Consider the following 57,046-nt stretch of genomic DNA (forward strand, 5'->3'; position numbering starts at 1 on the left):
AGGCCCGACCAACAACTGGATGAAGCCGGCCGCCCTCAAAGAGGAGATGCTGGAGCACTTCGAAGGCTCCATGCGCGGCCGCACCATGTACGTCGTGCCGTTCTGCATGGGCCCCATCTCCGATCCGGACCCGAAGCTCGGCGTCCAGCTGACGGACTCCGCCTACGTCGTGCTCTCCATGCGCATCATGACCCGCATGGGCACCCAGGCCCTGGAAAAGATCGAGGGCGAGAATTTCGTGCACTGCCTCCACTCCGTCGGCGCCCCGCTCGAGCCGGGCGAGGAAGACGTGGCATGGCCGTGCAACGACACCAAGTACATCTCCCAGTTCCCGGGGACCAAGGAGATCTGGTCCTACGGCTCCGGCTACGGCGGCAACGCCATCCTGGCCAAGAAGTGCTACGCCTTGCGCATCGCCACCGTGATGGCGAAAGAAGAGGGCTGGATGGCCGAGCACATGCTCATCCTGAAGCTCACCTCCCCGGAGGGCAAGGCCTACCACATCGCCGCGGCCTTCCCGTCCGCCTGCGGCAAGACCAACCTGGCCATGATCACCCCGACGCTGGACGGCTGGACGGCCGAGGTTGTCGGCGACGACATCGCCTGGATGAAGCTGCGAGAGGACGGGCTGTACGCCGTCAACCCGGAAAATGGCTTCTTCGGCGTCGCGCCGGGCACCAACTACGCCTCCAACCCGATCGCCATGAAGAGCATGGAGCCGGGCAACATCCTGTTCACCAACGTCGCGCTCACCGACGACGGCGACGTCTGGTGGGAGGGCATGGACGGCGAGGCGCCCGCCCACCTCATCGACTGGCGCGGCGAGGACTGGACGCCTGAGTCCTCCTCCAAGGCCGCCCACCCGAACTCCCGCTACTGCGTGGCCATCGAGCAGTGCCCGGCCGCCGCACCGGAGTTCAACGACTGGCAGGGCGTGAAGATCGACGCCATCCTCTTCGGCGGCCGCCGCCCGGACACTGTGCCGCTGGTCACCCAGGCCCACAACTGGGAGCACGGCACCATGATCGGCGCGATGCTCTCCTCCGGCCAGACCGCCGCCTCCGCGGAAGCCAAGGTTGGCTCCCTGCGCCACGACCCGATGGCCATGCTGCCGTTCATGGGCTACAACGTGGGCGACTACTTCCAGCACTGGCTGGACATGGGCGAAAAGGGCGGCGACCGCATGCCGGAGATCTTCCTGGTCAACTGGTTCCGCCGCGGCGACGACGACCGCTTCCTGTGGCCGGGCTTCGGCGACAACTCCCGCGTGCTCAAGTGGGTCATCGACCGCATCGAGGGCAACGTCGACGCCGAAGAGACCGTGGTCGGCTACACCGCCCGCGCCGAGGACCTGGACCTGACCGGCCTGGACACCCCGATCGAGGACGTGCGCGAAGCACTCACCGCAGACCCGGAGCTGTGGAAGGAAGACGTCGCCGACTCCCGCCGCTACCTCGAGGGCCTCGGCTCCCGCGTGCCGCAGGAGATCTTCGACCAGCTGAAGAAGCTGGACGAGCGCGTCCAGGCTGCAACGAAGTAAGCACTTGTCTCGCTCGAGGGTGTTGCGGTAGCATCGCACACGGAAAACTTCAGACAGGATCTGTTGTTAATAAAGCTTAAGGCCTGCCACTTGGCAGGCCTTTCGCTATTCTCGTCAGCATGGCGGGGGAACTAGTAGGGAGTCTTAGCAGCGCTCGCATTCAAGCGTACGAGGCTGACGTTGTAGCTCGTAGCGGGAGGGAGCTCGCCGAGATTGGCAGGGGGTGAGGTCGAATCCCTCTACATCTGGCAGGTCTCGGTAGCAGCGGCTTGGTACGAGACAACCGCATTGTTTGAACCGTTAATGCGCAACCGTATCGATGTGGCACTGAGAAGATGGAACACAGACAACGGTCAGACGGTGGATTGGCTGGAGGACGCCGCCACGCCGCTACGCGGTGTAGCTAGACGAGCGGCTAACGGCAGCAGAGCTGAAGCGGAGAAAGCAGCAAGACGGCGGGCGCCCATTCATCCCCGCTATCGAGCTCCTGTGAGCTTGGATGACAGGATTTCCCAGCTTACGTTCGGGAACTTGTCCGCGCTCTTCCCGCAGCGGGTGCCTGCCCGGCGCGGGAATCTCGCTTCGGGTTTCACCGCACACGAGAATCTGTGGCGCTTTGCGCTGAAGCAGGCGTTTCCAGGCCTCAGCCCTAGGTTTGTGGAGAACGCCAAGTACGCGTACGGCTTCACAGCCCCAGAAGAGGTCGAAGCGGCTTACGCCGTGGGGTACAGTTTGGACGCTTTGCGTAAGCTTCGCAATCGCGTGAGCCATCAAGAACAAATCCTCTTTGTGGATCACTCGGCGCGTCTGCGTGAGATCTACGGATTGACTCATGCGATGGCGCCACAATCTTTGGGGATGATGAAGCGGCTTGACCGAGTGCAGCGAACCTTGGCGCTGAAACCGCAGTTCTAACCCTTACGCAGCACGAGCACGAGGTTGGACACGGCGAACTCGCGCAGCACGGGCACGCGGGTGACCCACCACGCCCACCACGGGTGGTAGCGGGGGAAGGCGGCCGCGAGCTGGCCGGTCGCCTCCGCCCACGCAAGCCCCTCGCGGGCGGAGACGGCGAACAAGCTCTCGCCGAAGATGTTCTTCGGGACGTGGCCGTGCACTTTCGCGTATCGACGGCGCGCGTACTCCCCGCCCACGTAGTGCTGCCACAGCCCTGTCTCGTGCCCGCCGAACGGCCCGAGCCACACCGTGTAGCTGAGCACGACCAGCCCGCCGGGTTTGGCCACGCGCAGCATCTCGTCGCCCATGGCTTGCCAGTTCGGGATGTGCTCGGCGACGTTGGAGGAGTACACCACGTCGAAGGAATCGTCGGCGAAGGGCAGGGCCGCACCGTCGCCGCGCACCGCGCCGAAACCGGACAAACCTGCGGCGGATAATTCGGACACGTTTGGCTCCAGCCCGACGTAGAAGCAGTCGGAGAACGCGTCGGCGAAGTAGCCGGGCCCGCCGCCGACGTCTAACACGGATGTGCCGGTGACGGGGGTGCCCAGGAGGTCGTGCGATATTGCGTCGAGAAGCGAACGCGTATCGCGGGCGAGCATGGAGTAGAAGATGCGCGGGCGGAACTGTTCGTAAGAAAACGCGCGCAATAGCCGGAGTGAGCGGCGGAGCGTGGCCATCCGGCGGGTACGGTGCATAGCGATGAAGATACTGCTTCTGTGTTGGCGCGACTCCACCCACCCGCAAGGCGGCGGGTCGGAGCGCTACCTCGAGCGCGTCGGGGAGTACTTGGCGGCGCAGGGCCACGAGGTTATTTACCGCACCGCGACGTACACGGACGCGCCGCGCAGATCCAGGCGGAACGGGGTGCGCTACGAGCGCGCCGGCGGGAAATTCGGCGTGTACCTGGCGGCGCCGCTGTCCATCTGGCGCAACCGGCCGGATGTGGTGGTGGACACGCAAAACGGCATCCCGTTTTTCGCGCGGCTGTTCACGCGCAAACCCGTGGTGCTGCTGACGCACCACTGCCACAAGGAGCAGTGGCCGGTGGCGGGCCCGCTGATCCGGCGGCTTGGTTGGTTCCTTGAATCGAAGGTGGCGCCGAGGGTGTACCGGGGGGCGCAGTACGTGACGGTGTCGCAGGCCTCGAAGCGCGACCTGGTGGCGCTCGGGGTGCGCGAGGCGGACATTGAGATCGTGGAAAACGGCGTGGACCCGGTTCCGGCGCATACGCCTGTGCTTTACGACGACCAACGGCTGCACCTGGTCACCCTCTCCCGCCTGGTGCCGCACAAGCGCATCGAGGAGGCGATCGACGCGGTGGCGGGGATGGATGACGCCGTGCTGGACGTGATCGGTTCCGGCTGGTGGGAGGACCAACTGCGCGAGTACGCTGCCCCACACGGCGACAAGGTGGTCTTCCACGGGCATGTGTCTGAGCCGTACAAGCATGCGCTGCTGGAGCGGGCGGAGCTGCACCTTTTGCCCTCGCGCAAGGAAGGCTGGGGGATCGCGGTGATTGAGGCGGCGCAGCACGGGGTGCCCACCGTCGCCTACGCGTCCGCGGGCGGGGTGGCCGACTCTATCCGCGACCGAGAGACCGGCAGGCTGGTGCAGCCTGGTGAGGAGTTTGGGGAGGTTGTGGGGGAGACCTTGGGGCGTCGAGAAGCAATGGCTCCTGCGGCGCGGGCGTGGGCGGCGCGGTTCTCCTGGGCGGAGACCGGCCGAAAGTTCGAACGGATTATTGCAGCTGTGTTGTCCAGTTGAGCTGCTGGATCTTCGTGTCGAGCTCGCGGTACGCCTTCGCGGCGCTGTCGGCCATCTCGCGCAGGGCTTTCACGTCCACTGCAGGGACGAAGCGGACCTCTGAGCGGGAATAGCGCGAGCCTGTCATGGTGCCCGCGTCGGCGATGGCGGCGTAGAGGCGGCGGGAGCGCAGCAGCGCGTCGCGTCGCGCGATGGCGTCGGTGAGCGTGGCACCCTCGAAGGCGGTCTGGGCGTTGGTGTGGTTGATGCGGCGCACCAGCGTCTCAATCTCCTGGAGTAGGCCGGCGGCCTCCTCGAGCATGGCCGCCGGGTCCTCGACGGGCGAGTCACCCTCCTGGATCATCGCGCCCTGCACCAGGCGTTCCTGCAGCTTGTTCAGGCGGTCCTGCGCCTCGGCGCGGCGCGCCAGTGCCTCTGCGAGCAGCATGTGTGTGCCTCCTTGTACGTTGCTGTCCCCGTTCCCAACCCTCGCGGCTGCGTCCGCGACACCCCCAACGTCGTGGTAGTAAACAGTGCTCGGTGCAACCCTGTGGTGGGGGTCGTGCCCGTGTGCGTCGTGCAGGCCGCATGCGTTGTGCGTGTGAGCGGAATCGAACCGCTTCAGCCCTGATACGGCCACAAGGCGCCATGTGTGCGCCCTTTGCCCCGGGCGCGGGGGGTTGACGTTCGCTGGGTGCCGGCGAGCATGCCGCTACCGACAGTTTTGTTTGAAGATAGCAAAACGCCCAGCCGTTGGGAAGGGGCTGGGCGTGTGGAGCGTTATGCGGTGTTATGCCGCGGAGGGGAACAGCTCGCCGTCGCGGAGACGGTCGCGCATCTCGGCCTCGACGAGGACAGGGATGAAGTCCTCGATCACAGCGGAGTTGCGGTGGGTGCGCAGGACAGCATCGAATGCGTCGTTGATCTCGAGCGCGTCGAACTGGCCGGCGAACTCGGCGAGCAGGTCTTCGCGGATGTTGCGCAGAGCACGCTCGCGGATGATGCTGAAGTCAATTTTGTTAGCCATGGTGTGTTCCTCCTTGCAGAAGCGGTATCTGCTCCTTCTCTAGGCTCAGGGTTACGAGTGTACGTAACCTGTTGTTAACTTGGAGTTCACTTTAGGGGATGCGAGGCGAACAGTGCAAGGGTGTCAATGGTTGGAAGTACACATTAATTGGTAAAAGCCAACTAATTTCCTGAAACGCGCAGGTGGGAGCGTTGAGTATTACGGGTGTGATCCTTGACACACTGCAGCAATGGCACCATGCACCACAGGGCAAACAACGCCACACCCGCAGGCGGCAGCGGGCGTGCAGGTGCGCCCGTCTCGGTCACGGAACCGTCGGCGCGCACCACCACGCCGACGCCCAGCTCGCGCAGACGTGCTTGGTCATCACGGGCCGCCTGCGCCGCCGACCAGCGCAGCGACGGCGGGTCCACCGCCACCCCGTCGACTGTCAGCGCCCCGGATTCGACAACGTTCATTGCCTTGGGGGCGGGGTCGACGACTGGGTGGCCGTCGAGAGACAAAAGCGCCGGGCGCGATTCGAAGAAGACGTCGCGGCCGCGGTGGTCGACGGCGGGGACCTCGACGGTGGTGGGGGTGAGCGCGGCGAGAGCGAGCGGCGCGTCCGGGGCCTGCAGCAGGGCGAACGCGGCGGCAGCGAGTGCGCGCCGAGGCTCGAGCGCACCGGCGGCAGCGACAAAGGCGGGGATGGCGAGGATGAGCCACTTCTGGCCGTCGCGGAGCAACCCGCCGCCCGGGAAATGCTGGACAAGCGGCGCGGTCAGCCCCGCCCAGGACGCAAGCGCCACCGCGAAGCCCAGCGCCGCCAGCAGCACGAAGCGGCGGGGCACCGCCCGCCACGCCAGCGCAACCAGGGCAAACAGTGCCACGCCGAACAGTGCAAACCCGAGCTCGCGGGAGGCTGGCACCGCCTGGCCGTTCCAGATCCCGCCGAGGCCCAGCAGAGAGCCGAGGGTGCCCGCATGGGCCTCGGCGCGGGGCGTGAACGCCCCGGCGGACGCAGCCGAGGACGTGCCGCCCGCGGATCCGAACACGCCCGCCACCACCCACGGCAGGCAGGTGCACACGCTGACCGCCACCCCGCGCCACCCGCGGGCGAAACACGCCGCCGCCAGGGCACCTGTGGGGGTCAGCGACGCCAGCCAGTGCGCCAGGCCGGACGCTGGCACCAGCCCCAACGCCACCAGCGGCAACAGCCACGCCGCGGCGGCCAGCGACCACTGCCCCTGCAGCAGCCGCTCCACCACGAACGGGTTCCACACCGCCACCGTCATCGCCGCCGCCTGCCCGAACGGGGTGCGGCCGAACCGGTGCCCGGCCCACGCGGCGCACCCCGCGGCGGCCACCATGAACACCCGCAGAAACGCCACCGGCCAAGGCAGGATCCCCAAAAGCGCGTCCTGGGGCACGTTGCGCGCGGCCAAATCACCCCAGCCGAGTGACGCCCGGGTGAGCGCCATGGAGTCGAACACCATCATGTCGCGCAGCGCGAACGCTTCGCCGGGGACCAAAAACGGCCAGGTCAGTGCCACCACCAGCAGCGCGCCGTACACCGGCGCCCAGAAGCGGTTAACGGCGGCGCGCATACAGCACCAGGCCCGCCACGAACGCCGCAGCGGCGATGACCCGCGTGATAACCGACATCACCTGCAGCCCGCGCAGCCACGCCACGTCGCGCCCCGCCGCCGCAACCTGCGCCGCCTTGGTCTCTTCGGCAAGCACCCACTGGTCTTCCCCGCAGTCCCACACCTCGTCGAGGATGCGGCCGGTGCGCCGCTCCGCATCAACGGTGCGCACGCACCCGTCCGAAAGCGCGGCGGAGTACTTGTACGTGTCCAACCCCTGCACCGAACCGGGGCCCAGGTAGTCCATCCCGACATCCTCCCCGGACGTGGAATCGAACAGAGGGTACGTCCGCCGCTCCGGGCGGTAGGGCAGCAGCGGCCCAAGCCCGGCGCGCCCCTTCGCGGGGAAGGCGGTGGAGGGGTCGATGGGAAACGCGTCCACCTCGTCACCGTCCAGCGTCACCACCGCGTCCAGGCTCTTCGGGGCTTTGGACAGCGCGACGGTGCGGGTGCGGGGCGAAGTGCCGTCGAAAAGCATGGTGTACTCGCCCGGATCAAGTGTGCGCTGCTGCGCAATCACGATGGGGGAGACGAGGTTTAACGCGGCGCAGGCGACAATGATGCCTAGGCAGGCGGCAAGTCGGCGTCGCAGGTTCACCCGTGTCACCCTACCGGGTGGCTAGACTTGCGCCATCGTGAACAGACCCGCCATTTTGCCCGAGCTCGACGGGCTGCGCGCCGTGGCCGCCTACGGCATCGTGGCCACGCACGTCGCGTTCCAGACCGCCACCGGCTCCGCGGTGCTGGAGCGCTTCGACTACTTCGTGGCTGTCTTCTTCGCGCTCTCGGCGTTTTTGCTGGCGCGCGGCGGACGGCGGGAGGGGTACTATTCGCGCCGCGTCGCACGCCTCGTGCCCGCGTACCTCGTGTGCGTGGTTGTGGTGCTGCTCGCGCTGCCGCCGCTCGCGGGGGTGACGTTCGGCCAGGTCGCTGCCAATGTGCTGCTTGCGCAAATTTACGTGCCGCATTCGCTTATCGACGGGCTCACGCAGATGTGGTCACTCTGCGTCGAGGCCGCCTTCTACCTGGTGCTGCCGTTGTATTTGCGCCTCGGTCCGCGAGGCCGCCGCGTGGCGCTGGCGGGGTCGGTAGTGCTGGGGCTGGCGTGGCCGTGGGCGGTGGCGGGTGTGGCGGACCCGGCGGTGGTGAACATGCAGATCTGGCCGCCGTCGTACGCCCCCTGGTTTGCGGTGGGGCTCGTATTGGCGGAGCTGGAGCGCGCTCGCGTGCGATACGCCGGCCCGCGCTGGCCGATTGCGGCGCTGGCGCTGCCGGTGGCGTGGGTCGGCGGGGTGGTGGGCCCGCGGGGGTTGGAGCACCCTTCGCCGCTCGAGTTCAACGTGCGCGTGCTGCTCGGCGCGTTGTTCGCGGCGCTTGTCGTGGCGCCGTTTGTGCTGGGGCAGCGCGAGCGCGGTACGGTGCTGTCGTCGACGGTGATGCGCACCCTGGGCCACTGGTCCTACTCGGTGTTCCTGTGGCATATGGCGGTGCTGTACTTCATCTTCCCTGTACTCGGGGTGCCGATGTTTTCGGGAGGGTTTGTGTTGGTCTACGCGGCCACCGCGCTGGCGAGCACCGCGGTGGCGTACATCTCCTACGAGCTGGTGGAGGTGCCGGGCGCGCGGCTGGTCAGGCACGCCACGGCGAACAGGCCGGCCACGACCAAGAAGGTAGAGGAACCGGCGTAGTTCGTCGCCGGCCACGCCGCGCGCGCCAGCACGAGCCCGCAGAGGGCCATGGCGGCGGCCGCGACGCGGTGCATCGGTAACACGGTGAAGCGGCGCACCACCCACGCGAGCACCACCGCCGCTAGGCCCTGGAACGGGAACGCGGCGATCACGGCGACGGTCGGCGCCCAGATGGCGTTGGCTTCCGGCTCGTACGGGGTGTCGTCCCCGCGGCGCCACGGCACCCACAAACACAGCGCCAGCACGAGCAGGCTGAACGCCCCGCCGAAGATCAGCGAGTAGCGGTAGGCGCCCTCGCCGGCGAAGCGCATCCGGAACTCGCCGTTTGCCCCCTCGGGGACGCGGAAGGCTTGGGCGCCGGCGTCGATACGCACCGGCTCTAACTCGGTGCCGCCGAGGGTGGCGCGAAGCCCGTCGTTGAACGCGCGGGTGGTCAGGAGCAAACGGTCGCCGGTGCTGGCCGGCAGGGGCGCGCGGGAGAGCATGACCGTGTCCGCACGGGTGAACAGCTCGTGGGTTCCGGCCTCCAAGAAGACGCTGCCGACGCGGCGCTCGCCGTCGATGGTGGCGGGCGCGCTGAGCTGCCACGTGGCGTCCTCTGCGGTGGTGAAGCGGCGCTGGATCACGGTGTGCGCGGGGAAGTGGCGCTGGAAGAAGTAGCGGTCGGCGGTGCCCTCCACCTCAACCATGCGCGTGACCCCCACGTCGAGCTCGCGGATGCCCACCGGCTCCGTCAGCTGCAGGATTGTGGCATCGCCGCGGGTGAGCCTGCGCGGCTGGTTTTTCACTAGGGTGACGCTGCGGCAATTTTGGTGCCCGTCGCACAGCTGCACCGTCGTGTCCGCGGTGGCGGCGATTGTGACGTGCTCCTGCTGCGATTGGAATTCGATCCAGGCGCGCGCGTCGCCGGGCGCGGGCCACCAGGCGGTTTCGCTCAAGCCGTCGAAGGCGGAGGTCAGCGACTTCGACGCGTCGGGGCCGCCGAACGCGCCGGCGTCGGCGGCCGACGAAGACGCGCGGGCGTAGCCGTCCATTGTCACCGCAGTGCGCGTGCCCGCAGACGGGTAGTCCTTCACCCGGTTGCGCACCGTGGCGTCCTCCCACTCGGCGGCGAGGTGGCCGGACTGTCCGTCGATGGTGCCGTAATTGCGCACCGCAAGCGCCGGGGTGTCGGTGACCACATCGGCATCTCCGCTGGCCAGGCGCGCCGGGAAGTAGCCGAGCTCGCGCCACAGAAGCGGCAGCACCTCGCCGCCGCCGTCCACCGCAACAGGTTCGCGCTCCGTCTCCATCACGTCCGCGTGCGGATCCAGCAGGAAGATGTCCACCTCGCCGAAGCTCGCATCCGGCTCGCCCAGGCTCGGCGTCGGCGGTTGGCGCTCAAGGTCGCGGCGCACCACTACCGCACCCACGCCGATGGACCGCAACGCCTGCCTATCGACGAGCTCCGCCTGCCCCTCCAGCCCCCGAATCGCTTCCGGGTCCACCAGCGGCACCGCGTCCCGGAACGCGAACTTCGCCTGGGTCAGCGCCTGGATCGGCTCGTCGCGCGTCCACCCCCAGCTCTGCCGCGCGAACGACGCCGGAGGGACCACAAGCGTGCGGGTGCCGGCGGCGTGCTCGTCCAACCACTGGCCCGCGGCAACCCAGTCCTGGGACACCTCGGTCCAGGTGCCTTCCGGAAGCAGGCGCAGCGACCACGCCGGTGCCACCGCCACGACGGCGGCCAACGTGATGCCGACGGACTTGGGGCGGTTGACCGTGGCAGCCAGGTGCCCGGCACCGAGCGCGAGCGGCAGGTGAACCAGGGGGTCGAATTTATGCAGGTTGCGGAACGGGGCGAGAGCACCGTCGTAAAGCGAAGTGCTCATGTGCGCGGAACCGAGCACCCAGAAGCCCACCGCGAACACCACGAGCAACGGCCCGCGCCACGGCATGTCCCGGCGCGCCAGGCCCGCCAGCCCGGCGGCGGCGACGAGACAGGTGGCGATGATAAATGTCGGCTCCGCCACTAGCAGGTGGCCGGCGGCGCGCTCCGTGTCCACGTAGGGGGTCCAGCTGGTGGTGCCGCGCAGAATCTCCACCGGGTTGAGCCACGCGGTGGTCACGCGGGCGGATTCGATGAAGTCCGTAAACGGTGGGGAGTACCGCCCCAGTACCAGCAGTGGCCCAATCCACCACGCCGACACCGCCGCCGCGCCGAGCGCGAACTTGCCAGCCGCCGCATAGGAGCGCCGGGCTATCAGCAGCACAAACGCCGGCAAGCACGCGGCGATTGTGGCGGTGGCGTTGACCGCGCCCATGCACGCCACCGCCACCACCGCCGGCGCCACCCGCGGGGTGCGGCGCGTCAACGGGATCAGCGTCCACGGCACCAGCGCCACAGGCCACGCCTCCGATGAGATCGCGGTGAGCGTGGTCAGGATGCGCGGGCTCAGCGCATAAAGTCCCGCCGTGAGGACCTGCGGGAACGTGCCACTGATGCCTACACGCCGCGCGAGCGTCAGCGCGCCTGAGTACGCCAGGCACAGCAGCAGCCACCACCACGCGCGCTGGATCAACCAATCTGGCACGTGCAGCAGGTCCCCCGCCAGGTAGAACGGCCCTTGCGGGAACAGGTACCCGTACGCCTGGTTTTGCACCTGGCCCAGCGGAAACTCGTCCGTGTACGCGTGAGTCGCGCGACGCAAAAACCGACCGGGGGCGGCAACCAGGTCGAACTTGGTGTCCGCCGCGACCTGCCCCGGCGGCTGTGCAAGCACAACAACGAGCAGGACCAGCCAGCCTGCGAGGTGCGCGCGCATCCCCCGCACGAGCGCCTACTTCCTCGAGCCGTACTCCGGCCCGCCCAGCACCGCCTCATCCGCCGGCACCGCCGAACCCTGCGGCACCGTGGATTGCCCGGACACGGACGCGATGCCGAGCACCCCCACCACACCGAGCACCACGCCGACAACCGTGCTGGCCAAAACGGGCGCGGTGGCGCGCCGGGCAAGCGACGCCGGCAGGGCAAATACTCGGTGGGACATGTCGGAGAAGCCTACCAGCAGCGGGTACAGTGGCTGTGGTTTGAAACAGCTGACAAGGGGACAGATTTATGCGGGCTCGGACAGGTGCGGCGTTGCTCGCACTTGCGTGCCTATCGACGTTCAGCTTCGCCGGATGCACCGAACAACCTGAGGACAACGCTGCTGAGTCGGCGGTTTTGGAGACTGCGGAGGCGGGCCGGGAGGACGTCGAGAAGCAAGAAGCCCCCGAGGTGGCGCCGCCATATTCGCCCCCGGCCGCGCCCGCGCCCTTGTCGCCGGCGCAGCAGCGCGTGCCGGAGGACCTGCGGAAAAAGGTCGCCTCGCTCATGGTGGTCGGCGTGGCCAACTACGAGCAGGCGCGGTTCGCGCTGGACCAGGGCGTCGGCGGGCTGATCATCCCCAGTTGGGCGGACCCGGCGCTGCTGACCGAGGCGGGCCGCGACATCAACGCCCTGCGCGCCCAGTACCAGCGGCCGTTCAGCGTCGCCATCGACTTCGAGGGCGGTCGCGTGCAGCGCCACACGCAGGTCCTCGGCGAGTTCATGCCGCCGCGCGCGCTCGCCGGGCAACCGCCCGAGGTGATCCGCGGCACCGGGTACGACATCGGCCGATCCTTGCGTGCCCACGGCATCAACGTGGACTACGCGCCGCTGCTGGACTTGGACGTGACCGACCTGGACATCATGGGTGACCGCTCCTTCCACGGCAACCCCGACGAGGTCGTGCGCGTGGCCGGACTGTTTTCGCAGGGGCTCATCGACGCCGGGGTGACCCCGACGTTCAAACACTTCCCCGGCCACGGGCGGGCCTCCGGTGACACGCACCACCACCTGGCCGTCACCCCGCCGCTGGACCAGATGCGCGAGCTGGACCTGCGCCCCTACGGCCCGCTGCTGGAACAGTTTCCCCGCGCCAGCGTGATGATGGGCCACATGATCGTGCCGGGCTTGGGGCCGGACGGCGTGCCCAGCTCCATGAACCCGGACACCTACCGGCTCCTGCGCACCGGCGACTACCCGGGCGGTGTGCCGTTCGAAGGCGCTGTAGTCACCGACGACCTGTCCGGCATGCGCGGCATCCTGGACTACGCTCCCACCCGCGACGCCGTGGCCAGGGCGATCGGCTCCGGCGCTGACCAGGCGCTGTGGTCCTCCGGCGCGGACCTGCCCGGCATCATCGACCACATCGTGTGGTGTGTGCACAACGGCTACATCCCCGAAGCCCGCGTGGACGAGGCCGCTACCAGGGTGCAGCAGCAGCTCATCGACGTGGGCTTGTAGGCGGGCTTGTAGGCGGGCTTGTAGCGCTTCCACGGCTATGAGTGATCAAAGATCTGCATTATTGTGGGGCGCGTGACTACGGTAAAGGCGACCTCGCACAGGAAAGGACGCGCAGGCACCGCCAAGGGCGGGCCGGGCGTGATGGGCCGCGGAGCCAAAATCACGCTAGGTGTGCTCTTGGGCATCCTCGCCGTGGCGCTCGCGATCTATCTGGCGGATCTGGCTACCCACCGGGGCAACGTCCCCCGCGGCACCCAGGTGGGCGGCGTGGACATCGGTGCGATGGCGCCGGACGAGGCACGCGAGAAGCTCCAAGCCGAACTTGGCGGCGTCGCCGACAAGGCTGTTCCAGTCAAGGCGGGAGAGAAGGCAACCGAGTTCATCCCGGCGAAGTCCGGCCTGGGCATCGACTTCGATGCCACGGTGGACGCCGCCGGCATCGAGACCGCCAACCCTGTCGAGCGCCTGCGCGGGCTGTTCACCACCCGCGAGGTGGACGTCGTGCCGACCGTCGACGACAAAGCCCTGGGCGGCCAGCTCGACCGCATGACCGACGAGCTGCACGTGGAACCCGTCGACGGCACCATCCGGGTGCAGGGCGGCAAGGCCGAAACCACCGACCCGAAGCTGGGCCAGGACGTGGACCGCGCCACGCTGCGCGACGAGGTGGCCACCGGCTGGCTCAACCCGGACGGTGTCGAGGTGGAGCCGTTGCAGACGCAGCCCGCCATCAACGACGACGCCATGAAGGCCGCGCTCGGCGGCCCCGTGCGCGCCGCCCTGGACGGCCCGGTCACGGTCACCGGCAAGGACGGCGTCGCCGCCGTGCCGCAGGACCGTATCGGCGAAATCGTGCAGTTCCCCGCAGTGGAAGGCCGCATCACACCCGAGGTGAACTTGGACGTGGCGCGCACCATCCTGGGTGACCAGCTCGCGGAGACCGAGGTGGAGGGCAAAAACGCCCGCGTGCTTGCCGGCGGCGGGATTGAGCCGTCCGTCGACGGCTCCGTGGTGGACTGGGACGCCACCCTGGCGGGCTTTGAAAAACGCTTGACCGGCGACGAGCCCCGCGCCTGGGACGCGGTGTACAAGGACGTGCCCGCGCAGTTCACCACTGAACAGGCGCAAAACGCGACCTTCAACGACGTGGTCGGCTCGTTCACCACCAGCGGCTACTCGGGCGCGTCCGGCACCAATATTGCGCTGGTGGCCCAGACCGTCAACGGTGCGATCGTGAACCCGGGCGAGACCTTCTCCCTGAACGGCTACACCGGCCCGCGCGGCCCCGCGCAGGGGTACGTGGAGTCCGGCATCATCCTCAACGGGCGCGCGGATACCGCGGTCGGCGGCGGCATCTCCCAGTTCGCCACCACCTTGTACAACGCCTCCTACTTTGCCGGCATGACGGATGTGGCGCACATGCCGCACTCCTACTACATCTCCCGTTACCCGGCCGGCCGCGAGGCAACCGTGTACGAGGGCGCGATCGATCTGCAGTTCCGCAACGACAGCCCGTACCCGGTGCGCATCGCCACCAGCGTCGGCGGCGGGGAGGTCACGGTGAGCCTGATGGGCGTCAAGACTGTGACCGTCGAGTCCGTCAACGGCGGCCGGTGGGCGCAGACGCAGCCGCAGCCAGTGAACGTCTCCGGCTCGAACTGTGCGCCGTCTTCGGGCGCGCCTGGTTTCACCACCTCCGACACCCGTATCATCTACGACCTCGCCGGAAACGAGCTCAGCCGGGAGACCCAGACCACGGTGTACGACCCACAGCCGATCGTGCGCTGCGGTTAGCGGTTAGCGGTTAGCGTACGAACCGTCACGCACCCCACACCCGCGCGGCACCAAACCGCCGCGCGTCCAACTCTCACGCTATGTTGCCGCCCCGGTCGGGGCCGGCCCTGGACCCATCGCCGATGTCGAATAACGGCGGGTCGGTGGTTGTCTGGTTCGGTGGGTCGTCGAACGCGGGGTATTCCTTTCGCACCCGCCTGATAGTCCTCTGACCAGGCGATTCCTGGTACTGGCGGGTCGTGGTCGGTGTCGGTGGCCCGCCGTCGGCGGGGTGGTGGGTGACGTCCCAGGTGGAGGGGTTTTTCTCGAAATGCCCCTTGCCACCGGCGCCGTCCCTGTTGTCGTTGTTGCACATGTGGTGCTCGCGACACAGGAGGACCAGGTTTTCCAGGTCTGTGAACCCACCGTGCAGGTACGACTGGATGTGGTGGGCTTCCAGTTCCACGCCCGGCTTGGTGCACCCGGTCCAGGCGCACACCTGCTGCATGGCCAAAAGCACCAGTTTCTGCTCCACGCTGGCCAACCGCGCCCGCCCGAGGGACAGCGGCACCCCGGTGCACGAGTCCAGCTGCAGGGCGAAGGAGTCTCCCGCCAGCCCGAGCCGGACTATGTCCAACGCGGTCAACGACACCGAGGTGTTGGTGGCGAACTCGGTGTACGCGTCCGCCCCCATGAGGTCTTCCATCGTCAGCGTTATCACCACGGTGCCGATGCCCTTGCGCGCCGCGGTGGAGGAGTTCGCGTGGTTGCCGACAATGCCCATGAGTTGGTCGAACCGCCGTTGCCCGCGGGTGCGCTTGTCCTCGGCGCCGGGCGGCAGGTTCGCCCCGGGCGACTCGCCGGCGGCCAGCGCGGCCTCGAACGCGGCGCGGCTGGCTTTGTCGAAGTAGATCTGCCCCCAGGAACCGCCGTCGCTGTCCTCCTCGCCGAAGATCATGGTGCGCTTCTTAAACGCGGCGAGCGGGTCCTTGTTGCCCTCGTAGTCCCGGCCCTTGCGGTTGGCGCGCTTGACCAGTGTGTTCACGTGCTTCCGCAGCTCTTCCGCGGACATCGTCTCCGCGGCCTCGAGCGCCTGCGCGTAGATCTCGTCTCGGCCCGGGTCTGAGTGTTCGTTGAGCTGCATCAGCGCCCGTTCGATGATGCGCTTCTTCTCTGCGTTGGCCTTCGCCGCTGCCTTCCGCGCGCGCTCTTTGGCCTTGCGCGCTTCTTCTTTGCGGCGCTCTTCTTCCTCGGCCTGCTTCTCGCGTTCCTCCTCGTCCATCAGCGGATCCGAGGGTGGGGTGGGCACCTCGACCTCGCCGAACATCGTCTTCGCCTGGTTGAGCAGGCTAAAGGCGTCGGCCCGCGGGAGCCCGAGCTGCTTGGTCAAATACTCCACAGGGTGGTTGGCGCCGACCAACCGGCCAGCCCCGTCGCGCTCGCACAGGTGAGCAAACGCGATGTTCGCGTTGGAGAGCAGCGGCAGCGCCGCGTGCAGCCGTTCCATCGCCTGGTGCGTGGACAGAAGGTGGAGGGATTCGGGCTGCATCATGAGCGCCTCGAGAGCTTTCAGGCTATCGACGAGCTGGTCCACGTGGTGGTCAATCGCTGTGGTCATGGCCGGATCCCTCCCTTCAGGTACGCACTGTCAACGAATGAACAATGCATACGCTACGACACGCCTCCGACACGACCGCCACAAACCCAAACACACGTTCGAATAACCCTAAACAGCCAGCGACTTTAGCCCGTCGATAAGCAAAAAGTGCTCACTCGAAGTGTGCAGGCGGCACGTGGTCGCCCACCTCGCGCAGCAGCCCCCACGCGGTGAGGTCCGCGTACAGCGGGTCGCGCGGCATGAGTGCGTGGTAGGGCGCGTAGCCGTCGTACCACTGCCCGGAATCGATGTTCGCCACATCCGCGCCCGGCACGGCCTCCAGCATCGACGCGGATGTCGGGGTGACCACCGTGTCCGCCGGCGAGTAGATGGAGGTGTACGTGATTCCCGGCATGGTGTCCGGGCCGCTCAAAAACTCGCGTAACCAGGCGGAACCTGCGAGCTGCTGTGCTGCCCCCGGGGCGAATAGGGTGGTGAAGTGCGGGTGGTTTGCGGCGAACGCGCCCATCTGTCCGGCCAGCCCCCGGAAGTCGGTGCCGTGGAAGTTGCCGCCCATCGCCACCACGCGCCGCACCTTCTCCGCGCCCCCGCGCGAAATGAACAGCTTGGTCATCAGCGCGCCCTGCGAGTGCGCCACAATGTCCACCTGCTCCGCGCCGGTTTTTCGCAGCACACGGTCCACGTGCTCCTCCACGTCCCCCACGATCGAATTCAGGTCCCCCGCGCCGAAAAACCCGGGCGCGATCATGTCGCCGTAGTCGTAGCCCCAGACCCAAAACCCCTGTTCTTTCAGCCTTTGGGCGTTCGACTCAAACGCCGCGGTGCGCGAGTTGATCCCGTGCACGTACATCACCGGCGTGGGGTGTGTGGGCTCAAAATTCCGGTCGTTGAACGGCATCGGCGGGCGGTTTTGCAGCCCGCGCACCGCCCCGTAGCCGGCCGCCAGTGTCATCATCGCGCTGCTGAGTTTCATCCCTTAGAGCATATTGCTTATCGACGTCCTCCGGCCCCCACTTGCAGTAGACCAAGCGGTCTGTTATTGTCCTGGTTTGGATCACGAAGTCCGACGCACCCTGCACAAGGGAAAAGCCTCCCGGCTCGTCGGCTGGCAACCGCGCATATCGCGCACGGTGCCCCCGGGGGAAGATCCGCCGGCACGCGCAACCGCCGCGCCGGAAGTGCGATTCTCAAAAGGAGATCAACCATGTCTTCCGACATGAACGACATGTCCAACATGCCCACCGACTGGACCCCTGCCACCCTGGCCCACATGAGCGGAACTACGTTCGCGTTCACGCTCGATGAGACGGGCGAAAGTGTCGTCGCAAAGTTCGACAGCCCGATGGAAGCGGCCCGTTTCGTGGGTAACACTGGCCCGAAGTTCGACTACTCGCCGAAAGCGGGCGCGATCCGCGTCGGGGATGCCGTTGTCCCGCTGCCCAAGCAGCCGGCCGCACGCCGTGAATGCACTTACAAAGAGTGCGACAGGCAGGCCGAAGGCCACAAAAACCACTACATCCCGGTGCTTCGCGCCATGAACCTGAAGCACTCCTGGTTCCCCGTCGAGGCGGCGGAGCAGGACGGCACGAAGCTCACCTTCCGTTTCCGCAGCGCAGTGGGGGAGGAGAACGTCACCGGCTACAACCACGACCCCGAGGAACTTGCGCTGGCAGAGGAGTACAACCCGGATTGGAACATCCTGCGCTTCAAAACGGAGAATGGGAGGTACCGCGCGGTGTTGCTGAGCAAAAAGCCGCTGACGCCGTGCACCACGGAAAGCTAGATCCGAGGAAGCCCCCAAAAAGAAAAGAGAGCCGGCGACGAGAATCGAACTCGCACTCTCAGCTTGGGAAGCTGATGTTCTACCACTAAACTACGCCGGCAGCTCTGCCAACTTTAGCACCACGGATTCGCGGCCCAAAACAGGGAAGTACACTCAGACGCGTGTTGCTTTCAGATCACGACATCCGCGATGCCATTGACTCCGGCCACCTCGGTATCGACCCGTTCGATGCCGAGCTCATCCAGCCGAGTTCGATCGATGTGCGCATTGACAAGTTCTTCCGCGTTTTCAACAACTCGAAGTACACGCACATTGACCCGAAGCAGGAGATGCCCGATCTGACCACGCTGGTCGAGGTGCCGGACGGCGACGCGTTTGTCCTGCACCCCGGCGAGTTCGTGCTCGCCTCCACCCTGGAGTGCTTCACGCTGCCGGCGGACCTGGCCGGCCGCTTGGAGGGCAAGTCCTCCCTGGGCCGCCTGGGGCTGCTCACACACTCCACCGCAGGCTTCATCGACCCAGGCTTTTCCGGCCACATCACGCTCGAGCTGTCCAACGTGGCCAATTTGCCCATCGTCCTGTGGCCGGGCATGAAGGTCGGCCAGCTCGCGCTGTTCAACATGACTTCGCCCGCGGACACCCCGTACGGCTCCGGCAAGCTTGGCTCGAAGTACCAGGGCCAGCGTGGCCCCACCCCGTCGAAGGCGTACCTGAACTTCCAGTAGGGGCTTTTGCCTATCGACGAGCCAAAGGCCCGCCCCGCTCAGTGCTCTGACAAACGCAAGTATTCACGGCCCTGAGAAGTGAGCTCGAGCGTGAGCGGACGCTTGGATGCGGATTGGATTAGGCCCTCCGCCTCCAGGCGTTCTGCAACGGGTCGGACGGTGTTCCAAGAGCGCCCCATTGCTGAAACTGCTTCTTTGAGGGGGAAGGGGAGCTCCGGGCTAAAAAGAAATGCCTGCGCGGCTAAGAAAAGTAAGTCGCGTTCGTATTCGTCTCGATTTACCGAGGATAAAACCTCCTGCAAACTACGTAACTGGGAATGCTTTTGATCCAGTGATGTCTCCAGGTCATTCTGAGCATCGATCAGCATCTCGAGAATGGCTTTGAGGAAGAAAGTTCCCTCCCCGTAGTTCATCGCGTTTTCCGTCTCTACGAAAGCCGCGTAGTACTTCTTCCTCTGGAGCGAGAACTGGTGAGAGAGGGACATCGAGGTCGGTGGAGAAAGGACCTCGAGGGCCTTGAATGCGAGAAGAAAGCGTCCCATACGGCCGTTACCGTCGTAAAACGGGTGAGTGTACTCAAAGATGAAGTGGCCGACGAGCGCGTTGATGAGGACATGGGTTTCATCTTGTTGGGTGTCTAGGAACGTCCGCATGCGCTCTTCAATGTTGTCTTCGCCGAGGGGAGCTTTGTGAACTCCCTTCATGCCATCGTGAATCTCTGCTGTTCCTGCTCGGAACAATTGCCCGTCGGGACGATCCGCTTCATCGATTTCTTTCGCAAGTAACTTGTCGTATTCAGCGCGGAGGGATGCGGGAGTCCGCGGGAACTCTGGTCGATCATTAGGGTTAAGCAGCGACTCGTAGAAGGCAACCATTTCGCGAAAACGCTTATGCGGTCCGGTTGAGGGGCGGGTTAGGGCTTCCGCAATTTCTTTACGGGTCGAATGCACGCCCTCAATCTGATTGGTCGCTTTGATTTCCTCAATGAGCAGGCCAGTCAGGTAGTGGCTACCTGCTACGCCTGGAAGCGTGGACCACTTGTGGGAAATTCGGAGCTCCGTCCTCCAGACCTGCTCCAAAAGCGACTGAATCTCCGCAGTTAGTACCGCGAAAAGTTGATGTTTGCCTACTGTGAAGTCCCAATGAAGCGCAGCTGGGGATGAAAATCGGGAGATGTACTCCGCCTCTGCAGCCCGTTGGCCGTCTGGGGATTTGTGAAACACTGTCTTCAGGTTTTTGTAGTTGTCCATTTCCAGAGCGTCCTTTACAGGTCAGAATCTTCAATTCTGGGATTTTAGCGAAATCTCCATCTATCTATTTTGCAAAAAATACGATTTTGAAAAATAGAGACCGCGAGGAGCATATGAATTTCCGCTGCTAAAAATATGCACACATTACTCACTCTGCCGACCTCGCCGCTCCACGGCATAATGGCCACTTATGCGGATGACTGTGATTGGCACTGGTTACCTCGGCGCGACGCATGCGGCGTGCATGGCTGAACTCGGCCACGAGGTGCTGGGCGTAGACGTTGACGAAACCAAGATCGAGGCGCTGAAGAACTCCAAAGTGCCGTTCTACGAGCCGGGCCTTCCCGAGGTACTCGAGCGCAACATCGAGGCAGGGCGCCTGAGCTTTACGACGAGCTACGCCGAAGCCGCCGCCTTCGCCAACGTCCACTTCATCGGTGTGGGCACCCCGCAGCAGCGCGGCTCGTACGCGGCGGACACCCGCTACGTCGAGGCCGTCATCGACGCCCTGGTGCCCCAGCTCGAGGGCGAGCACCTGATCCTGGGCAAGTCCACCGTGCCGGTCGGCACCGCTGCCGCCCTGCAGAGGCGCGCCGACAAACTCGCCGCCGCCAACGGCAACAAGGCCAGCGTCGAGATCGCCTGGAACCCGGAGTTCCTCCGCGAGGGCTACGCCGTGAAAGACACCATCGAGCCGGACCGCATCGTGCTAGGCCACCGCGCCGAGAACTCCCGCGCGGAGGAGATCGCCCGCGAGGTGTACGCCACCCCGCTGGAAAACGACACCCCGTTTATCGTGACGGATTTGCAGACCGCGGAGCTGGTGAAAGTCTCCGCCAACGCCTTCCTCGCCACGAAAATCTCGTTTATCAACGCCGTGTCCGAGGTCTGCGAGAACGTCGGTGCGGACGTGACCCAGCTTGCGGACGCCATCGGCTACGACGACCGCATCGGCCGGAAGTTCCTCGGCGCCGGCCTCGGTTTCGGCGGCGGCTGCCTGCCCAAGGACATCCGCGCGTTCATGGCACGCGCCGGCGAGGTCGGCGCCGATCAGGCACTGACCTTCCTGCGCGAGGTCGACGCGATCAACATGCGCCGCCGCCAGCGCGTGATCGACTTAGCCCGCGAGGAGCTCGGCAGCGTCATCGGCCGCAACATCACCGTGCTCGGTGCCGCGTTCAAGCCGAACTCGGACGACGTGCGCGACTCGCCGGCACTGGCTGTGGCCGGCCAGCTTTCGCTCGCCGGCGCTTCCGTGCGCGTCTACGACCCGCAGGGCATGGACAACGCCCGCAAGGTCTTCCCCACCCTCGACTACGCCACCAGCCTCGAGGACGCACTGCGCGGCGCGGAACTGGTCATCCTCGCCACCGAGTGGCAGGAGTTCAAGGAAATGGACCCGCGGTGGGCGGCGGAGCTCGTCGCAAAGCAATTGCTTATCGACGGACGAAACGTCCTCAACGTCACCGACTGGCAAAACGCTGGCTGGCAGCTCCGCGCCCTGGGTCGGACCCTGTAGTTTCGTAGTACCTAATTCGGGCATACCTGCAGGGTGTGCCCGTCTTAGTATTTCTGGCTGAGTGGGGCATGATAGTCCGCATGTCCAAGGAGAAGTCAGGAAAGTTTGCCAAGGGCGCCCTGGGCGCGGCCGCAGCAGCGCTGGGTGGTGTCGCCATTCACGACCTCACACAGACCAAATACCCGATTCTGCGCAACTACCCCGTTTTGGGGCACATGCGCTACCTGCTCACGGACATCGGTCCGGAGCTGCGCCAGTACTTCATCGAACGCGACTGGGACGGCCGCCCCTTCAACCGCGACCAGCGCAACGCCATCTACGAGCGTGCGAAGGGCAAGCAGAGTGAGACGTCGTTCGGCACCGTCCAGGACGTCTACGACTCCAACCACGAGCACCTCGTGCACTCCATCGCCCCGGTGGAGGAGCCGGCCGAGCCGCCCCGCGCGCTCGTGGGTGGCAAGGACTGCACCAAGCCGTACTCCATCTCCATGCTGAACGTGTCCTCGATGAGCTTCGGCTCGCTGTCCAAAAACGCCGTGCGCTCTCTGAACAAGGGTGCGGCCATGGGTGGGTTCGCCCACAACACCGGCGAGGGCGGCATCTCCCCGTACCACCAGGAAAATGGCGGCGACCTGGTCTGGCAGATGGGTACCGGCTACTTCGGCGCCCGCACCGAGGACGGCGGCTTCGACCCGGCCAAGTTCCGCGACAAAGCGCAGGACGACCAGGTCAAGATGGTGGAGCTGAAGCTCAGCCAGGGTGCCAAGCCCGGCATCGGCGGCGTGCTGCCGGCGGACAAGATCACCAAGGAAGTCTCGGAGATCCGCGGCGTGCCCATGGGCGTGGACTGCATCAGCCCGGCCGGCCACCGCGTGTTCAGCACCCCGGTCGAGCTCATCGAGTTCATCGCGCAGATGCGCGAGCTTTCCGGCGGCAAGCCGGCGGGGTTCAAGATGTGCGTCAGCAGCCGTCGAGAAGTGCTCGCCATCTGCAAGGCCATCCGCGCGGTCGGCACCGCGCCCGACTTCATCGTGGTGGACGGCTCCGAAGGCGGCACGGGTGCCGCGCCCATCGACTTCGAGGACCACATGGGCATGCCGCTGACCCACGGCCTGATGCTCATGCACAACGCGCTCGTGGGCACCGGGCTTCGCGACCAGATCAAGATCGGCGCCTCCGGCAAAGTCGCCGGCGGCTCCGACATTGTCATGCGCATGATCCAGGGCGCGGACTACACCAACTCCGCCCGCGCCATGATGATGGCCACCGGCTGCATCCAGGCGCAGCGCTGCCACACCGGCGAATGCCCGACGGGCGTGGCCACCCAGGACCCGCGACGCAACCGCGCCATCGTGGTGGAGGACAAGTCCAAGGCGGTCTACAACTTCCACAAGACCACCGTCAGCACCGCCGTGCGCCTCATGGCCTCCATGGGCGTCTCCGATCCGTCGGAGCTGCGCCCCGACATGCTGCGCCGCAGCGTCTCGCCGACGGAGTCGCGCTCCTACGCCTCCATCTACGAGTGGCTGCGCCCGGGGCAATTGCTTGACGACGCCCCGTCGGTCTGGGCCCCCGACTGGAAAGCCGCCTCCCCGGACACGTTCCGCCCCGTGGCGTAGCTGCCGGTGGTGGGCCTGGGGTGGGCTAGCTGGCCAGCTCCCAGGCCCCAGCCCCAAAACGCGGATCTGCTAGTTCGCTCAGGAGACAACCACCGACGAACTAGCAGATCAGCGTCATGTCTGGTCACTTATTGGACGCAAAGTGCTTGACACGCACACCGGTTCATCGTAGTTTCTGAACAGACGCGTCCCCGAGGGAAGGAGTAGGCAGTGCTCACGTTCCGTGTTTCCGCATAACACGAACCAGAAAGACAGATGAGCATGCCTATTTCCCTGAACAACATTTCTCTCGAGTGGCCCAATGGAACCACGTGCTTTGAAGGCCTGAACGCCGTATTTGATAGTCGGCTTACCGGGTTAATCGGCGACAACGGATCCGGTAAATCCTCCCTGATCAAGATCATCCTCGGTCAGCTCGAGCCGACGAGTGGATCGGTGGAACGCCCCGCGAACATCGCGTACTTGCCGCAGGACCTCACGCTGCGGGCAGATGACACCGTGGCTGATGTTTTTGGAGCCACTGAAATCCTCAACGCAATTGCATCGGTGGAGGCCGGGGAGTTCGATCCCCAGCTGTTCGAAACCATCGGTGACCGGTGGGATATCGCCGCAGAGATCACCGCCACCCTGTCCGCGCACGGACTCGACCTGCCTTTGGATAGAACCCTGAATACGCTTTCCGGCGGTGAAACAGTCCGGGTAGCGTTGGCCGCGTTGTTCTCCGGCAACCCCGACTTCGTCGTCTTGGATGAGCCAACCAACAACCTCGACCACCACGTGAAAGAGCAGCTCATACGGGTGCTGGAGGCGGCGTCGGTACCTGTGCTCGTCGCAAGTCATGACCGCGACTTGCTGCAGAGCGCCACCGAAATTGCTGAGCTGCACGACGGCCGGCTGCGAATGTTCTCCGGCAACTTTTCCGCATACAAGGAGACGCTCGCGCAGGAGCAGGAATCAGCGATACGCGGGGTGAGGGACGCAAAAGCGAACCACCGCAAGCAGGTCAAGGAGCGGGAAGCGATGCAGACACGCATCGATCGGGATGCGCGCCGTGGAAAGAAGTTCGCCGCCTCGAAGCGCAAGCCCGGCATGGCGATGGGATTGGACAAGGACAGGTCTGAAAAGACTGCGGCGAGACGGGGGTCGGCCCACGCAGGAGCGGTGGAGGGCGCGCTCGCCGCCTACAACAAAGCCCAGGAAAAAGTCCGCGATGATCAAGCTGTCTTCATCGATTTGCCCGGCACCGAGCTGCCCAATGGTACCCGGGTCTTGGACATTCCCGGACTGACAGTCGTAGGTCCCGAGCGGGTGCACATTACCGGTCCTAACGGAAGCGGCAAGACTACGCTGCTCAACTCCATCGCGAGTGGGCAGGCAGGCTACGTCATCGACGACGTGGGCTACCTTCGCCAGCGCATTACGCTCAACCCAGAGCTGACGGTGCTGGAGCTGGTGACGCAAACCAACCTCGATGCAGGGCCGCAGTATATCCGCGACCAACTTGCGCAGCTGCTGTTTCAGAACGACACCGTGCACGCCGCCGTTGGCACGCTGTCCGGCGGGGAGCGATTCCGCGTTGAGCTCGCCCGTATCCTGCTTTCTCACCCAGCCCCGAAGCTATTGCTTCTCGACGAGCCCACCAACAATATCGACATTTCCACAGTGGACTGGCTCGTCTCCGCACTGGACAGCTACGCCGGCTCGATCGTCCTGGTCAGCCATGACGAGGACTTCTGCGCGCGAATAGGGCTCACCCGCGAAGTCGCCATTGAGACCCTGCAGTGCAGTTGACTGTTATGGGCGTACGAACCTTCGAACTTTGGCTGCAGTGAAAGGGTCCGTAGCTTTTTCAAGTTGGTTGAGGACTGTCTCACAGTCCTTAGAAGCGGAGAGTTCGACGCAGAGATGGTGTGCTTCACGAAATTCGCTTGGGAAGTCCATCAGAAGACGGGTGATCATCGCTGAGGGCTGAACGAGATCGATGCCTTGGCAACCCATCCATTCAGCAGGAAAATCCCTCGTGTTGTCGGTGAGCAGATTGTCTGCGTCAGTGCTTAGCGCAGCTGCAAGTACGTGGCGGTCTTTCGGGTGGACGTCCACGTTGCGGGGGACCACGTCTTCGGACACGGGGAGTTTGAGTTTCGCATCGGGAAGAAACTCATTCATGAGCTCTTCAAGACGGCGAGTCGAGAATTCGTCGAGGCCGATGGAGGCACGGAGGTTTCGCGACATTTCATCTAGGACCTCTTGGCTCCATCGAAGCTCCAGCGCACCCATGTGGGCGCTGTAGAGAAAGTAGTCTCTGAGGACACGAGAGAAGAGAATGTTGGCGTCGACGAAGGTGACCGGCACGCTTCGTCGCGGGATCCCGCTACTCGGTGAACCCGATTTCATTGGAGAAATCCGCAAGCCTTCGAGCTACATGCTGTCGACGCTCGAATTCTGAATCCGCACTCTCCAGCACACGCAGAATCGTTTCCGCTTGGCGATGGGAGAGAACAACCTTCGCCGATGATGATTGCGCTGCTTCGCGCATCGCCTGACGGAGGGTTCGCGCGTTATCGCGGAACGCCTCTCTCGGGACGGGCACAGATGTCATATGCGCAGGATACCTCGTCCAAGCTCCCGCTGGAACCCCGCGCGTCGAACCTCTAGTGCTGGTGGTAGTCCACCAGGAAGTTGCCCAGGCGCTCGATGGCGTTTTCCAACTGCGACGCCCACGGCAGCGTGACCACGCGGAAGTGGTCCGGGGTGGGGTAGTTGAAGCCGGTGCCCTGGACCATGAGGATCTTTTCGGATTTGAGCAGGTCCAGCATGAACTTCTCGTCGTCGTGGATGTTGTACATCTCCGCGTCGATCTTGGGGAAGCAGTACAGCGCACCCTTCGGTTCCACTACGGACACACCGGGGATCTCGCGGAGCTTCCGCACTGCGACGTTGCGCTGCTTGTGCAGGCGTCCGCCCTCAGCGGTGAGCTCGTAGATGGACTGCCGGCCGCCCAGAGCCACCTGGATGGCGTGCTGTCCGGGCACGTTCGCGCACAACCTGGTCCCCGACAGCAGGTCGAGACCCTCGATGAAGCCGGCGGCGCGGCGCTTTGGGCCCGTGATCACCATCCAGCCGGCGCGGTAGCCGCACACCCGGTACGCCTTGGACAGGCCGTTGAAGGTGATGCACACGAGATCCGGGGCGATTTCTGCCATGGAGATGTGCGAAGCTCCGTCGTAAAGCACGCGATCGTAAATCTCGTCGGAAAGCACCATGAGCTCGTGCTCGCGCGCGATGTCGGCGATGCCTTCGAGGACCTCGCGCGAGTACACGGCGCCGGTTGGGTTGTTCGGGTTGATCACCACGATGGCTTTGGTGCGGTCGGTAACCTTCGAGCGGATGTCTTCGAGCGAGGGGTTCCAATCGTCCTCCTCGTCGCACATGTAGTGCGCGACTTTGCCGCCGGCGAGCGTGGACGCGGCGGTCCACAGTGGGTAGTCGGGGGCGGGGATGAGGATTTCGTCACCGTCGTTGAGCAGCGCCTGGGTGGTCATGCTGATCAGCTCGGACACGCCGTTGCCCAGGTAAACGTCGTCGATGTCGAAGGGTGGGAAGCCGTCGATCATCTCGTAGCGCGTGACCACCGCGCGGCGGGCGGAGGTGATGCCCTTGGAGGTGGTGTAGCCCTGTGAGGTGGGCAGGTTGGCAATCATGTCGCGCATGATCACGTCCGGCGCCTCAAAACCGAAAACGGCGGGGTTGCCGGTGTTGAGCTTCAGGATGGTGTGGCCGTCGCGCTCCATCTTCTCCGCAGTGGCGGTCACCGGGCCGCGGATGTCGTAGAAGACGTTCTTCAGCTTGTCCGCTTGGTCGAAATGACGGTGCTTTTGCAGTGGCTCACTCATGCCACTCCACTGTAGGCCTCTTTACTGTTTGCGGAAGCGGTTTATCGTGTTTTGTGCGACATCGAGCGCGTCCGAGGTCAGCTGGTTGAACTGGTCCCTGCGCTGCACCCGCATCATGGCCTGCTGGTGCGCCTTCGCAGATTCGATTTCCAGCTGGCGGCGTTTGATTTCCTGGCGGCGCTGCTGCTCCAGCTGCCGCAGGGTGGGGGTGTACCAGGAGTCCGGGCCCACCTTCATCACGTACAGCAGGATGAACAGGGTGGGGATAGCCAGGAGAAAAATCGGGTGGAGCGTGATGAGACCGAACGCGCCCACCGTGCCCAACCAAAACACGCCCGCGCGCATGCGCTTGCCGGAGCGCCGCGCCTGCATGATCTCGCGGCCGCTGTAAAACACGTCGCCCGGGTGCACTTCTTGCCTATCGACGGCACCCCCGGCCTGCTGCGGCGGCAGGTCCCCCAGAATCGGCTCCAGGTCGGAGTGGACCTGCGCTTCGGCGACCTGCCGGCAGCGGTCGTCGAACTCGCCCATGTTGAGCCGGCCCTCGCCAAGTGCGCGGCCGAGGGTGTCCATGGCGTCCATGCGCTCCTGGTCGCCGATTCTGAAGTTGCCGTATGGGGTGCTCACGCCGCATATAGTAACGCCCCGGACGGCTGTCGTGCACGTCCGGGGCGGCGCTTGCGCGTGCGGTTAGTTGTCCTCGCGGGAGCCGTCGCGGATCTCTTCGCGCGGCAGGTTGCCGTCGTTCCAGGAAGCGTCGTCCTCATGGTTCTCGGCTTCCTCGACGGTGCGTACACCCTCGCCGAGAGGCTTGGTGTCCAGGTCCTGGTTCGGGTTGTCCGCACCGGCGGCAGCAGCCTTGTCAGACGCACCGTCTGCCGGGGTCTCGATGCTGGTGTACAGACCTTCGTGTTCGGTAGTCATGCGTCCGATCCTAGTTACTGCCAGCGCTCGTCAGCGCCGGTTTCGCGATCTTCGTAGCGCTTCTTCGCCTTGTCGTACTCCTCTTCCGGCAGCTGGTAGAAGTACACGCGCGGCAGCACGGCCTCAACCTTGTCCAGGTAGGTGGTGACGAACTCGTTGACGTCCTCACGCTTGGTGGAGTCCTCGTTGACGTAGAGGAACAGCGGGCGAGACAGCGGGTAGTTGCCGCTCTTTGCTTCGTCGACGCTCGGAGCCACGCCGTCGACAAGCACGTTGTCGATGCGGTTGCGAGTCGGGTCCTCGGTGGCCAGGTAGTTGCCGATACCCATGAAGCTCAGGCCGTTGACGTCCTCGGAGACCCACTTGGACAGCTCCTGGATGTCGTCGGTGGCCTGGTAGTCGTCGCGGATCTCGTCGCCGTCGAGCACGAGCTGCTCGAACACGCCGAGGGTGCCGGAGCCGTCTGGGCGGCCGTAGAGGGTGATGTCCTCGTCCGGCCAGGACGGGTCGATGTCCGACCACTTGGTCACGGAAGAGTCCTTCGCCCAGATGTCGTGCAGCTGCTGGATGGAAAGGTCCTGCGCCCAGTCGTTGTCGCGGTGCTTGACCAGCGTGATGGCGTCCAAAGCGATGGGCAGCTCGATGAAGTCCACGTCGGCGTCGGCGCACGCCTTTTGGTAGTCAGCCGGAATGGATACAGATGCGTCGTTGATGTCGGCGTCGCCCGCGCAGAAGACATCGAAGCCGTCGGTGGAGCCGACCGCGTCGATGTCCACGTCGAAGTCGTAGCGGTTGGCCATGTAGCTGGTGATCGGTTCGACGGTGGAGGAGCCGGTGACCTTGATGGCATCCTCGCCCGGGGTGGTGTCGTTGCCGCAGCCGACGGCGAGGGCAGCGACGGCGGCCACAGCGACAGTCGCGGTGAGTCGTTTACGCATTACCCTTACCTTCCCGCATCTCGGTGCGCAGCTCGCGCAGTAGCTTGAACAGGTTGCTCCAGGAGCCCTTGGAGTTTGCCCAGTACTCGGGGAAGTTCTTCAGTTCTTCCTCCTGCTCCGGGGTGACGTTCGGGTTGATCTTGCGGTGGGCGCGGGCCTGTTCGCCTTCCAGCTTGTCGCGGTTGCCCATGCGGGCCTGCAGCTCGCCGCGAAGCTCGTCTGCGGTCTCCTCCAGCTCGTGCAGCAGTGCGTGCAGCTCGGCGTCGGGGGCTTCGCGGTTGATCAGGTCCTGTGCCAGCGGGGACAGGTCGGGGGTCTCGCCCGGGGTGTTTTCAGTGTTGGTCGGGTTCTCGGGAGTAGTCATTTCGGGGGCTCCTTAGGAAAGTGCGTTGGAGATGAACACGGCCAGAATCGGGATGATGAAGAACACGCCGCCGATCCACGCGAAGACGTAGAGCTTGTTCTTCGTTGCCATGGCTGCGAGCCAGTCGGAGCCCATCGGAGGGAGCTTGCGCAAGAACGGCACGCCCAGGATCAGGATCGCGGCGAAGGTGTTGAAGAGGGTGTGCACCAGCGCACCTGCCATCGCGGCTTCGGCTTCAGCACCGGAGGCGGAGAACGCGGCGATCAGGCCGGTAACGGTGGTGCCGATGTTGGCGCCGACCACGAACGGGAATAGGGTGCGCACCTTGAACTTGCCGGAGGCGGCCAGCGGCACGGTCAGCGCGGTGGTGGTGGAGGAGGACTGCACCAGGGTGGTGATGGCGGCACCGGAGAGCACGCCCATGAACGCGTTCTTGCCCAGTGCTGCGTACAGGATGTCCTGCGCCTTGCCCACCAGAAGCGCGTTGAGGATGTTGCCGATGAACTGGATGGAAAACAGGATCAGCACGATGCCCAGTACGGCCAGGATCACGCCGCCCCAGACGTCGCCCAGCGGCTCGACCAGGCTGCCAGCGAGGCCGACCAGCGGCTCGGTGATCATGTCGATGAAGTCGCCGATGGACTCGAAGATGCCCGCCAGCACACCTTCACCGGAGCCGGACAGCGACGGCGCAATCGCCGTCGCGGTCTTGCCCAGGAAACCGGTGAACATTTCCAGCGGGAAGAAGATCAGGATGGCAATCAGGTTGAAGAAGTCGTGCACGGTGGCCATGGAGAAGCCCTGCTGGAACTGCTTCTTGTTACCGGCCAGACCAAGCGCCACCAAGGTGGAGGTCACGGAGGTGCCCATGTTCGCGCCGAAGAGCATCGGAATCGCGATGTTCAGAGGCAGGCCGCCGGCGATCATGCCCACCACGATCGAGGTGGTGGTGGAGGAGGACTGAATGATCGCGGTGGCCACGATGCCGATGGCCAGGCCCACAAACGGGTTCTCGGCGAAGGAGAACAGCTCCTCCGCGCGGTCGCCGGCGATGCCCTTGAAGCCGTCGCCGATCATGCCCACGCCGTTGAGCAGAATCCAGATGCCGATGATCACGGCGATCCAGTTGGCGATCTCCTTGGCTTTGCCGTCGAGGGGGAGGAAGCCGAGCGGGTCCTTGCGCTCGCTGTCGTCGTCGACGTCGAGGTCCTCGAGGTTTTTGTTCTCGTCTTCTTCGGTGCGGCCGGTGTTATCGGCCGTGACGACGGAGGAGCCGCCGGTTTCTTCACGTTTCATGGTTTCCCAATCAGTCAGCTGACATAGGTTCGCCCGCCAGCGTATGGCCGCCGCGTTAATGGATCGGTGTCCGCAAGGTGAACATTTGGGAAACGTGTGAATTTGCTGTGGGCTACTCGCTGAACTGGGATTGGTGCAGGCGCCAGTACGCACCTTGCTTTGCGACGAGCTCCGCATGCGAACCTTGCTCCACTATGCGTCCGTCTTCCATCACCACAATCACGTCCGCATCGCGGATGGTGGATAGGCGGTGCGCGATGACAAACGAGGTGCGGTTGGATCGCAGCGCGTGCATGGCCTGCTGCACCATGACCTCGGTGCGGGTGTCCACCGACGAGGTCGCCTCATCCAGGATCAACAGCGCCGGCTGCGACAGGAACGCGCGCGCAATCGTGATCAGCTGGCGCTCGCCAGCGGAGACGGACCCGCCGTCCTGGTCCACTTCGGTGTCGTAGCCGTCCGGCAGCGAGCGCACGAAGCGGTCCACGTAGGTGGCCTTTGCCGCCTCGATGACTTCCTCGTCGGTAGCGTCTAAGCGCCCGTAGCGGATGTTGTCCATGATGGTGCCTTTGAACAGCACCGCGTCTTGCAGCACCATGCCGATCTGGCCGCGCAGGTCCTCGCGGGAGTACTCCCGGATGTCCGTGCCGTCGAGGGTGATCGCGCCGGAATCGACGTCGTAGAAGCGCATGATCAGGTTCACCAGCGTGGTCTTGCCGGCGCCGGTGGGGCCGACGATCGCGGCGGTCTGGCCCGGCTCCACCCGCAGGTGCAAATCACGGATGAGGGGCTCGTCGGTGTAGGAGAAGGACACGTCGCGGAACTCCACCAGGCCTTCGGCGCGGCCGTCCATGCGGGCTGTGGTGCTGTCTGCGGGTTCTACTTCAGCGTCGAGAAGCTCGAAGACTCGCTCCGCGGAAGCGACACCGGATTGCAGCATCTGCATCATGCCGGCGATCTCGCCGAGCGGCTGATTGAACTGGCGGGAGTACTGGATAAACGCGGTGGCGCCGCCGAGTGTGAGCTTGCCCGAAGCGACCTTCACCCCGCCGAGCACCGCGATGGCCACGTACGACAGGTACGAGATGAACTGCATGGTCGGGTGCATCGAGTTGGCCAAAAACTGCGCCTTTTGCGCCGCGCCCGCGAGCTCGTTGTTGCGCTCGTCGAACTGCCGGCGAAGCTCGTCCGTGCGCCCGAAGATGACCGCCACGTCGTGGCCGGAGAAGGATTCCTCCACGTGCCCGTTGACGTCGCCTGTGGCTTTCCACTGGGTGGTGAACTGTTGCTGCGAGCGCGTGCCCACCAGGCCCATGACCAGGCCTGTCAGCGGGATGGCCAGCAGCGCCACCAGGGCCAGCTGCCAGGAGATGGCGAACATCATCACCAGGATGCCCACCACCGTCAGGATCGCGTTGAACAGCGAGGACAGGGACTGCTGTAGGGCCTGCTGGACGTTGTCCACGTCGTTGGTGGTGCGGCTCATCACGTCGCCGCGCTGGCGGGTGTCAAAGTAGCGCAGCGGCAGGGCGTTGATCTTTGTCTCCACCCGCTCGCGCAGGTTGAACACCGCGCGCATGGTCAGCTTGTTCAAAATCGCGCCCTGCGCCCACATCAGCAACGACGCCGCCGCGTACAGCGCCACCACCAGCACGATGAGCTGGCCAAGCCGGTCGAAGTCGATGCCGCTACCGGGAGTCAGCTCCATCGCCGAGGCCATGTCGGCGAAGCGGTCCTGGCCCGCGGCGCGCAAGCCCTCGACCGCCTGCTCCTTGGTAGTGCCCGGCGGCATGTGCTTGGACATCACGCCGGAGAAGATCACGTCCATGGCCCGGCCCATCACGCGCGGGGCGTACACGGCCAGCACCACGGACACGGCATTCATGACAAGCACCGCCGTCAGGGCCAGCTTGTACGGGGCGAGCAACCCCAGCAGGCGTTTCGCGGACGGCAAGAACTGCTTGGCCTTGCGCGGCGCCTTGTTGGAGTAGTCGTCGCCGGACATCTTCTCTTCGTACTCGGCGAGCTGGTCGTCTGTCAGCTCGGACCCGTGCTGGTTGCTCATGCGTCCACCTCCGCCTGGCTCCCCGCGATCTCCCGGTACGTCTCGCTGGTCTCCAGCAGCTCGTCGTGGGTGCCGCGCGCAACGATGCGCCCGGCCTCCATCACCAGAATCTGGTCCGCGTGCCTGATCGAGGACACTTTCTGCGCCACCACGATCACGGTGCGCTCCTGCACGATCTCGCGCATCGCCGCGTTCAGGTTCGCCTCGGTAGTCGCGTCCAGCGCGCTAAACGAGTCGTCGAAGACGTACACCTTCGGATCCGCCACAAACATCCGCGCGATGCACAGGCGCTGGCGCTGCCCGCCGGAGACGTTGGTGCCGCCCTGGGAGATCGGCATGTCCAAATCGTCCACGAACTCGGCCTGCGCGGTCCGCAGCGCCGCCCACAGCTGATCATCGGTGGCGTCCGGGTTGCCCATGCGCAGGTTTGACGCCACCGTGCCGGAGAACAGCCACGGCTTCTGCGGCACCATCGCGACGGCCTTGACCAGTTCCTGGCGCGGGATGCGGGTGACCGGATGGTCGTCGATAAGCACATGCCCCGAAGTCGGGGAGTACAGCCTGGGCAGCAGCCCGGCGAGCGTGGTCTTGCCGCTGCCCGTCGAGCCGATGATCGCCGTCGTGGTCCCCGGGCGGGCCTCGAACGAAATGCCCTCAAGCACCGGTTTCTCCGCGCCCGGGTAGGTGTAGGAGACATCGTCGAAGCGCACGATACCTTTGCCTATCGACGCCCCTCCGGTCACCGACGCCTTCACCTCATGCCCGAGCACCTCCTCGATGCGGTCAGCGCAGACAATGGCGCGCGGCAGCATCATCAGCATGAACACGCCCATCATCACCGCCATGAGAATCTGCATCAGGTACTGCATGAACGCGGTGAGTGAGCCCACCTCCACCAGACCCTCGTCCACGCGGTGGCCGCCGAACCACAGCACCGCGGCCGTGGCCAGGTTCAAAATGAGCATGATCACCGGGAACATGGTCACGAACACCCGGCCGATGTTCAGACTCAGCCTGGTGATGTCGTGGTTCGCTTCGGTGAAACGCTCGGCCTCGTAGTCCTCGCGGCCGAACGCGCGCACCACCCGGATGCCCGCGATCTGCTCGCGCAACAGGCCGTTGATCGCATCAAGCTTTTCCTGCATGCGCTTGAACAGTGGCATCAGGATCGCCGCGGTGATGCCCACCACGACAGTCAGGACGAGCACCGCCGCGACCACCAGCCACGACATGCCCGCGTCCTGGCGCAGCGCCATGATGATGCCGCCGATGGCCATAATCGGCGCGGCAACCATGAAGTTCATGAACAACAGGAACGTCATCTGCACCTGCTGGACGTCGTTCGTGCCGCGCGTGACCAGCGTGGCGGCGCCGAAATGCGCCATCTCCTCGCTATCGAAATCGGACACCCGGTTGTACACGGCGGCCCTGATGTCGCGGCCGGTGTTCATGGCCACCTGGGAGGCGAACCACACTGCCGCGATCGCCGTTGCGATCTGCACCAGCGCGACCGCCAGCATCGTGCGGCCGGTGCGCCAGATATACGGCACGTCCGCCTGGGCGACGCCGTTGTTGATGATGTCCGCGTTCAAGTCCGGCAAGTACAGCGTGGCCAGGGTCGTGACCAGCTGCAGCGCGATAACCAGCGCGATCTTGCCACTGTACCGCTTGCCAAAGCGCGCGGTGAGGCGGATGAGATCCATGAGTGCCCCTCTCTTTTGTCCGGGGCAATCCTAGACCGGTGGGGCCGCGCTGCTGCGATACCGCTGCTGCCTAAACGCCGATATCGGCGTTTACGGCGCCAGCTGCTGTAAAAGACCAGGTCGCGGCTCGGCGCTCAGGCTAAATGCCGATATCGGCGTTTGCGGCTGGGGCAGCGGCGGCGGGTGTGCCCGCCGAAACGCTTACTGGCCGGCGCGGGAGTGGCCGAGCATGTCCTCCCACTCCACGATCTTCTTGCGCTCGCGCGGGAAGTTGGCGTCGGCGGCGCCGAGGGCGCGCTCGGCCTCGTCGAGCTTGTACCAGCCTTCCCAGGTGGCGTAGTCCACGCCGCGCTCGCGCAGCAGGTCGAAGATATCGTCGGCGCCGGTGTGGGTCGGCGCGGCGAGCTTGCCGGCGTCCGCGTCGGCGATGAGCATGTCGGTGGTTTCCTTGGCGTCGGACTTGGTGTTGCCGATCAGGCCCACGGGTCCGCGCTTGATCCAGCCGGTGACGTAAAGCTTGTCCTCCGGAGCGGCACCCTCCTCGGCGGTGACCAGCACGCGGCCGCCGTCGTTGGGGATGACGTGGCGCTCCAGGTCGAAGGGCACGCCCTCGACCGGCTCGGAGCGATAGCCCACGGCGTGGTAGACCTGCTGGACCGGCCAGTCGGTGAACTTGCCGGTGCCGCGGATGCCGCCGTTGCCGTCGAGCTCCTGGCGCTCGGTGCGGATGCCGGTCACAGCGCCGGAGTCGTCGGTGAGCACCTCCACCGGTTCCTCAAAGAAGTGGATGTGGATCTTGTGCGGCGCGTCGTCCGGCTCGCGCATGGCGTACTGCTCCAGCACCTGGCAGTTCAGGTCGACGGACTTGTCGGAGCGGCGGACCTGCTCGGACAGCTCGTCGTAGTCGATGTCCTCGGGGTCCACGAGCACCTGGATGGTGTCGGACTCGTCAAGCTCGCGCAGCTCCTTCGGCGTGAACTTCGCCTGGGCGGGGCCGCGGCGGCCGAACATGTGCACCGTCTCCGCCTTGTTGTTCTTCAGGGACTCGTAGACATTGTCCGGGATTTCGGTGACGGTGAGCTCGTCGCCGGTCTTGGCCAGGATGCGGGAGATATCGAGCGCCACGTTGCCCACGCCGACGACGGCGACTTCCTTGGCCTCGAGGTTCCAGTTGCGCTCGAAGCGCGGGTTGCCGTCGTAGAAGCCGACGAACTCGCCGGCGCCGATGGACTTGTCGCCGCCCGGGATAAGCAGCTCGCGGTCGCGCACGGCACCGGTGGAGATGACGACGGCGTCGTAGTAGTCGCGCAGGTCGTCGATAGTGATGTCGCGGCCGACGGTGACGTTGGCGATCAGGCGCAGCTTGTCCTTGTCCAGCACGTTGTGCAGGGACTTCACAATGCCCTTAATTCGCGGGTGGTCGGGTGCCACGCCGTAACGGATCAGGCCGAAGGGGGCGGGCATCTGCTCGAAGAGGTCGACGTGGACGTCGTGCTCTTCGTTGCGGATTAGCAGGTCGGAGGCGTAAATGCCGGCTGGACCGGCTCCAACTACGGCGACGCGCAGGCTCATAAGTTCATTGTCCTTTCGCAAAAGGGTGTGTTGATGTTGGACACTATAGCGTATAGACCGAGTGGTCTTAAACCCGCAAATATTTTCACCCTCAACACCCGTAAAACGTTTACATTCACTGCCTTAACCGGCACTTTCTCCGGTCTGGTTGTTTTAGACCGAGTAGTCCGGCACTATTGGCCAGCAGTAGCTCCGGGCCGCCCGGATGCGTACAGAGTTGTCTATTTAGGGAGAGCAGATGAGCGCACCCACTAAGCCCAGGACACGCCCGAAGAAGTCGGAGGGGCAGTGGCTAATAGACGGCTCCGCGCCGCTGAACCACGACGAGGAGATCAAGCAGGAGTCTCCGGTCCTGGACGTCAAGCAGCGCGTGATCGACGTCTACTCCAAGGGCGGCTTCGATTCGATCGACCGCGAGGACCTCTACCCGCGTTTTAAGTGGCTCGGCCTGTACACCCAGCGCAAGCAGAACCTGGGCGGCGAGTTCACCGGCGAGGACAACAGCGTCCTGGAAGACAAGTACTTCATGATGCGCATCCGCTTCGACGGCGGCATCTGCTCCACGGAGCAAGCCCGCGCCGTCGGCGAGCTTTCCCGCGACTACGCCCGCTCCACCGTGGACCTCACCGACCGCCAGAACATCCAGTTCCACTGGGTGCGCATCGAGGACGTCCCCGCGATCTGGGACACGCTCGAGGAACACGGCCTGAATACCTGGGACGCCTGCGGCGACGTGCCGCGCGTGATCTTAGGCTCCCCGGTCGCTGGCATTGCCAAGGACGAGATCATCGACGCCACGCCCGCGATCCGCAAGATCCAGCAGATCGTCACCGACGACGAATTCCAGAACCTGCCGCGCAAGTTCAAGACCGCGATTTCCGGCAACGCCCGCCAGGACGTGGTCCACGAGATCAACGACCTCGCCTTCATCGGCGTCGAGCACCCCGAGCTCGGCCCCGGCTTCGAGTGCTACGTCGGCGGCGGGCTGTCCACCAACCCGATGCTCGCGCAGTCCCTCGGCGCCTTCGTCACCCTCGAGCAGGTGCCGGACGTGTGGGCGAACGTGGTGCGCATCTTCCGCGACTACGGATACCGCCGCCTGCGCAACCGCGCGCGCCTGAAGTTCCTGGTCAAAGAGTGGGGCGTGGAGAAGTTCCGCCGCATCCTCGAGGAGGATTACTTGGGCTATGCGCTTGCCGACGGCCCAAAGGCCCCCAACAACCTGGTCGACCGCGACCACATCGGCGTGCACGAACAAAAAGACGGCAACGTCTACATCGGTGTGAAGCCCACGCTGGGCCACATGTCCGGCGAGCAGCTCATTGCGCTTGCGGACCTGGCGGAGAAATACGGCGTGACCGACCTGCGCTTCACTCCGTTTAAGGAGGTGTTGTTGCTCGGGGTGGAACCGGAGGACGTCGAGAAGCTGCAGGCTGATTTGGAGGAAATGGGGCTGTATTCCAAACCCTCCGAGTTCCGCCGTGGCCTGCTCAGCTGCACCGGCCTGGAGTACTGCAAGCTCGCGCACGTGACCACGAAGTCCCGCGCGATCGAGCTGGCGGATGAGCTGGAGGAGCGCTTCGGTGACCTGGATTCGCCCATCACCATCTCGCTCAACGGCTGCCCGAACGCGTGCGCGCGCCACCAGGTCTCCGACATCGGGCTCAAGGGCCAGATGGTGGCGAACGAGGACGGCGAGAAGGTCGAGGGGTTCCAGGTGCACCTCGGCGGCACGATCGGCGAGGGCGCGAACTTCGGCCGCAAGCTGCGCGGCCACAAGGTGCTGTCCACCGAGCTGACGGATTACGTCACGCGCGTGGTGCAGCATTACGTGGACAAGCGCGAGGACGGGGAAACATTCCGTCAATGGGTCGCCCGCGCAGACGAGGATGATCTGCGATGAGCTTTCGCCGGGCCCCGAATCCGAACCGCAATTTCCCCTCGTTTTGCCCCTATTGTGGCGGGGAGGACCTCTGGCCGAACGAGGAGACGGACTTTGCCTGGAAATGCGGGGAGTGCCTGCGTGTTTTCGAGGTGAAGTACCACGGCCAGGACGATCCGGACACCCCGCACGCGCCCGCGCCGTCGACGGAGGAGGCGCTGCAGGCCTCCCTGGCGCGGCACGGGCACACCGCAGTAGTGAAGGAAGAGAAGCGATGACCAACCTGCTCAACCAGCCGGGAGGAAACTTCCGCGACCCCGAGATCAGCCCGGCAGGGCCGAGGGAGACGGCGGCGTTGCCGGAGGACGTCGCCAAGCAAAACGCCCAGCTAGTCGAACAGTGGGCACCCAAGCTTTACGACGCCTCCGCCGCCGACATCCTCGCCTGGGCCCACGAGCACGCACCCGGCAAGCTCGCGGTGACCCTCTCCATGGAGAACACAGTGTTGGCGGAGTTGGCCGAGCGTCACCTGCCCGACGCGGACTTCCTCTTTCTGGACACCGAGTACCACTTCCCGGAGACCCTCGAGGTGGCCGACGCAGTTGAGGCCCGCTACCCCTCGCACACGCTGGTGCGCGCAACCGCCCAGCTCAGCCGCCCGGAGCAGGACAAGGTGTACGGCCCGAACCTGTACCTGCGCAACCCCGGCGCGTGCTGCCGCATGCGCAAGGTTGAGCCGCTGGCGGTGCACATGAGCCCGTACGCCGGCTGGATCACCGGCCTGCGCCGCGCCGACGGCCCCACCCGAGCAGAGGCACCCGCGCTGAGCTTGGACAACACCGGGCGGCTGAAGATCTCCCCGCTGGTGACCTGGTCGCTCGAGGACACGGAGGCATTCGAGGAGGACAACGACCTGATCATCCACCCGCTGACCCGTCAGGGCTACCCCTCCATCGGCTGCGCCACCTGCACCATGCCTGTGGCTGAGGGGGAGGACCCGCGCGCCGGGCGCTGGGCGTTCGCATCCAAGACCGAGTGCGGCCTGCACGAATAAAAGGAGTGTTAGAGAAGATGACGCAAGCAACGACAACTGAGCTGTCGCCGCACCTGAAGGACTTGGAAAACGAGTCCATCCATATCATCCGCGAGGTGGCCGGGCAGTTCGACAAAATCGGCCTGTTGTTTTCCGGCGGCAAGGACTCGTGTGTGGTGCTCGAGCTGGCGCGCCGGGCCTTCGCGCCGGCGGCGATGCCGATTGAGCTGTTGCACGTGGACACCGGGCACAACTTCCCGGAGGTGATCCAGTTCCGCGACGAGCTCGTCGAGAAGCATGGCCTGCGACTGCGCGTGGCCGAGGTGCAGGACTGGATTGACCGCGGCGACCTGCAGGAACGCCCCGACGGCACCCGCAACCCGCTGCAGACCGTGCCGCTGGTGGAGACCATCGCGGAGGTCGGCTACAACGCCGTGCTCGGTGGCGCGCGCCGCGACGAGGAACGCGCCCGCGCCAAGGAGCGCGTGTTCTCCGTGCGCGACTCCTTCGGCGGCTGGGACCCGCGCCGCCAGCGCCCCGAGCTGTGGGACCTGTACAACGGCGCGACGCTGCCGGGCGAGAACGTGCGCGTGTTCCCCATCTCCAACTGGACCGAGGCGGACGTGTGGGAGTACATCGGCGCGCGCGGGATTGCTCTGCCGTCGATTTACTTCGCGCACGACCGCGAGGTGTTCGGCCGCGACGGCATGTGGCTGACCCCGGGCGAGTGGGGCGGCCCGCGCGACGGCGAGCAGCTTGAGACCCGTCGCGTGCGCTACCGCACCGTGGGCGACATGTCCTGCACGGGCGCGGTCGACTCCGACGCGTCCACGATCGACGAGGTGCTCGTCGAGATCGCCAACTCCACCCTGACCGAGCGCGGCGCGACGCGCGCCGACGACCGCCTGAGCGAATCCGCCATGGAAGACCGCAAGAAGGAAGGCTACTTCTGATGACTACGACTACCGCTTCCGCCGCAGCCGCGCTCGCGGACCGCGAAACACTGCGCCTGTGCACCGCGGGCTCCGTCGACGACGGCAAGTCCACCTTCGTCGGCCGCCTTTTGCACGACACGAAGTCCGTGCTTGCGGACCAGCTCGCCTCCGTCGAGCGCACCTCGGCCGACAGGGGCTTCGAGGGCCTCGACCTTTCCTTGCTTGTCGACGGGCTCCGCGCCGAACGCGAACAGGGCATCACCATCGACGTGGCCTACCGCTACTTCGCCACCGACAAGCGCACCTTCATCCTCGCCGACACCCCGGGGCACGTGCAGTACACGCGCAACACCGTGACCGGCATGTCCACCTCCCAGGTGGTCGTGCTGCTGGTGGACGCCCGCAACGGCGTGGTGGAGCAGACCGTCCGCCACCTCACCGTGGCCAAGCTGCTGGGCGTGCGCACCGTGATCCTGGCGGTGAACAAAATCGACCTGGTCGGCTACTCGGAGGAGACCTTCAACGAGATCAAGGCCAACTTCGATGCCAAGGCCGCCGAGCTGGGCATCGAGGACCCGCACGTGGTGCCGATTTCCGCGCTTCGTGGAGATAACGTCGCGGAGCGCAGCGACGCGACCCCCTGGTACACCGGCCCGACCGTGCTGGAGCTGCTGGAGACCATCCCGGTTAACCACGGCCGCGCCGACGACCTGGACTTCCGCTTCAGCATCCAGTACGTGCTGCGCGAGCACGCCAGCGACTACCGCGCCTACGCCGGCCGCGTCAACGCCGGTTCCATCTCCGTCGGCGACGAGATCCTCGCCCCGTACGGCCGGAAAACCACCGTGGCCGGCATCGACTCCACCGACGGCCCGGTGGAGACCGCCCACGCCGGCGACTCGGTTGCCCTGCGCCTTGCCGACGAGATCGACCTGACCCGCGGCGACCTCCTGGCTTCTGGAACCCGGCCGGAAGACACAAGGGAGTTCGCCGCCACCGTGGTGGGGCTGACCGAAAAGGAGTTGCGCGCCGGGCAGGCTGTGAAGCTGCGCATCGGCACCGCGTTCGTGCGCGCCCGCGTGGCCAGCGTGGACCGCGTCCTCGACATCGACGGTGCCGCCGGCGACAACACCTCGCCCGAGGCTGTCGCGCTCAACGAGATCGCGCACGTGACCATCCAGACCGCCGACGAGTTGCCGGTCGAGCCCTACGCGGCCCGCGGCGCGGTGGGCAATTTCCTGCTCGTGGACCAGGCTTCCGGTAACACGCTGGCTGCGGGTCTCGTCGGAAAGCGCCTGCGCTAGGAGCACCCACCATGACCGCGCTGATCACCCTCTCCCACGGCTCGCGCCACCCGCGCGCCAAAGAGGGCATCCGCGCGCTCACCGAAGCGGCCGCCGAAAAGCTCGGGGTGGAGTGGGCGGACGCGCACCTCGAGTTCGATCGCCCCACCCTCGCCGAGGCGGCCGCCGCGCTGTCTTCGCCGCGCGCGATCGTCGTGCCGTTGCTGTTCACCCGCGCGTTCCACGCGAAGGTGGACGTGCCGGCCCACCTGGCCGAGGCGCGCGAGCACTGCGACCTCACCCTCGCAGAGCCGCTCGGCACCGGCCCCGACATCGCCGAGGCTCTGCACAAGCGCTTGCGTATCGACGCACCTTCGGCCTCCCACGCCACCCTTTTCCCCGTCGGCACATCGGACACTGCACAGGCTGCGAACTACGCCCGCCTGGCGGACAGCCTTGCGCGTTTGGCCGGGGTCGATGTGTCGGTGGTGCAGGCGACGAGGGGGGACCGGAGGTTCGTCGATAGGCACACGCACGTGCTGCCGCTGTTTGTCACCCACGGAACACTTCTGGACCGGATCCCGCCGCACCTCACGGCCTCTGGGCCGCTGACCACAGACCTCGCGGACGTCGTTGCCAACCGCTACCGCACTGCCGAAAAGGACGCCTGAGATGTACAAGATTGAGACGCTGCTGCTCATCGCCGTGGCCGGGCTGGCCGCCCAACTTGTCGACGGCGGCCTCGGCATGGGCTTCGGTGCCACCTCGTCCACCATGCTCATCGCACTGGCCGGGCTGACCCCCGCGGCCGCGTCCGCCGTCGTGCACACCGCCGAACTGGGCACCACCCTCGCCTCCGGCGTGGCGCACACCCGCTTCGGCAACGTGGACTGGCGCACCGCGTTCGCCATCGGCATCCCCGGCGCAATCGGCGCTTTCCTCGGCGCGACGGTGCTGGTGCGCCTGTCCACCGAAGCCGCGCGGCCGGTGATGTCGCTCATTCTGGCCCTGATCGGGCTGAACCTGATGCTGCGTTTCGCACGCGGGCTGACCCAGCGCAAGCTGGTGGAAAAACCTCACTCCCGCGGGTTTTTGGCCGGGCTGGGCCTGTTCGGCGGGTTTGTGGACGCCACCGGCGGCGGTGGCTGGGGGCCCGTGACCACCTCGACGCTGCTGTCCGCCGGGCGCGCTGAACCGCGACGCATCGTCGGTACCGTCACCACCGCCGAGTTCCTGGTCACCACGGCCGCCACCCTCGGGTTTGCGGTGGGGATGTGGCACGATTTGATGGCTAACCTCGCTGGGGTGCTCGCGCTGCTGGCGGGCGGAGTTGTCGCCGCGCCTATCGGAGCGTGGGTGGTCACGCGCATGAACCCCATCGCCCTCGGCGGGGTCGTGGGCACCTTGATCGTGTTTCTGAACCTGCCGGTGGTGCTGAAGTTCCTCGGCGTGGACTCCGGACTGTGGGTCGTGCGCGTGTTGGTTCTGGTGCTCGGGGCGGCCCTGTCCGTACGTGGCGTGCTCAAGGCGCGCCAGAACTCGCGGGCCGCTGGGGAGCGCGAGGGAGCGACAGTGGTCGACCCGGAGCCAGCCCGCCTACGATAAACAACCATGTCTGACTTGCTTATCGTCGCAGCCATGAAAGAAGAGGCCGCGGACATCATGTCCGGCGGCGACCACGAGGTGCTGATCACCGGCATCGGCACCCTGCCCGCCGCGATCGCGCTGACCCGCCGCCTGTCTTCCGGGCCGCTGCCGTCGCGCGTGATCAACGTCGGCACCGCCGGCGCCCTGGTGGACTTGGAGCCTGGCGTCTACGAGGTCTCCGATGCCGTCAAGCACGACTTCAAAGTCGGCGGCACCTCTGAGATCACCGACTTTGTCTACCCCCGCTGGTTCTCGTTCGACCCGCTGACCGAGCTCCCCAAGGCCAAGCTCGCCACCGGCGACGCGTTTGTGAACCGCTCCGATCTGCGCGACGAGCTCGCCCGCGAGTGCCAGCTCGTGGACATGGAGGGCTATGCCCTGGCCGCGGTGTGTTCCACCTTCGGCGTGCCGCTGACGCTGCTCAAGCAGGTCTCCGACTCCGCCGATGAGTCCGCCTCCGAGGTGTGGGAGGCCGCCCTCGAGCGCGCCCGCGTGGAACTGGAGCAGGCGCTGCGCGAGCACCTGCGCTAATCGCCCGGGGCCGCTGCGCCCCCGGCGACCGCTCCCTGCGCCTCATTTTGCGAATCTGCTAGTTGCCCCGCACGCCCAACTAGCAGATCAAGTGTCCAACTTTCTGTTGTCCCAGGTGATGTTGGAACCAGGTGCCAGTAAGGAGCTCATCTGCTAGTTCCACTTTTGGGCAACTAGCAGATGAGCCCGCAGCGATGTGGAGGCACCACAAACCCAGAGCACGAAACCCCTATTAAGCGCGAAAATGGCGCTTAATAGGGGTTTCGTACTGGGGGTCTGACGGAGGGAACAGGGCCCTACTTCGCGAACTCCTCCACGAGCGTGGCGTTGAACGCCGGCAGGTCGTCCGGGGTGCGGGAAGAGATGAAGCCAGAGTCGACCACAACCTCCTCGTCGACCCAGTTGGCGCCGGCGTTGGCCAGGTCGGTCTTGACGTTGGCCACGGAGGTGAGCTTCACGCCCTTGAGCACGTCGGCATCGGCGAGGATCCAGCCGCCGTGGCAGATCACGCCGATCGGCTTGCCGGCGTCCTTGAACGCCTTGACCAGTGCCACTGCGTCGGCGTCGGTGCGGATGGTGTCGGCGTTAATGGTGCCGCCGGGCAGGATAAGGGCGTCGAACTCGTCGGCGGAGGCGTCGGCCGTCTTGGCGTCGACAGCCACCTTCGCGCCCTTCTTGCCTTCGATCTCACCGGTTTCGGTGGAGATGACCTTGGCGGTCGCTCCGGCGGACTCCACGGCTTCCTTCGGGGAGGTCAGCTCCGAATCTTCGAAGCCGTTCGTGGCGATGATTGCGACGTTCTTGCCGTTGAGGTCAGCCATGGTTTCGTCCTTTCGTCGATGAGTAAGTACGGCGCCCACCGTACCTATTCTTCGTCCTTGATGGCGTGGGTGCGGCCCGGGACGTCGGGTTCTCCCTCGGCCTCGCCCAGGGGCACGCGGGTGGAGCCGAGCCCTTCCTTGACGGGGACCTTGGTGTTGGACTTTTCTCGCTTTGCCATGCGCATCATGTGGTCGCGCACGGCGAGGAAGGACGTCTTCGAATCCATGGTTTGGGTTTGTTGCGTGGCCATGGCTATCTCGTCGGCGGTGATCTCACCGGAGCGCAGCGAGACCATCTCGGCCCAGTAGCGCAGCCACACTGCGGCGACGGCGGCGACCGGCACGGCCAGGAATGCGCCGACGATGCCGAACAGGGTGCCGCCCACAGCGACGGCGAGCAGGACCACAGCGGCGTGCAGGCCCATGGCCTGGGACTGCAGGATCGGGGAGAGGACGTTGCCCTCCAGCTGCTGCACGGCGATGATGAGGATCAGCACGAACACCGCGTTCATGAACCCGTTGGACACCAGCGCGATGATCACGGCGAGAGCGCCAGCGGAGATGGCACCCACGATCGGGATGAAGCCGGCGAAGAAGGTCACCACAGCCAGCACCGGCCACAGCGGCACGCCGAGGAAGAGCAGCCCCAAACCGATGAAGATGGCGTCCACCATGGACACGATGGCCTGGGTGCGGATGAAGCCGGACAGGGTGTTCCAAGAGCGCATGCATACCTCGGTGAGATGCCAGCCGGCGCGCACGCCCGTGTACTTGCGTACCCAGGGCAGGAAGCGGTCGCCGTCCTTAAGGAAGAAGAACAGCAGCACCAGGGTCAACGCGAGCGTGGTGCCTACCGACGTAATCGCGCCGATGCCGGAGAACACCCCGGAGGCGATGTTCGACGCCTGACCCTTGACAAACGCGGTGGCCTGGTCCACGGCCTGCTGGATACGTTCCGGCTCGAGGAAGGTGAAGTTCTGCTCCTTGAGCCAGGAGATGATCTGGTTGATGCCTTGTTCGGCCTGGTGGCCGAGCTCGGTGCCCTGCGACTTCACGGTCGGCGCCATCGCGGCGATGATGCCGCCGAGGATGCCAAAGGTGCCGATCAGCGTGATGAACACCGCGAGGGCGGCGGGGATCTTGTGGTTCCGCATCCAGCGCACCGGCGGCCACAGCACCGTGGCAAGGATCAGGGCCAGCAGGATGGGCAAAAGCCCCATCCACACCCATTTGAGCAGGTAAAGCAGGATCGCGGTGGCGGCGACGATGATGATGAAGCGCAGCGCCCAGGCGGCGGCGGTGCGGCCGTCAGAGGCGATGATGTCGCCGCGGTCTACGGGCTCTTTGGAGAGCTCCTGGGCCGCGTCTGCCGGGGTGGGCAGCATCCGGACGTCGTCGACGGCGGTGTCGAGCGCGCCGACGTAGTCGTTGTTTTCGTGTTTAGTCACGCGCTCATTGTGCCAGAGATGCTGGTTAATGCATATGTCGTGGGGCCGGAGGGCCGACGTCAAGAACAATGCCCTAGACCACACACGGATACGAGTGTAGCGTGTACCACAAACGGACCCTGATGTAAGAAAGGCATGGAAGTGACTGTCTACCCGAACCCCGGAACCGAAGGCTCAAACGTCAAGTACCGCGAGCGCTACGACAACTACATCGGCGGCGACTGGGTCGCCCCAGTGGACGGCGAGTACTTCGACAACATCACCCCCGTCACTGGCGAGGTGTTCTGCCAGGTCGCGCGAGGCAAAGAGGCCGACATCAACTTGGCGCTCGACGCCGCGCACAAGGCCGCGCCCGCCTGGGGCAAGACCTCCCCGGCGGAGCGCGCAATGGTGCTGCTGAAGATCGCTGACCGCATGGAAGAGCACCTCGAGGAGCTCGCGGTGGCGGAGACTTGGGAAAACGGCAAGGCCGTGCGCGAGACGCTCGCCGCCGACATCCCGCTCGCCATCGACCACTTCCGCTACTACGCGGGCGCACTGCGCGCGCAGGAAGGCCGTCTGAGCCAGATCGACGAGGACACTGTCGCCTACCACTTCAACGAGCCGCTCGGCGTGGTCGGTCAGATCATCCCGTGGAACTTCCCGCTGCTCATGGCCGCCTGGAAGCTCGCCCCGGCGCTGGCGGCGGGCAACGCGATCGTGCTCAAGCCGGCGGAGCAGACTCCGGCGTCGATCCTGTACCTGATGGATCTTGTCGGCGACCTCATCCCGGCGGGCGTGCTGAACATCGTCAACGGCATGGGCGACGAGGCGGGTGCGGCGCTGTCCGGCTCCGACCGTATTGCCAAGATCGCCTTCACCGGCTCCACCGAGGTGGGCAAGATCATCAACAAGGCTGCGGCGGACAAGATCATCCCGGTCACTCTCGAGCTTGGCGGCAAGTCCCCGGCGTTGTTCTTCGAGGACATCTTTGAAAAGGACGACGACTTCAAGAAGAAGGCGGTCGAGGGCTTCGCCATGTTCGCGCTGAACCAGGGTGAGGTGTGCACCTGCCCGTCGCGTGCGCTGGTGCACGAGTCCATTGCGGATGAGTTTTTGGAGCTCGGCGTGCAGCGCGTCAAGCAGATCAAGACCGGCAACCCGCTGGACACTGACACCATGATGGGCGCGCAAGCCTCCACCGAGCAGATGAACAAGATCCAGTCCTACCTGGAGCTCGGCCCGCAGGAGGGCGCGGAAGTGCTCACCGGCGGCGGCGTGAACACGATCGACGGCCTGGAAAACGGCCTCTACATCGAGCCGACCGTGTTCAAGGGCACCAACGACATGCGCATTTTCCAGGAGGAGATCTTCGGCCCGGTGATGTCCGTGACCACGTTCAAGGATTTCGATGAGGCCATCTCGATTGCCAACGACACCATCTACGGTCTGGGCGCGGGCGTGTGGGCGCGCTCGGGTACCACGGCGTACAAGGCCGGCCGCGCCATTCAGGCTGGTCGCGTGTGGGTGAACCAGTACCACACCTACCCGGCCCACGCGGCGTTCGGCGGCTACAAGCAGTCCGGTATCGGCCGCGAGACGCACCTGATGATGCTGGACCACTACCAGCAGACCAAGAACCTTCTGGTGTCCTACTCCGAGCAGGAGACTGGCTTGTTCTAAGCAGTTGCTTGTCGACGTTTCAACCTCCGGTTACCCACGTATCCGGAGGTTTTTCTATGCGTTGGCCTGCGAAAACAAAGAAAGTTGCGCTTAGTGGGAACAACTTTGGCGTACGTGCCGTTGTTACCTATGAGTGCGACAGACTCAAGTACGTCGCCGCCGGTGTTATAGTGGTGGCCGTCAAGTTGAGTCGGAGCACATCAACTTACTGATAAACCACTTCTCAACAGGAGGAATAACTCTTATGGCACGTGCAGTTGGTATTGACCTTGGCACCACGAACTCGGTCGTCTCCGTCCTTGAGGGCGGCGAGCCGGTTGTGATCGCTAACGCGGAGGGCTCCCGCACCACCCCGTCCGTCGTCGCGTTCGCGAAGAACGGCGAGGTTCTGGTTGGCCAGTCCGCGAAGAACCAGGCGGTAACCAACGTCGACCGCACCATCCGTTCCGTCAAGCGCCACATGGGCGAGGACTGGACCGTGGAGATCGACGACAAGAAGTACACCCCGCAGGAGATCTCCGCTCGTACCCTGCAGAAGCTGAAGCGCGACGCTGAGGCATACCTCGGTGAGGAGGTCACCGAGGCTGTTATTACCGTCCCGGCCTACTTCGAGGACGCTCAGCGTCAGGCCACCAAGGAGGCTGGCCAGATCGCGGGCCTGGATGTGCTGCGCATTGTTAACGAGCCGACCGCGGCTGCTCTGGCTTACGGCCTGGACAAGAACGAGAAGGAAGAGACCATCCTGGTCTTCGACCTGGGCGGCGGCACCTTCGACGTGTCCCTGCTGGAGATCGGCGACGGCGTCGTCGAGGTGCTGGCTACCGCCGGCGACAACGAGCTCGGCGGCGACGACTGGGATAACCGCGTAGTTGAGTGGCTCGTGGACAAGTTCAAGTCCCAGAACGGCGTTGACCTGTCCAAGGACAAGATGGCTATGCAGCGTCTGCGCGAGGCCGCGGAGAAGGCCAAGATCGAGCTGTCTTCCGCACAGCAGGCCTCCATCAACCTGCCGTACATCACGGTGGACTCCGAGAAGAACCCGCTGTTCTTGGACGAGACGCTGACCCGCACCGAGTTCCAGAAGATCACCTCTGACCTGCTGGACCGCACTAAGAGCCCGTTCAATCAGGTGGTCAAGGACGCCGGCATGTCCGTCGGCGACATCGACCACGTGGTTCTGGTTGGCGGCTCCACCCGTATGCCGGCCGTGTCCGAGCTGGTGAAGGAACTGACCGGCAAGGAGCCGAACAAGTCCGTCAACCCGGACGAGGTCGTGGCACTGGGTGCTGCCCTGCAGGCTGGCGTGCTGCGCGGCGACGTTAAGGACGTGCTGCTTCTCGACGTCACTCCGCTTTCCCTCGGCATCGAAACCAAGGGCGGCGTGATGACCAAGCTCATCGAGCGCAACACCACCATCCCGACGAAGCGTTCGGAGACCTTCACCACGGCTGAGGACAACCAGCCGTCCGTGCAGATCCAGGTCTTCCAGGGCGAGCGCGAGATCGCGTCCGCGAACAAGCTGCTCGGCTCCTTCGAGCTGGCAGGCATCGCACCGGCTCCGCGTGGTGTGCCGCAGATCGAGGTCACCTTCGACATCGACGCCAACGGCATCGTGTCCGTGTCCGCGAAGGACAAGGCCACCGGTAAGGAGAACACGATCAAGATCCAGGACGGCTCCGGTCTGTCCGACGAAGAGATCGATCGCATGATCAAGGACGCCGAGGCTCACGCCGACGAGGACAAGAAGCGCCGCGAGGAGCAGGAGACCCGCAATAACGCGGAGACCATGGCGTACCAGACCCGCAAGTTCATGGATGAAAACGGCGAGAAGCTGCCGGAGGACATCAAGGGCCGTGTGACCGAGGCAGCAGATGCTGTGGACGAGGCACTCAAGGGCGAGGACCTGGATGCCATCAAGTCCGCAGTGGAGAAGCTCAACACCGAGTCCCAGGCAATGGGTACCGCGCTGTACGAGGCCCAGGCGAACGAGGGTGCAACCCAGGCCGATGCGGCCGACGGCGACGACAACGTGGTCGACGCTGAGGTTGTCGAGGACGACGACGCAACCGATTCCGATAACAAGTAAGGAGGCGACGTCTGATGACGAATCCGCACGACGAGCAGATGCCCGACAACCCGGGCGCTCCGGAGGCCACGGACCCCGAGTACGTGTCCCCCGACCAGGCGGAAAACCTCGCCGACGAGGCTGCTGAGTCCGAGGCGCTTGCGACGGACGAAGACCCTCTCTTAGCCGCGGACGCCGAGCTCGAGGACGCCGCGAAGATCGCGGAGAACGAGATCGATCCGGACGCAGACGGCGACGGCGCAGTCAGCGACATCGAGCTGCAGCTGGCGGAGCGCACTGAGTCCCTCCAGCGGGTCAGCGCCGAGTACGCGAACTACCGCCGCCGCACCGAGCGCGAGCGCGGCGAGTTGGCCAACACTGCCAAGGCGAAGTTCGCCACACAGCTGCTGCCGCTTTTGGACGACCTGGATCTGGCCGAGCAGCACGGCGACCTGGAGCAGGGCCCGCTGAAGGCCTTTGCCGACAAGTTCCGCTCGATCGTTGCCGGCCAGGGTATCAAGGAGTTCGGTGCCGAGGGCGACGCGTTCAACCCGGAGATCCATGAGGCGGTGCAGGACCTCTCCCAGGGCGACACCAAGGCCGTGGGCACGGTGCTGCGCAAGGGCTACATGATCGGGGACCGCCTGGTGCGAAACGCCATGGTGATCATCGCCGATCCCGCCGAGCCTGCTGAGCCGGCCGGCGAGCCAGAAGCCGACACAACCGAGTAAGTAAATCGCTCGGATGGAAGGGCCGGGGAATGAGGTAGCGCGGACCCACGCGGCCTCGTCCCCGGCCTTTGTACTTAGATGAATTAGTGAACAAACTTTAGCGAGACAGACTCAATACTCTTTGTAGAGGAAAGGAGGGTGCGAGATGGCTATGCAACAAGAATGGGCCGATAAGGACTATTACGGCGACTTGGGCGTGAGCTCGTCGGCAAGCGCTGCAGACATCAAGAAGGCATACCGCAAGCTCGCACGCGAAAACCACCCCGACTCCAACCCCGGCAACAAAAAGGCGGAGGAGAAATTTAAGCGGGTGGCCGAGGCGTACGACGTTGTCGGCGACGAGCAGAAGCGCAAGGAATACGACCAGCTGAAATCCATGATCAGCTCGGGCGGCTTCGGCCGGTTCGGGCGGGGAGGAGGCTCCGGCTTTCCGGGCGGGTTTCGCGGCACGGAAGCGGAATTCGACCTCTCCGACATCTTCGGATCAGCCGCTGGTGGACAAGCTGGAGACAGCGGCCTTGGTGATATCTTCGGTGGCTTCTTTGGCGGCCGCGGCGGTGCTGGCAGGAACGCTCGGCCGTCGCGGGGGGCCGACGTCGAAACGGAAATAACCCTCGACTTCCGCGAGGCCGCCAAGGGCACGACCATCCCGGTCGAGCTCACCGGCGAAGCGCCGTGCACCACCTGCCACGGCTCCGGCTCCAAGGACGGCAAGACGCACACCTGTCAGATGTGCTCCGGCTCCGGCTACATCCGCGAGAATTCCGGCGCCTTCGGCATGGCACGTCCCTGCACGAACTGCGGCGGCACCGGCGAGATCATCGAGGACCCGTGCGACACCTGCGGCGGCACCGGCACTGTGCGGCGCACCCGCTCGATCACCGTGCGCATCCCCGCCGGCGTGATCGACGGGCAGAAGGTGCGCTTGGCAGGCCAAGGCGAGGCGGGTCCGAACGGCACGCCCGCTGGCGACCTGTTCGTCACCGTGCACGTGCGCAACGACGAGGTGTTCACCCGCTCGGGAGACGACCTCGAGGTCACTGTCCCGGTCGCGTTCTCCGAGGTCGCCCTCGGCGCAACCATCACGGTGCCCACCCTGGACAACCCGGTGAAGGTGAAGGTGCCGGCTGGTACCCCGAACGGGCGCACCCTGCGTGTGAAGGGCCGCGGCATCCCGAAGCGCTCCGGCGCTGGCGACCTGATGGTCACCGTCGAGGTGAAGGTACCCAAGGACCTGGATCCGTCCGCCACCTCCGCGCTGCGCGCCTATGCCCAGGCTGAAAAAGACTCCGGCTTCGACCCGCGCGCCGGGTGGGCCGGGCTCTAGCCCAGGAAGGAGGTGCAGACGATGGATGAAAAACAGGAGTACTTTGTCATTTCCGTCGCCGCTGAGCTGACCGGCATGCACGCGCAGACGCTGCGCACCTATGACCGGCTCGGCCTGGTCACGCCGATGCGCACCAAGGGCGGCGGCCGCCGCTACTCGCGGCGCGACATCTCCATGCTGCGCCGCATCCAGTACCTCTCTCAGGAGGAGGGCGTCAACCTCGCCGGCATTAAGACGATCATCGAGCTCTCCCAGCAGATCGAGGACCTCCAGGACGAACTGGAAACCCAACGCGGCCACAACGAGGAGCTGCGCCAGAAGCTGCAGACCGGTACTCGCCGCGGCGGTGAGCTGGTGCATGTGCCCCGCTCCACCGCGGTGGTCACGTGGGAGCCAGCTGCTTCTCGACGCCGCCGGCGCAGCGCGCGGTAGCGATCGGAGTTTTATACTCGGCCGCATGGCAACCCATGCTGGCGCAGCTCCGCCGCTCAAAGACTCCGGCGCGTGGCGTTTGCGTGTCCCGGAAGCGATTTTTCTCGTAGCGGCGTTCGCGTGGATGGTGGCGGACGACGCAGAAAAGGAAATCAGCGCCGGGTTTGGTTTCGCGCTCATCTTTGTCGCCCCGGCCTTTGTGGGTATTTATCTGCTGTGCTTGGTGTTGGGTATACCGCTGCAGCGTCAGCCGTTGAACCAGTTCTGGGGAGATATTGCGTACGTCGCCGTAGGCGTTCTCGCCACCGTGGTGATGATCAAGGTTGACAGCCCGTACGGCGTGCTGCCGGGCATCATGCCGTATGTCGTGGCAGCAATTTTGTTGACTGGTGTTTCGGCAGCCCTGCGGCGCCTCATCGCTTTCTCGGTGTGGAAAAGAAAGAGCAGCTGAGGCACCGACGGAAACGCCAAACGCCCGCGCAATGAACACGTTCAGCGCGGGCGTTTGTTGTTAACTTGCGACTATCCGAACTCGATGGCCGCGGCGCCGCCAATGTGGCGGAGGTTGGACTTGGCCAGGTTGAACAGGCGGCCAACGCCGCCCTCGAGGAACGCGGTGCGGGCGCCGGACTTGGTGAAGCCCTTCATCATGTCCCAGGTGATTCCCGGCGGCAGCGACAGCGCCTCCGGGTCGGTGACGATGTCCACGAGCACCGGGCCGTCGTAGGCCAGGGCCTCCTTGAGCACGGGCTCGAGGTCGTCCGGGTCCTCGATGCGGAAGGACTTGATGCCCACACCCTTGGCAATCTCGGCGTAGTTGGCCTGCTCGTGGTCGGTGCCGAAGTACGGCATGCCGGCCACCATCATCTCCAGTTTCACCATGCCCAGCGAGGAGTTGTTGAAGCAGATCACCTTCACCGGCAGCTGGTGCAGCTTGATGGTGAGCAGCTCACCCATGAGCATGCCCAACCCGCCGTCGCCGGACCAAGAGATGACCTGGCGGTCCGGGAACGCCGCCTGCACGCCGATGGCCATCGGCAGGGCGTTGGCCATGGTGCCGTGAAGGAACGATGCGGCCTCGTCGCGCTTGCCGTTCGGGGTGAGGTAGCGCGAGGACCACACGTTGCACATGCCGGTGTCGACGGTGAAGTACGCGTCGTCGTCCGCGAGCTCGTCCAGCACGGATGCGGCGAGCTCCGGGTGGATCGGCTTCTTGGACTCGAAGGCCTTGGAGGTGTAGCTCTTCACCACGTGGTCCAGCAGCTGGTAGTGGCGCTTGAGCATCTTGTCCAGGAACTTGCGGTCGGACTTCTCCTCGATGTGCGGGAGGATGTTTTCGATGACGCTTTTCACGTCGCCGACGACCGGGTAGTCCACCTTGGTGCGACGGCCGATGTGGGTGCCGTCGATGTCGATCTGCGCGACGTTCTCGTCCGGCAGCCAGTCGGTGTACGGGAAGTCGGTGCCCACCATGATGAACAGGTCGGACTCTTCCATCGCGTCCAGGCAAGCGCCGTAGCCGAGCAGACCGGACATGCCCACGTCATACGGGTTGTCGTACTCGAAGTACATCTTGCCGCGGAAGGAGTGGCCGATCGGGGACTTGATCTTCTCCGCCAGGGCGAAGACCTCGTCGCGAGCGTCGCGTGCGCCGTAGCCGCAGAACAGGGTGACCTTGTCGGCCTTGTTAATTGCCTCCACCAGGCGGGCAGCCTCGTGCGGGTCAGGGTAGATGCGCTTGTTGGCGCCGGTGGCGTAGACGGAGTCCGCGGTGTGCGGACCATCGGCGGTGTCGGCGGCGAAGACGTCGCCAGGCACGATCATCACAGACACGCCGTTGCCTGCCAGGGTGTTCTGCAGGGCGTTGTGCAGCACGCGCATGCCCTGGTCCGCCTCGTGGACAACCTCGCAGTAGGAGGAGCACTCCTGGAACAGAAGCTCCGGGTGGGTCTCCTGGAAGAAGGAGGAGCCGATCTCCATGGTGGGGATGTGCGACGCAATGGCAAGCAACTTCGCGCCGTTGCGGTGGGACTCGAACAGCCCCTGCACGAAGTGGGTGTTGCCCGGGCCGCAGGAAGCGCCGCACACGGCGAGCTCGTCGGCGGCCAGGGAATCGGCGCCAGCGGCGAACGCGGCGGCCTCCTCATTGCGCACGTGCACCCATTCGATGTCGCTCTGACGCACGGCGTCGGACAGCGGGTTGAGCGAATCGCCCACAAGGCCGTAAATGCGCTTGACGCCTTGGTCCTCTAGGCGCTTGACCACTTGTTCTGCAAAATTGGGCATTGTCTACCTATATCTCCTGATTAGTCGTTTCATTCAACATGCGCCATGGTAACGACATTCACGCATCTGGGTCGGCGCGCTGTTGCAAAGCAGACAGAAACGCGGGGTCTGTGAAGTAATCGGTGTGCCCGCCCCTGACTCCCAGCACACGCTCGCCGCCCCACCCGATGTACGACGGCGACGAGCCGATCGCCGCCGTCGGACCGGAGCGCAACATAAGGATCGGGTCTTCGGGGGAATCGACCACGTGCACCGTCGCTTCGGGCCCAGCCAGGGTCAGCTCCGAGACGTGCTCGCCCGAGACGCCTGCGCTGCCCAGGATCCACAGGTCGTCCGCAAGCAACCCGTGCTGGTGCGCCGCCTTCGTGGCCAAAAGCGTGCCGTAGCTGTGGGAGATCACGGTCTTCTGCGCGTCGGGGAAGCGCTCCTCCAACGCGGCCTGGAACATTGCAAGGTCGTCCGCGCCGGCATGTGCGCGGTGGGGCGAGGCTGCGTCCGTGAGCAGCGGGGGAGGGGCGTAGCCTTGCCACACCACCACCGCAGCTCCGGTCTGTTCCGACAGCATCTGGGCTTTGTCCAGCTCGCCCGGCAGCTTCGAGGGTGTGCCGGTGGTCGCACCCGCGACCATGGTGATCACGCGTGAGGGGTCCACCGCGTCGCCGACTAGGACCGTGGTTGCAGCCGGACCGGCCTCGAGGATCACGCCGCCCGCGTCGTCCACGGCTGCCATCGTGGACGCTGGCACCGTTTGTGCGTGCCGGGCGTGCAGCGATTCGAAGGACTCGTCCGGGTGGTCAAACAGCGGGTCGTAGTCCTGTTCCTTGCCGGCTGCGCCCAACAGGGTCCGTGACAGCCTCAGATCCAGCATCATGGACATTCCGTTGAGCCAGAGCACAACGCGCGAATGGGCGTACATGCCGATGAACTCGGCGGCCTCGTCAAACTGCTGCTGCAGGGTGGCGGCGACGACCAAAGCCACCGAGGCTTGCTCTAGCCGCTCAGCGCTTGCGCCTAGCGACGAGCCGTAGTCCGCAAACCTGGCCGCAGAGGCCTCGAACGCGGGGCCGCGGAACCCGGAATCCGCAATCACAGCGGCTGAAAACGGCGCGTGTTCCGCCCGTTCCCGCGCACCCTCAGCGGCCAATCTGGTGGCGGCTGCCGCAGCGAACAATTCGGATGCGATCAGTGCTGGTTTGTACGTCACGGCGCCAACTCCTTGCCGAATCGGGCATCTGCCTGCTCCACTTCGGACGCAAACGCGGCGACTTCATGGAGGTGGGTATCAAGGCGGGACGTGCAATCGTCGACAAGCAAATGCTCGGTGTCCTGCAAGGACGCGAGCGCGGATGCGGAGCGCGAGGGGCTTAATTGGGCGGTGGGAAGGGTAGTGAAGCTGCGGATGCAGCTGCGGGCGGCGGGTGCGGTGTCTGTGGTCAGGTGAAGAAATGTCATGCAACGAACCATCCGCGAACGCAACAGTCGACGCAATACCCTGAACCGAATCTGTGGATAACTCCCTTGAGACGCACCTAGAGTTGTCCACATGAAGATCGCGCTATTGCAAATTGCCGCCGGCGGCGACAAGATGGAAAATTTGTCCGCCATCGAACCGCGTATCCGCGACGCCGCCGCCCAAGGCGCCACGCTGATCGTTTTGCCCGAGGCCACCAGCCAGGCGTTTGAGCAAGGGCGGCTGGATACGCAGGCAGAGGAGCTGGACGGTCCGTTCGCCACAGGGCTGAAAAAGCTTAGCGACGAGCTCCGCGTCACCATCGTCGCCGGCATGTTCCGCCCCGCGGACACGAACACCGTGGACGGCAAGGAGTTCAACCGCGTCTATAACACCGCACTGATCACCGGCGGCGGGGCGCATAAGGGATACGACAAGATCCATACGTACGACGCCTTCAACTACAAGGAATCGGACACGGTGCGCGCCGGGGACAAGCTGGTCACGTTCGAGCACGACGGCGTGACCGTGGGGGTGGCCACCTGCTTTGACATCCGCTTCCCGGAGCAGTTCCAGGCGCTCGCTCAACGTGGCGCGAAAGTGGTTGTGGTGCCCACGAGCTGGGCGGACGGGCCGGGCAAGGTGGAGCAGTGGCGCATCCTCACCGTCGCGCGTGCGCTGGATGCTGGGGTGTTCATCGCGGCCGCTGACCAGGCCCGCCCGGACTTCGAGACCAAGGCCGGGGAGGCTTCAGGGCCCACTGGCGCGGGCCACTCTGTGGTGGTGGGGCCGACGGGCCAGCGGCTTGCGGAGGCCGGCTACGGGCCAGAGACGCTAGTGGTGGAAATCGACCCGGCGGACGCCACCGAGGCGCGCAAGGAGCTTCCGCTGGCGGAGATTCGGGAGCACAGCGCTATTCGCTGAACCACTCCGGCGCCGCATCGGGGACGACGGTCTGCACGTCTTGCGCCCCGGCAACCTCCAGTGCAGTGGCCAGGCTCATCGCCCGCTCTTGCTGCGCGCACACGATCACCTCGCGGCCCCACCACATGCCGGTGCCGGAGGCCACCTGCTCCAGCGACGCGCCCACACGCGACTGCGCAACCCACGTAATATCCAGCCAGTTTTGGGCCTTGGCCAGCGCGTCCAGCGCAGTAGTGTCGTACCACTCGCCGGGCTCGCGCGCGCCGATAACCAGATGCACCTCCGGCGGATCTGGCTGCTCCAGGCAGTGGAACACCAGCGCCTTCGCCGCGGCGAAACCGCCCTCGGCGGCAACTAGGAGCAGTTGCTTATCGACGGCTTCGCGCAGCCCACCGCGCGCCGCCCCCAACGTCAACCAGTCGCCAGGCTCCAACGGAATGTTGCCGGGTATGTGGAACTCCAGCTGCCCGAGCGGGTTGGATGGCAGCGCAGGGACCAAGCCGGTCCACTCGCCCGGACGCTTCGGCGACATCACAGGAATGACCTGGCCGGGAGAATACGGAACCGGCGTGCCTGCCTCCAGGCGCACCACCTGCACCTCGCCGTGGGGCGCCACGCTGGTCACCTGGGCGGCGGTGGCGGCGGGTACACCGGC

At 65.3% G+C, this 57,046-nt stretch carries 52 protein-coding genes, 1 tRNA gene and 1 riboswitch (2 of these 54 only partly in view); of the genes, 26 read left to right on the forward strand and 27 right to left on the reverse strand.

Translation table 11 applies throughout. The annotated features are described in order from the left end of the window. Positions 1 to 1,540: the 3' portion of a phosphoenolpyruvate carboxykinase (GTP) gene (locus NUW87_RS06215; RefSeq protein WP_269027726.1), read on the forward strand. Its footprint begins 287 nt before the window's first position; the window shows 1,540 of its 1,827 coding nt (coding positions 288-1,827); its start codon lies beyond the left edge, outside the window; the stop codon is at positions 1,538 to 1,540. Between the two features lie 531 nt (positions 1,541 to 2,071). Next, a complete protein-coding gene (locus NUW87_RS06220; protein ID WP_269027727.1) occupies positions 2,072 to 2,455 on the forward strand; it encodes a hypothetical protein in 384 nt (127 codons plus the stop codon). On the opposite strand, the gene NUW87_RS06225 is transcribed toward NUW87_RS06220, so the two are convergent. Then, on the reverse strand, positions 2,452 to 3,195 hold the full coding sequence (locus tag NUW87_RS06225) for a class I SAM-dependent methyltransferase (RefSeq protein WP_269027728.1): 744 nt from the start codon (positions 3,193 to 3,195) through the stop codon (positions 2,452 to 2,454). The genes NUW87_RS06220 and NUW87_RS06225 overlap by 4 nt on opposite strands. Positions 3,196 to 3,199: 4 nt before the next feature. Here NUW87_RS06225 and NUW87_RS06230 point away from each other — a divergent pair, with 4 nt between their 5' ends. Beyond that, positions 3,200 to 4,264, forward strand: coding sequence for a glycosyltransferase family 4 protein (locus NUW87_RS06230; RefSeq protein WP_269027729.1), 1,065 nt, complete (start codon positions 3,200 to 3,202; stop codon positions 4,262 to 4,264). Here NUW87_RS06230 and NUW87_RS06235 read toward each other — a convergent pair. The 4 genes from NUW87_RS06235 to NUW87_RS06250 all read right to left on the reverse strand — a co-directional run bounded on the left by NUW87_RS06235 (position 4,239) and on the right by NUW87_RS06250 (position 7,493). Then, entirely contained in the window at positions 4,239 to 4,691 is a 453-nt protein-coding gene (locus tag NUW87_RS06235) for a DIP1984 family protein (protein WP_269027730.1), read from the reverse strand. The genes NUW87_RS06230 and NUW87_RS06235 overlap by 26 nt on opposite strands. 342 nt (positions 4,692 to 5,033) lie before the next feature. Further along, entirely contained in the window at positions 5,034 to 5,270 is a 237-nt protein-coding gene (locus NUW87_RS06240) for a three-helix bundle dimerization domain-containing protein (RefSeq protein ID WP_035000213.1), read from the reverse strand. 161 nt (positions 5,271 to 5,431) lie between these two features. Continuing rightward, entirely contained in the window at positions 5,432 to 6,856 is a 1,425-nt protein-coding gene (locus tag NUW87_RS06245) for an MmpA family trehalose lipid delivery protein (RefSeq protein ID WP_269027731.1), read from the reverse strand. Beyond that, on the reverse strand, positions 6,840 to 7,493 hold the full coding sequence (locus NUW87_RS06250; protein ID WP_269027732.1) for a porin PorA family protein: 654 nt from the start codon (positions 7,491 to 7,493) through the stop codon (positions 6,840 to 6,842). Before NUW87_RS06250 ends, NUW87_RS06245 begins: the two co-directional genes overlap by 17 nt. A 37-nt stretch (positions 7,494 to 7,530) precedes the next feature. Between NUW87_RS06250 and NUW87_RS06255 the strand changes: the two genes are divergently transcribed. Further along, positions 7,531 to 8,583 carry an acyltransferase family protein gene (locus NUW87_RS06255; protein WP_336296915.1) on the forward strand — a complete coding sequence of 351 codons (1,053 nt, stop codon included), beginning with the start codon at positions 7,531 to 7,533 and terminating at the stop codon, positions 8,581 to 8,583. Here the strand turns inward: NUW87_RS06255 and NUW87_RS06260 are convergent. Further along, positions 8,490 to 11,387, reverse strand: coding sequence for an alpha-(1->3)-arabinofuranosyltransferase domain-containing protein (locus NUW87_RS06260; RefSeq protein WP_269027775.1), 2,898 nt, complete (start codon positions 11,385 to 11,387; stop codon positions 8,490 to 8,492). The two genes, NUW87_RS06255 and NUW87_RS06260, sit on opposite strands and share 94 nt — an antisense overlap. A 15-nt stretch (positions 11,388 to 11,402) precedes the next feature. Next, complete coding sequence (locus tag NUW87_RS06265; RefSeq protein WP_239306170.1) at positions 11,403 to 11,612, reverse strand: DUF2613 family protein; 210 nt, start codon at positions 11,610 to 11,612, stop codon at positions 11,403 to 11,405. A gap of 68 nt (positions 11,613 to 11,680) precedes the next feature. Between NUW87_RS06265 and NUW87_RS06270 the strand changes: the two genes are divergently transcribed. Beyond that, entirely contained in the window at positions 11,681 to 12,892 is a 1,212-nt protein-coding gene (locus NUW87_RS06270; protein WP_269027733.1) for a glycoside hydrolase family 3 N-terminal domain-containing protein, read from the forward strand. Positions 12,893 to 13,033: 141 nt separating this feature from the next. Further along, positions 13,034 to 14,686, forward strand: a complete 1,653-nt coding sequence (locus NUW87_RS06275) for a VanW family protein (RefSeq protein ID WP_269027776.1) — start codon at positions 13,034 to 13,036, stop codon at positions 14,684 to 14,686. A 73-nt stretch (positions 14,687 to 14,759) separates the two neighbouring features. Here NUW87_RS06275 and NUW87_RS06280 read toward each other — a convergent pair whose 3' ends face one another. Further along, complete coding sequence (locus NUW87_RS06280; RefSeq protein ID WP_269027734.1) at positions 14,760 to 16,283, reverse strand: HNH endonuclease signature motif containing protein; 1,524 nt, start codon at positions 16,281 to 16,283, stop codon at positions 14,760 to 14,762. Between the two features lie 151 nt (positions 16,284 to 16,434). Then, complete coding sequence (locus NUW87_RS06285; protein ID WP_269027735.1) at positions 16,435 to 17,256, reverse strand: alpha/beta fold hydrolase; 822 nt, start codon at positions 17,254 to 17,256, stop codon at positions 16,435 to 16,437. A gap of 79 nt (positions 17,257 to 17,335) precedes the next feature. Further along, positions 17,336 to 17,470, forward strand: a riboswitch (SAM riboswitch). Positions 17,471 to 17,487: 17 nt separating this feature from the next. Here NUW87_RS06285 and NUW87_RS06290 point away from each other — a divergent pair. Next, positions 17,488 to 18,066, forward strand: coding sequence for a hypothetical protein (locus tag NUW87_RS06290; protein WP_269027736.1), 579 nt, complete (start codon positions 17,488 to 17,490; stop codon positions 18,064 to 18,066). A 29-nt stretch (positions 18,067 to 18,095) separates the two neighbouring features. Here the strand turns inward: NUW87_RS06290 and NUW87_RS06295 are convergent. Further along, positions 18,096 to 18,166, reverse strand: a tRNA-Gly gene (locus NUW87_RS06295). Positions 18,167 to 18,227: 61 nt separating this feature from the next. Here NUW87_RS06295 and dcd point away from each other — a divergent pair. Further along, on the forward strand, positions 18,228 to 18,791 hold the full coding sequence (gene dcd / locus NUW87_RS06300) for a dCTP deaminase (protein WP_035000205.1): 564 nt from the start codon (positions 18,228 to 18,230) through the stop codon (positions 18,789 to 18,791). A gap of 38 nt (positions 18,792 to 18,829) precedes the next feature. On the opposite strand, the gene NUW87_RS06305 is transcribed toward dcd, so the two are convergent. Next, the gene (locus NUW87_RS06305) at positions 18,830 to 20,041 is read right to left on the reverse strand and encodes a Fic family protein (protein ID WP_269027737.1); all 1,212 of its coding nucleotides are present in this window, start codon (positions 20,039 to 20,041) and stop codon (positions 18,830 to 18,832) included. Positions 20,042 to 20,231: 190 nt separating this feature from the next. Between NUW87_RS06305 and NUW87_RS06310 the strand changes: the two genes are divergently transcribed. From NUW87_RS06310 to NUW87_RS06320, 3 genes are all read left to right on the forward strand, one after another. After that, complete coding sequence (locus NUW87_RS06310; protein WP_269027738.1) at positions 20,232 to 21,560, forward strand: UDP-glucose dehydrogenase family protein; 1,329 nt, start codon at positions 20,232 to 20,234, stop codon at positions 21,558 to 21,560. 80 nt (positions 21,561 to 21,640) lie between these two features. Next, positions 21,641 to 23,179: an FMN-binding glutamate synthase family protein gene (locus NUW87_RS06315; protein ID WP_269027739.1), complete on the forward strand. Its 1,539-nt coding sequence runs from the start codon at positions 21,641 to 21,643 to the stop codon at positions 23,177 to 23,179. A 261-nt stretch (positions 23,180 to 23,440) separates the two neighbouring features. Beyond that, on the forward strand, positions 23,441 to 24,970 hold the full coding sequence (locus NUW87_RS06320) for an ABC-F family ATP-binding cassette domain-containing protein (protein ID WP_269027740.1): 1,530 nt from the start codon (positions 23,441 to 23,443) through the stop codon (positions 24,968 to 24,970). 3 nt (positions 24,971 to 24,973) lie between these two features. On the opposite strand, the gene NUW87_RS06325 is transcribed toward NUW87_RS06320, so the two are convergent. From NUW87_RS06325 to NUW87_RS06370, 10 genes are all read right to left on the reverse strand, one after another. Further along, positions 24,974 to 25,531 (reverse strand): PIN domain-containing protein, encoded by a 558-nt coding sequence (locus tag NUW87_RS06325; protein WP_239217455.1) that lies wholly within the window; start codon positions 25,529 to 25,531, stop codon positions 24,974 to 24,976. Positions 25,532 to 25,830: 299 nt separating this feature from the next. Further along, on the reverse strand, positions 25,831 to 27,072 hold the full coding sequence (locus tag NUW87_RS06330) for a pyridoxal phosphate-dependent aminotransferase (RefSeq protein ID WP_269027741.1): 1,242 nt from the start codon (positions 27,070 to 27,072) through the stop codon (positions 25,831 to 25,833). Between the two features lie 21 nt (positions 27,073 to 27,093). Next, complete coding sequence (locus NUW87_RS06335) at positions 27,094 to 27,699, reverse strand: DUF1707 domain-containing protein (protein ID WP_269027742.1); 606 nt, start codon at positions 27,697 to 27,699, stop codon at positions 27,094 to 27,096. 63 nt (positions 27,700 to 27,762) lie between these two features. Further along, positions 27,763 to 27,996 carry a hypothetical protein gene (locus tag NUW87_RS06340; RefSeq protein WP_269027743.1) on the reverse strand — a complete coding sequence of 78 codons (234 nt, stop codon included), beginning with the start codon at positions 27,994 to 27,996 and terminating at the stop codon, positions 27,763 to 27,765. Positions 27,997 to 28,010: 14 nt separating this feature from the next. After that, positions 28,011 to 28,934: a substrate-binding domain-containing protein gene (locus NUW87_RS06345; RefSeq protein ID WP_269027744.1), complete on the reverse strand. Its 924-nt coding sequence runs from the start codon at positions 28,932 to 28,934 to the stop codon at positions 28,011 to 28,013. Continuing rightward, a complete protein-coding gene (locus NUW87_RS06350; RefSeq protein ID WP_239217450.1) occupies positions 28,927 to 29,298 on the reverse strand; it encodes a hypothetical protein in 372 nt (123 codons plus the stop codon). The genes NUW87_RS06345 and NUW87_RS06350 overlap by 8 nt, the downstream gene beginning before the upstream one ends. Positions 29,299 to 29,310: 12 nt before the next feature. After that, positions 29,311 to 30,594, reverse strand: coding sequence for a Na/Pi symporter (locus NUW87_RS06355; RefSeq protein ID WP_269027745.1), 1,284 nt, complete (start codon positions 30,592 to 30,594; stop codon positions 29,311 to 29,313). A 112-nt stretch (positions 30,595 to 30,706) separates the two neighbouring features. After that, the gene (locus NUW87_RS06360; RefSeq protein WP_269027746.1) at positions 30,707 to 32,659 is read right to left on the reverse strand and encodes an ABC transporter ATP-binding protein; all 1,953 of its coding nucleotides are present in this window, start codon (positions 32,657 to 32,659) and stop codon (positions 30,707 to 30,709) included. Then, a complete protein-coding gene (locus NUW87_RS06365) occupies positions 32,656 to 34,362 on the reverse strand; it encodes an ABC transporter ATP-binding protein (RefSeq protein ID WP_269027747.1) in 1,707 nt (568 codons plus the stop codon). Before NUW87_RS06365 ends, NUW87_RS06360 begins: the two co-directional genes overlap by 4 nt. 201 nt (positions 34,363 to 34,563) lie before the next feature. Continuing rightward, positions 34,564 to 35,934 (reverse strand): FAD-dependent oxidoreductase, encoded by a 1,371-nt coding sequence (locus NUW87_RS06370; RefSeq protein ID WP_239217447.1) that lies wholly within the window; start codon positions 35,932 to 35,934, stop codon positions 34,564 to 34,566. Positions 35,935 to 36,172: 238 nt separating this feature from the next. On the opposite strand from NUW87_RS06370, the gene NUW87_RS06375 reads away from it, so the two are divergent. From NUW87_RS06375 to NUW87_RS06410, 8 genes are read left to right on the forward strand one after another with little or no spacing between them, the layout of a single operon-like run. Next, positions 36,173 to 37,837, forward strand: coding sequence for a nitrite/sulfite reductase (locus tag NUW87_RS06375; RefSeq protein WP_269027748.1), 1,665 nt, complete (start codon positions 36,173 to 36,175; stop codon positions 37,835 to 37,837). Continuing rightward, positions 37,834 to 38,094 (forward strand): hypothetical protein, encoded by a 261-nt coding sequence (locus tag NUW87_RS06380; protein ID WP_035000191.1) that lies wholly within the window; start codon positions 37,834 to 37,836, stop codon positions 38,092 to 38,094. Before NUW87_RS06375 ends, NUW87_RS06380 begins: the two co-directional genes overlap by 4 nt. Continuing rightward, positions 38,091 to 38,870 carry a phosphoadenylyl-sulfate reductase gene (locus tag NUW87_RS06385; RefSeq protein ID WP_269027749.1) on the forward strand — a complete coding sequence of 260 codons (780 nt, stop codon included), beginning with the start codon at positions 38,091 to 38,093 and terminating at the stop codon, positions 38,868 to 38,870. Before NUW87_RS06380 ends, NUW87_RS06385 begins: the two co-directional genes overlap by 4 nt. A gap of 17 nt (positions 38,871 to 38,887) precedes the next feature. Beyond that, positions 38,888 to 39,802, forward strand: a complete 915-nt coding sequence (cysD, locus tag NUW87_RS06390; protein WP_194560608.1) for a sulfate adenylyltransferase subunit CysD — start codon at positions 38,888 to 38,890, stop codon at positions 39,800 to 39,802. After that, positions 39,802 to 41,088 carry a sulfate adenylyltransferase subunit 1 gene (locus tag NUW87_RS06395; protein WP_269027750.1) on the forward strand — a complete coding sequence of 429 codons (1,287 nt, stop codon included), beginning with the start codon at positions 39,802 to 39,804 and terminating at the stop codon, positions 41,086 to 41,088. The genes cysD and NUW87_RS06395 overlap by 1 nt, the downstream gene beginning before the upstream one ends. Before the next feature lie 11 nt (positions 41,089 to 41,099). Then, positions 41,100 to 41,738 (forward strand): sirohydrochlorin chelatase, encoded by a 639-nt coding sequence (locus tag NUW87_RS06400; RefSeq protein WP_269027751.1) that lies wholly within the window; start codon positions 41,100 to 41,102, stop codon positions 41,736 to 41,738. 10 nt (positions 41,739 to 41,748) lie between these two features. After that, positions 41,749 to 42,672: a sulfite exporter TauE/SafE family protein gene (locus NUW87_RS06405; protein WP_269027777.1), complete on the forward strand. Its 924-nt coding sequence runs from the start codon at positions 41,749 to 41,751 to the stop codon at positions 42,670 to 42,672. Positions 42,673 to 42,678: 6 nt separating this feature from the next. Then, entirely contained in the window at positions 42,679 to 43,245 is a 567-nt protein-coding gene (locus tag NUW87_RS06410) for a nucleosidase (RefSeq protein WP_239217442.1), read from the forward strand. A gap of 296 nt (positions 43,246 to 43,541) precedes the next feature. On the opposite strand, the gene NUW87_RS06415 is transcribed toward NUW87_RS06410, so the two are convergent. Next, entirely contained in the window at positions 43,542 to 44,066 is a 525-nt protein-coding gene (locus tag NUW87_RS06415; RefSeq protein ID WP_239217441.1) for a type 1 glutamine amidotransferase domain-containing protein, read from the reverse strand. Positions 44,067 to 44,110: 44 nt separating this feature from the next. Next, a complete protein-coding gene (locus NUW87_RS06420; RefSeq protein ID WP_336296916.1) occupies positions 44,111 to 45,514 on the reverse strand; it encodes an AI-2E family transporter in 1,404 nt (467 codons plus the stop codon). Between the two features lie 141 nt (positions 45,515 to 45,655). Between NUW87_RS06420 and exaC the strand changes: the two genes are divergently transcribed. The 6 genes from exaC (at position 45,656) to NUW87_RS06450 (ending at position 52,182) form a co-directional block, all read left to right on the forward strand. Next, on the forward strand, positions 45,656 to 47,176 hold the full coding sequence (exaC, locus tag NUW87_RS06425) for an acetaldehyde dehydrogenase ExaC (protein WP_239307547.1): 1,521 nt from the start codon (positions 45,656 to 45,658) through the stop codon (positions 47,174 to 47,176). A 244-nt stretch (positions 47,177 to 47,420) separates the two neighbouring features. Beyond that, positions 47,421 to 49,262 carry a molecular chaperone DnaK gene (dnaK, locus tag NUW87_RS06430; RefSeq protein WP_126857771.1) on the forward strand — a complete coding sequence of 614 codons (1,842 nt, stop codon included), beginning with the start codon at positions 47,421 to 47,423 and terminating at the stop codon, positions 49,260 to 49,262. A 14-nt stretch (positions 49,263 to 49,276) separates the two neighbouring features. Further along, positions 49,277 to 49,972, forward strand: a complete 696-nt coding sequence (gene grpE / locus NUW87_RS06435; RefSeq protein ID WP_269027752.1) for a nucleotide exchange factor GrpE — start codon at positions 49,277 to 49,279, stop codon at positions 49,970 to 49,972. 145 nt (positions 49,973 to 50,117) lie between these two features. Then, on the forward strand, positions 50,118 to 51,299 hold the full coding sequence (dnaJ, locus tag NUW87_RS06440) for a molecular chaperone DnaJ (protein ID WP_239217439.1): 1,182 nt from the start codon (positions 50,118 to 50,120) through the stop codon (positions 51,297 to 51,299). A gap of 21 nt (positions 51,300 to 51,320) precedes the next feature. Beyond that, on the forward strand, positions 51,321 to 51,731 hold the full coding sequence (locus NUW87_RS06445) for a heat shock protein transcriptional repressor HspR (protein ID WP_035000174.1): 411 nt from the start codon (positions 51,321 to 51,323) through the stop codon (positions 51,729 to 51,731). A gap of 25 nt (positions 51,732 to 51,756) precedes the next feature. Beyond that, positions 51,757 to 52,182, forward strand: coding sequence for a hypothetical protein (locus NUW87_RS06450; protein ID WP_269027753.1), 426 nt, complete (start codon positions 51,757 to 51,759; stop codon positions 52,180 to 52,182). Between the two features lie 71 nt (positions 52,183 to 52,253). On the opposite strand, the gene NUW87_RS06455 is transcribed toward NUW87_RS06450, so the two are convergent. The 3 genes from NUW87_RS06455 to NUW87_RS06465 are packed head-to-tail and all read right to left on the reverse strand — an operon-like array spanning position 52,254 to position 55,469. Beyond that, positions 52,254 to 54,017 carry a pyruvate dehydrogenase gene (locus tag NUW87_RS06455; RefSeq protein ID WP_269027754.1) on the reverse strand — a complete coding sequence of 588 codons (1,764 nt, stop codon included), beginning with the start codon at positions 54,015 to 54,017 and terminating at the stop codon, positions 52,254 to 52,256. Positions 54,018 to 54,075: 58 nt separating this feature from the next. Beyond that, entirely contained in the window at positions 54,076 to 55,221 is a 1,146-nt protein-coding gene (locus NUW87_RS11775; RefSeq protein WP_269027755.1) for an alpha/beta hydrolase, read from the reverse strand. Further along, positions 55,218 to 55,469, reverse strand: a complete 252-nt coding sequence (locus NUW87_RS06465) for a hypothetical protein (RefSeq protein WP_269027756.1) — start codon at positions 55,467 to 55,469, stop codon at positions 55,218 to 55,220. Before NUW87_RS06465 ends, NUW87_RS11775 begins: the two co-directional genes overlap by 4 nt. Before the next feature lie 91 nt (positions 55,470 to 55,560). Here NUW87_RS06465 and NUW87_RS06470 point away from each other — a divergent pair, with 91 nt between their 5' ends. Continuing rightward, a complete protein-coding gene (locus tag NUW87_RS06470; RefSeq protein ID WP_269027757.1) occupies positions 55,561 to 56,391 on the forward strand; it encodes a carbon-nitrogen hydrolase family protein in 831 nt (276 codons plus the stop codon). On the opposite strand, the gene NUW87_RS06475 is transcribed toward NUW87_RS06470, so the two are convergent. Then, positions 56,381 to 57,046, reverse strand: the 3' portion of a protein-coding gene (locus NUW87_RS06475) for a ferredoxin reductase domain-containing protein (protein WP_269027758.1). It continues 357 nt past the right edge of the window; the window shows 666 of its 1,023 coding nt (coding positions 358-1,023); its start codon lies beyond the right edge, outside the window; it ends in the stop codon at positions 56,381 to 56,383. The two genes, NUW87_RS06470 and NUW87_RS06475, sit on opposite strands and share 11 nt — an antisense overlap.

Source organism: Corynebacterium pilbarense (genome assembly GCF_026930265.1).
Taxonomy (GTDB): domain Bacteria; phylum Actinomycetota; class Actinomycetes; order Mycobacteriales; family Mycobacteriaceae; genus Corynebacterium; species Corynebacterium pilbarense.

Coding starts and splice junctions, on each gene's coding strand:
- NUW87_RS06355 (WP_269027745.1), bottom strand. CDS start 30,594: ATGAAACGTGAAGAAACCGGCGGCTCCTCCGTCGTCACGGCCGATAAC.
- NUW87_RS06315 (WP_269027739.1), top strand. CDS start 21,641: ATGTCCAAGGAGAAGTCAGGAAAGTTTGCCAAGGGCGCCCTGGGCGCG.
- NUW87_RS06235 (WP_269027730.1), bottom strand. CDS start 4,691: ATGCTGCTCGCAGAGGCACTGGCGCGCCGCGCCGAGGCGCAGGACCGC.
- NUW87_RS06415 (WP_239217441.1), bottom strand. CDS start 44,066: ATGGCTGACCTCAACGGCAAGAACGTCGCAATCATCGCCACGAACGGC.
- NUW87_RS06345 (WP_269027744.1), bottom strand. CDS start 28,934: ATGCGTAAACGACTCACCGCGACTGTCGCTGTGGCCGCCGTCGCTGCC.
- NUW87_RS06225 (WP_269027728.1), bottom strand. CDS start 3,195: ATGCACCGTACCCGCCGGATGGCCACGCTCCGCCGCTCACTCCGGCTA.
- NUW87_RS06410 (WP_239217442.1), top strand. CDS start 42,679: ATGTCTGACTTGCTTATCGTCGCAGCCATGAAAGAAGAGGCCGCGGAC.
- NUW87_RS06350 (WP_239217450.1), bottom strand. CDS start 29,298: ATGACTACTCCCGAGAACCCGACCAACACTGAAAACACCCCGGGCGAG.
- NUW87_RS06450 (WP_269027753.1), top strand. CDS start 51,757: ATGGCAACCCATGCTGGCGCAGCTCCGCCGCTCAAAGACTCCGGCGCG.
- NUW87_RS06395 (WP_269027750.1), top strand. CDS start 39,802: ATGACTACGACTACCGCTTCCGCCGCAGCCGCGCTCGCGGACCGCGAA.
- NUW87_RS06320 (WP_269027740.1), top strand. CDS start 23,441: ATGCCTATTTCCCTGAACAACATTTCTCTCGAGTGGCCCAATGGAACC.
- NUW87_RS06285 (WP_269027735.1), bottom strand. CDS start 17,256: ATGAAACTCAGCAGCGCGATGATGACACTGGCGGCCGGCTACGGGGCG.
- NUW87_RS06400 (WP_269027751.1), top strand. CDS start 41,100: ATGACCGCGCTGATCACCCTCTCCCACGGCTCGCGCCACCCGCGCGCC.
- grpE (WP_269027752.1), top strand. CDS start 49,277: ATGACGAATCCGCACGACGAGCAGATGCCCGACAACCCGGGCGCTCCG.
- dnaJ (WP_239217439.1), top strand. CDS start 50,118: ATGGCTATGCAACAAGAATGGGCCGATAAGGACTATTACGGCGACTTG.
- NUW87_RS06340 (WP_269027743.1), bottom strand. CDS start 27,996: ATGACTACCGAACACGAAGGTCTGTACACCAGCATCGAGACCCCGGCA.
- NUW87_RS06360 (WP_269027746.1), bottom strand. CDS start 32,659: ATGAGCAACCAGCACGGGTCCGAGCTGACAGACGACCAGCTCGCCGAG.
- NUW87_RS06260 (WP_269027775.1), bottom strand. CDS start 11,387: ATGCGCGCGCACCTCGCAGGCTGGCTGGTCCTGCTCGTTGTTGTGCTT.
- NUW87_RS06380 (WP_035000191.1), top strand. CDS start 37,834: ATGAGCTTTCGCCGGGCCCCGAATCCGAACCGCAATTTCCCCTCGTTT.
- NUW87_RS06305 (WP_269027737.1), bottom strand. CDS start 20,041: ATGGACAACTACAAAAACCTGAAGACAGTGTTTCACAAATCCCCAGAC.
- NUW87_RS06445 (WP_035000174.1), top strand. CDS start 51,321: ATGGATGAAAAACAGGAGTACTTTGTCATTTCCGTCGCCGCTGAGCTG.
- NUW87_RS06280 (WP_269027734.1), bottom strand. CDS start 16,283: ATGACCACAGCGATTGACCACCACGTGGACCAGCTCGTCGATAGCCTG.
- NUW87_RS06275 (WP_269027776.1), top strand. CDS start 13,034: ATGGGCCGCGGAGCCAAAATCACGCTAGGTGTGCTCTTGGGCATCCTC.
- NUW87_RS06230 (WP_269027729.1), top strand. CDS start 3,200: ATGAAGATACTGCTTCTGTGTTGGCGCGACTCCACCCACCCGCAAGGC.
- NUW87_RS06330 (WP_269027741.1), bottom strand. CDS start 27,072: ATGAGTGAGCCACTGCAAAAGCACCGTCATTTCGACCAAGCGGACAAG.
- NUW87_RS06465 (WP_269027756.1), bottom strand. CDS start 55,469: ATGACATTTCTTCACCTGACCACAGACACCGCACCCGCCGCCCGCAGC.
- NUW87_RS06270 (WP_269027733.1), top strand. CDS start 11,681: ATGCGGGCTCGGACAGGTGCGGCGTTGCTCGCACTTGCGTGCCTATCG.
- NUW87_RS06240 (WP_035000213.1), bottom strand. CDS start 5,270: ATGGCTAACAAAATTGACTTCAGCATCATCCGCGAGCGTGCTCTGCGC.
- NUW87_RS06375 (WP_269027748.1), top strand. CDS start 36,173: ATGAGCGCACCCACTAAGCCCAGGACACGCCCGAAGAAGTCGGAGGGG.
- NUW87_RS06245 (WP_269027731.1), bottom strand. CDS start 6,856: ATGCGCGCCGCCGTTAACCGCTTCTGGGCGCCGGTGTACGGCGCGCTG.
- cysD (WP_194560608.1), top strand. CDS start 38,888: ATGACGCAAGCAACGACAACTGAGCTGTCGCCGCACCTGAAGGACTTG.
- dnaK (WP_126857771.1), top strand. CDS start 47,421: ATGGCACGTGCAGTTGGTATTGACCTTGGCACCACGAACTCGGTCGTC.
- NUW87_RS06455 (WP_269027754.1), bottom strand. CDS start 54,017: ATGCCCAATTTTGCAGAACAAGTGGTCAAGCGCCTAGAGGACCAAGGC.
- NUW87_RS06365 (WP_269027747.1), bottom strand. CDS start 34,362: ATGGATCTCATCCGCCTCACCGCGCGCTTTGGCAAGCGGTACAGTGGC.
- NUW87_RS06370 (WP_239217447.1), bottom strand. CDS start 35,934: ATGAGCCTGCGCGTCGCCGTAGTTGGAGCCGGTCCAGCCGGCATTTAC.
- NUW87_RS06310 (WP_269027738.1), top strand. CDS start 20,232: ATGCGGATGACTGTGATTGGCACTGGTTACCTCGGCGCGACGCATGCG.
- NUW87_RS06265 (WP_239306170.1), bottom strand. CDS start 11,612: ATGTCCCACCGAGTATTTGCCCTGCCGGCGTCGCTTGCCCGGCGCGCC.
- NUW87_RS06385 (WP_269027749.1), top strand. CDS start 38,091: ATGACCAACCTGCTCAACCAGCCGGGAGGAAACTTCCGCGACCCCGAG.
- NUW87_RS06470 (WP_269027757.1), top strand. CDS start 55,561: ATGAAGATCGCGCTATTGCAAATTGCCGCCGGCGGCGACAAGATGGAA.
- NUW87_RS06290 (WP_269027736.1), top strand. CDS start 17,488: ATGTCTTCCGACATGAACGACATGTCCAACATGCCCACCGACTGGACC.